Annotated in this window: 58 protein-coding genes and 2 other annotated features (2 of these 60 cut by a window edge); of the genes, 53 read left to right on the forward strand and 5 right to left on the reverse strand. The window is 33.5% G+C overall.

Going from position 1 to position 57,671, the window contains the following annotated elements; genetic code table 11:
• From atpD to ABWU86_RS00405, 17 genes are all read left to right on the forward strand, one after another.
• Positions 1-1,388, forward strand: the 3' portion of a protein-coding gene (gene atpD / locus ABWU86_RS00325) for a F0F1 ATP synthase subunit beta (RefSeq protein WP_353320842.1). The gene continues 25 nt to the left of window position 1, outside the view; the window shows 1,388 of its 1,413 coding nt (coding positions 26-1,413); the start codon falls outside the window, past its left edge; the stop codon is at positions 1,386-1,388.
• 12 nt (positions 1,389-1,400) lie between these two features.
• The gene (locus ABWU86_RS00330; protein ID WP_053949831.1) at positions 1,401-1,826 is read left to right on the forward strand and encodes a F0F1 ATP synthase subunit epsilon; all 426 of its coding nucleotides are present in this window, start codon (positions 1,401-1,403) and stop codon (positions 1,824-1,826) included.
• A 132-nt stretch (positions 1,827-1,958) separates the two neighbouring features.
• Positions 1,959-2,174 carry a DUF1146 domain-containing protein gene (locus ABWU86_RS00335; protein ID WP_053949832.1) on the forward strand — a complete coding sequence of 72 codons (216 nt, stop codon included), beginning with the start codon at positions 1,959-1,961 and terminating at the stop codon, positions 2,172-2,174.
• A 30-nt stretch (positions 2,175-2,204) separates the two neighbouring features.
• The gene (murA, locus tag ABWU86_RS00340; protein ID WP_293793832.1) at positions 2,205-3,512 is read left to right on the forward strand and encodes a UDP-N-acetylglucosamine 1-carboxyvinyltransferase; all 1,308 of its coding nucleotides are present in this window, start codon (positions 2,205-2,207) and stop codon (positions 3,510-3,512) included.
• A gap of 63 nt (positions 3,513-3,575) precedes the next feature.
• Positions 3,576-4,577 (forward strand): rod shape-determining protein, encoded by a 1,002-nt coding sequence (mreB, locus tag ABWU86_RS00345; protein ID WP_353320845.1) that lies wholly within the window; start codon positions 3,576-3,578, stop codon positions 4,575-4,577.
• Positions 4,578-4,595: 18 nt separating this feature from the next.
• Complete coding sequence (gene yidD / locus ABWU86_RS00350) at positions 4,596-4,871, forward strand: membrane protein insertion efficiency factor YidD (RefSeq protein WP_293793829.1); 276 nt, start codon at positions 4,596-4,598, stop codon at positions 4,869-4,871.
• Positions 4,872-4,916: 45 nt separating this feature from the next.
• Positions 4,917-5,141: a DUF2969 family protein gene (locus tag ABWU86_RS00355; RefSeq protein ID WP_293793827.1), complete on the forward strand. Its 225-nt coding sequence runs from the start codon at positions 4,917-4,919 to the stop codon at positions 5,139-5,141.
• 21 nt (positions 5,142-5,162) lie between these two features.
• Positions 5,163-6,365, forward strand: a complete 1,203-nt coding sequence (locus ABWU86_RS00360) for an FtsW/RodA/SpoVE family cell cycle protein (RefSeq protein WP_293793824.1) — start codon at positions 5,163-5,165, stop codon at positions 6,363-6,365.
• Between the two features lie 330 nt (positions 6,366-6,695).
• Positions 6,696-7,730 carry a methionine ABC transporter ATP-binding protein gene (locus ABWU86_RS00365; RefSeq protein ID WP_293793823.1) on the forward strand — a complete coding sequence of 345 codons (1,035 nt, stop codon included), beginning with the start codon at positions 6,696-6,698 and terminating at the stop codon, positions 7,728-7,730.
• Positions 7,731-7,779: 49 nt separating this feature from the next.
• A complete protein-coding gene (locus ABWU86_RS00370) occupies positions 7,780-8,415 on the forward strand; it encodes a methionine ABC transporter permease (RefSeq protein ID WP_435370522.1) in 636 nt (211 codons plus the stop codon).
• A gap of 12 nt (positions 8,416-8,427) precedes the next feature.
• Positions 8,428-9,252, forward strand: a complete 825-nt coding sequence (locus ABWU86_RS00375) for a MetQ/NlpA family ABC transporter substrate-binding protein (RefSeq protein WP_293793820.1) — start codon at positions 8,428-8,430, stop codon at positions 9,250-9,252.
• Between the two features lie 101 nt (positions 9,253-9,353).
• Entirely contained in the window at positions 9,354-9,737 is a 384-nt protein-coding gene (locus ABWU86_RS00380) for a GntR family transcriptional regulator (RefSeq protein ID WP_293793818.1), read from the forward strand.
• Positions 9,718-10,584 (forward strand): ATP-binding cassette domain-containing protein, encoded by an 867-nt coding sequence (locus ABWU86_RS00385; RefSeq protein WP_293793816.1) that lies wholly within the window; start codon positions 9,718-9,720, stop codon positions 10,582-10,584. The genes ABWU86_RS00380 and ABWU86_RS00385 overlap by 20 nt, the downstream gene beginning before the upstream one ends.
• Entirely contained in the window at positions 10,584-11,354 is a 771-nt protein-coding gene (locus ABWU86_RS00390; RefSeq protein WP_293793814.1) for a hypothetical protein, read from the forward strand. Before ABWU86_RS00385 ends, ABWU86_RS00390 begins: the two co-directional genes overlap by 1 nt.
• 74 nt (positions 11,355-11,428) lie before the next feature.
• A complete protein-coding gene (locus tag ABWU86_RS00395; RefSeq protein ID WP_293793812.1) occupies positions 11,429-12,526 on the forward strand; it encodes a D-alanine--D-alanine ligase family protein in 1,098 nt (365 codons plus the stop codon).
• A 179-nt stretch (positions 12,527-12,705) separates the two neighbouring features.
• A complete protein-coding gene (locus ABWU86_RS00400) occupies positions 12,706-13,251 on the forward strand; it encodes a DNA-3-methyladenine glycosylase I (RefSeq protein WP_293793811.1) in 546 nt (181 codons plus the stop codon).
• 33 nt (positions 13,252-13,284) lie between these two features.
• Positions 13,285-14,106 carry a helix-turn-helix domain-containing protein gene (locus ABWU86_RS00405; RefSeq protein WP_293793810.1) on the forward strand — a complete coding sequence of 274 codons (822 nt, stop codon included), beginning with the start codon at positions 13,285-13,287 and terminating at the stop codon, positions 14,104-14,106.
• A gap of 39 nt (positions 14,107-14,145) precedes the next feature.
• On the opposite strand, the gene ABWU86_RS00410 is transcribed toward ABWU86_RS00405, so the two are convergent.
• The 5 genes from ABWU86_RS00410 to ABWU86_RS00430 all read right to left on the reverse strand — a co-directional run bounded on the left by ABWU86_RS00410 (position 14,146) and on the right by ABWU86_RS00430 (position 18,090).
• Positions 14,146-14,607: a universal stress protein gene (locus tag ABWU86_RS00410; protein ID WP_053949846.1), complete on the reverse strand. Its 462-nt coding sequence runs from the start codon at positions 14,605-14,607 to the stop codon at positions 14,146-14,148.
• 313 nt (positions 14,608-14,920) lie between these two features.
• Positions 14,921-16,174: a replication-associated recombination protein A gene (locus ABWU86_RS00415; protein ID WP_293793877.1), complete on the reverse strand. Its 1,254-nt coding sequence runs from the start codon at positions 16,172-16,174 to the stop codon at positions 14,921-14,923.
• A 33-nt stretch (positions 16,175-16,207) separates the two neighbouring features.
• Positions 16,208-16,702, reverse strand: coding sequence for a YueI family protein (locus tag ABWU86_RS00420; RefSeq protein ID WP_353320854.1), 495 nt, complete (start codon positions 16,700-16,702; stop codon positions 16,208-16,210).
• Positions 16,703-16,819: 117 nt separating this feature from the next.
• The gene (gene rpsD / locus ABWU86_RS00425; protein WP_053949849.1) at positions 16,820-17,428 is read right to left on the reverse strand and encodes a 30S ribosomal protein S4; all 609 of its coding nucleotides are present in this window, start codon (positions 17,426-17,428) and stop codon (positions 16,820-16,822) included.
• 197 nt (positions 17,429-17,625) lie between these two features.
• Entirely contained in the window at positions 17,626-18,090 is a 465-nt protein-coding gene (locus ABWU86_RS00430) for a GAF domain-containing protein (protein ID WP_293793484.1), read from the reverse strand.
• 160 nt (positions 18,091-18,250) lie between these two features.
• Here ABWU86_RS00430 and ABWU86_RS00435 point away from each other — a divergent pair, with 160 nt between their 5' ends.
• The 36 genes from ABWU86_RS00435 to ABWU86_RS00610 all read left to right on the forward strand — a co-directional run.
• Positions 18,251-19,960: a septation ring formation regulator EzrA gene (locus ABWU86_RS00435; RefSeq protein ID WP_353320857.1), complete on the forward strand. Its 1,710-nt coding sequence runs from the start codon at positions 18,251-18,253 to the stop codon at positions 19,958-19,960.
• Positions 19,961-20,060: 100 nt separating this feature from the next.
• Positions 20,061-21,209 (forward strand): cysteine desulfurase family protein, encoded by a 1,149-nt coding sequence (locus ABWU86_RS00440; protein WP_353320859.1) that lies wholly within the window; start codon positions 20,061-20,063, stop codon positions 21,207-21,209.
• Between the two features lie 15 nt (positions 21,210-21,224).
• Complete coding sequence (gene thiI, locus ABWU86_RS00445; RefSeq protein WP_053949853.1) at positions 21,225-22,442, forward strand: tRNA uracil 4-sulfurtransferase ThiI; 1,218 nt, start codon at positions 21,225-21,227, stop codon at positions 22,440-22,442.
• 105 nt (positions 22,443-22,547) lie between these two features.
• Complete coding sequence (locus tag ABWU86_RS00450; protein WP_293793489.1) at positions 22,548-23,045, forward strand: peroxiredoxin; 498 nt, start codon at positions 22,548-22,550, stop codon at positions 23,043-23,045.
• Positions 23,046-23,090: 45 nt separating this feature from the next.
• Positions 23,091-23,303: a binding site (T-box leader), on the forward strand.
• Between the two features lie 38 nt (positions 23,304-23,341).
• Positions 23,342-26,002 carry a valine--tRNA ligase gene (locus ABWU86_RS00455; RefSeq protein ID WP_353320862.1) on the forward strand — a complete coding sequence of 887 codons (2,661 nt, stop codon included), beginning with the start codon at positions 23,342-23,344 and terminating at the stop codon, positions 26,000-26,002.
• Between the two features lie 55 nt (positions 26,003-26,057).
• Positions 26,058-27,368: a bifunctional folylpolyglutamate synthase/dihydrofolate synthase gene (locus ABWU86_RS00460; protein WP_353320864.1), complete on the forward strand. Its 1,311-nt coding sequence runs from the start codon at positions 26,058-26,060 to the stop codon at positions 27,366-27,368.
• A 179-nt stretch (positions 27,369-27,547) separates the two neighbouring features.
• A complete protein-coding gene (locus ABWU86_RS00465; protein WP_293793492.1) occupies positions 27,548-28,549 on the forward strand; it encodes a rod shape-determining protein in 1,002 nt (333 codons plus the stop codon).
• Between the two features lie 56 nt (positions 28,550-28,605).
• The gene (gene mreC, locus ABWU86_RS00470) at positions 28,606-29,451 is read left to right on the forward strand and encodes a rod shape-determining protein MreC (protein ID WP_293793493.1); all 846 of its coding nucleotides are present in this window, start codon (positions 28,606-28,608) and stop codon (positions 29,449-29,451) included.
• 18 nt (positions 29,452-29,469) lie between these two features.
• On the forward strand, positions 29,470-29,988 hold the full coding sequence (gene mreD / locus ABWU86_RS00475; protein ID WP_293793496.1) for a rod shape-determining protein MreD: 519 nt from the start codon (positions 29,470-29,472) through the stop codon (positions 29,986-29,988).
• 33 nt (positions 29,989-30,021) lie between these two features.
• Positions 30,022-30,693 carry a septum site-determining protein MinC gene (locus tag ABWU86_RS00480; RefSeq protein ID WP_293793498.1) on the forward strand — a complete coding sequence of 224 codons (672 nt, stop codon included), beginning with the start codon at positions 30,022-30,024 and terminating at the stop codon, positions 30,691-30,693.
• Positions 30,693-31,496, forward strand: coding sequence for a septum site-determining protein MinD (minD, locus tag ABWU86_RS00485; RefSeq protein ID WP_353320868.1), 804 nt, complete (start codon positions 30,693-30,695; stop codon positions 31,494-31,496). Before ABWU86_RS00480 ends, minD begins: the two co-directional genes overlap by 1 nt.
• A 43-nt stretch (positions 31,497-31,539) precedes the next feature.
• Positions 31,540-31,763 (forward strand) — a binding site (T-box leader).
• Positions 31,764-31,805: 42 nt separating this feature from the next.
• Positions 31,806-32,444 carry an amino acid ABC transporter permease gene (locus ABWU86_RS00490; protein WP_293793500.1) on the forward strand — a complete coding sequence of 213 codons (639 nt, stop codon included), beginning with the start codon at positions 31,806-31,808 and terminating at the stop codon, positions 32,442-32,444.
• Between the two features lie 15 nt (positions 32,445-32,459).
• Positions 32,460-33,098 carry an amino acid ABC transporter ATP-binding protein gene (locus ABWU86_RS00495; RefSeq protein ID WP_353320870.1) on the forward strand — a complete coding sequence of 213 codons (639 nt, stop codon included), beginning with the start codon at positions 32,460-32,462 and terminating at the stop codon, positions 33,096-33,098.
• A gap of 4 nt (positions 33,099-33,102) precedes the next feature.
• Positions 33,103-33,963 (forward strand): amino acid ABC transporter substrate-binding protein, encoded by an 861-nt coding sequence (locus tag ABWU86_RS00500; RefSeq protein WP_353320872.1) that lies wholly within the window; start codon positions 33,103-33,105, stop codon positions 33,961-33,963.
• Positions 33,964-33,974: 11 nt separating this feature from the next.
• Complete coding sequence (gene yfmF / locus ABWU86_RS00505; protein WP_353320874.1) at positions 33,975-35,249, forward strand: EF-P 5-aminopentanol modification-associated protein YfmF; 1,275 nt, start codon at positions 33,975-33,977, stop codon at positions 35,247-35,249.
• Complete coding sequence (gene yfmH, locus ABWU86_RS00510; RefSeq protein ID WP_353320876.1) at positions 35,239-36,495, forward strand: EF-P 5-aminopentanol modification-associated protein YfmH; 1,257 nt, start codon at positions 35,239-35,241, stop codon at positions 36,493-36,495. The genes yfmF and yfmH overlap by 11 nt, the downstream gene beginning before the upstream one ends.
• Before the next feature lie 78 nt (positions 36,496-36,573).
• Positions 36,574-37,428 carry a helix-turn-helix domain-containing protein gene (locus ABWU86_RS00515; RefSeq protein ID WP_353320878.1) on the forward strand — a complete coding sequence of 285 codons (855 nt, stop codon included), beginning with the start codon at positions 36,574-36,576 and terminating at the stop codon, positions 37,426-37,428.
• A gap of 50 nt (positions 37,429-37,478) precedes the next feature.
• Complete coding sequence (gene pgsA, locus ABWU86_RS00520) at positions 37,479-38,066, forward strand: CDP-diacylglycerol--glycerol-3-phosphate 3-phosphatidyltransferase (protein WP_293793507.1); 588 nt, start codon at positions 37,479-37,481, stop codon at positions 38,064-38,066.
• Positions 38,067-38,111: 45 nt separating this feature from the next.
• On the forward strand, positions 38,112-38,576 hold the full coding sequence (locus ABWU86_RS00525; RefSeq protein WP_353320881.1) for a nicotinamide-nucleotide amidohydrolase family protein: 465 nt from the start codon (positions 38,112-38,114) through the stop codon (positions 38,574-38,576).
• Positions 38,577-38,668: 92 nt separating this feature from the next.
• The gene (recA, locus tag ABWU86_RS00530; protein WP_293793509.1) at positions 38,669-39,721 is read left to right on the forward strand and encodes a recombinase RecA; all 1,053 of its coding nucleotides are present in this window, start codon (positions 38,669-38,671) and stop codon (positions 39,719-39,721) included.
• 149 nt (positions 39,722-39,870) lie between these two features.
• The gene (gene rny / locus ABWU86_RS00535) at positions 39,871-41,457 is read left to right on the forward strand and encodes a ribonuclease Y (protein WP_353320884.1); all 1,587 of its coding nucleotides are present in this window, start codon (positions 39,871-39,873) and stop codon (positions 41,455-41,457) included.
• 78 nt (positions 41,458-41,535) lie between these two features.
• A complete protein-coding gene (locus ABWU86_RS00540; protein ID WP_293793511.1) occupies positions 41,536-42,336 on the forward strand; it encodes a TIGR00282 family metallophosphoesterase in 801 nt (266 codons plus the stop codon).
• A gap of 11 nt (positions 42,337-42,347) precedes the next feature.
• Entirely contained in the window at positions 42,348-44,963 is a 2,616-nt protein-coding gene (gene mutS / locus ABWU86_RS00545; RefSeq protein ID WP_353320886.1) for a DNA mismatch repair protein MutS, read from the forward strand.
• Between the two features lie 15 nt (positions 44,964-44,978).
• Positions 44,979-46,904 (forward strand): DNA mismatch repair endonuclease MutL, encoded by a 1,926-nt coding sequence (gene mutL / locus ABWU86_RS00550; protein WP_353320888.1) that lies wholly within the window; start codon positions 44,979-44,981, stop codon positions 46,902-46,904.
• A gap of 12 nt (positions 46,905-46,916) precedes the next feature.
• Complete coding sequence (gene ruvA, locus ABWU86_RS00555) at positions 46,917-47,531, forward strand: Holliday junction branch migration protein RuvA (protein WP_293793514.1); 615 nt, start codon at positions 46,917-46,919, stop codon at positions 47,529-47,531.
• Between the two features lie 15 nt (positions 47,532-47,546).
• Complete coding sequence (gene ruvB / locus ABWU86_RS00560; RefSeq protein WP_293793515.1) at positions 47,547-48,557, forward strand: Holliday junction branch migration DNA helicase RuvB; 1,011 nt, start codon at positions 47,547-47,549, stop codon at positions 48,555-48,557.
• A 65-nt stretch (positions 48,558-48,622) separates the two neighbouring features.
• Complete coding sequence (gene yajC, locus ABWU86_RS00565) at positions 48,623-48,940, forward strand: preprotein translocase subunit YajC (RefSeq protein WP_293793516.1); 318 nt, start codon at positions 48,623-48,625, stop codon at positions 48,938-48,940.
• A 160-nt stretch (positions 48,941-49,100) separates the two neighbouring features.
• Positions 49,101-50,051 carry a DHH family phosphoesterase gene (locus tag ABWU86_RS00570; protein ID WP_293793551.1) on the forward strand — a complete coding sequence of 317 codons (951 nt, stop codon included), beginning with the start codon at positions 49,101-49,103 and terminating at the stop codon, positions 50,049-50,051.
• A gap of 1 nt (position 50,052) precedes the next feature.
• Positions 50,053-51,414, forward strand: a complete 1,362-nt coding sequence (locus ABWU86_RS00575) for a DEAD/DEAH box helicase (RefSeq protein WP_293793517.1) — start codon at positions 50,053-50,055, stop codon at positions 51,412-51,414.
• A gap of 267 nt (positions 51,415-51,681) precedes the next feature.
• The gene (gene alaS / locus ABWU86_RS00580) at positions 51,682-54,324 is read left to right on the forward strand and encodes an alanine--tRNA ligase (RefSeq protein ID WP_293793518.1); all 2,643 of its coding nucleotides are present in this window, start codon (positions 51,682-51,684) and stop codon (positions 54,322-54,324) included.
• 78 nt (positions 54,325-54,402) lie between these two features.
• Positions 54,403-54,675 (forward strand): IreB family regulatory phosphoprotein, encoded by a 273-nt coding sequence (locus tag ABWU86_RS00585; protein ID WP_293793520.1) that lies wholly within the window; start codon positions 54,403-54,405, stop codon positions 54,673-54,675.
• Positions 54,676-54,678: 3 nt separating this feature from the next.
• On the forward strand, positions 54,679-55,110 hold the full coding sequence (gene ruvX / locus ABWU86_RS00590; protein ID WP_293793521.1) for a Holliday junction resolvase RuvX: 432 nt from the start codon (positions 54,679-54,681) through the stop codon (positions 55,108-55,110).
• A 19-nt stretch (positions 55,111-55,129) separates the two neighbouring features.
• A complete protein-coding gene (locus ABWU86_RS00595) occupies positions 55,130-55,438 on the forward strand; it encodes a DUF1292 domain-containing protein (protein WP_053949881.1) in 309 nt (102 codons plus the stop codon).
• Positions 55,439-55,549: 111 nt separating this feature from the next.
• Complete coding sequence (locus tag ABWU86_RS00600) at positions 55,550-55,819, forward strand: cell division protein ZapA (protein WP_053949882.1); 270 nt, start codon at positions 55,550-55,552, stop codon at positions 55,817-55,819.
• Positions 55,819-56,304 carry a CvpA family protein gene (locus ABWU86_RS00605; RefSeq protein ID WP_353320894.1) on the forward strand — a complete coding sequence of 162 codons (486 nt, stop codon included), beginning with the start codon at positions 55,819-55,821 and terminating at the stop codon, positions 56,302-56,304. The genes ABWU86_RS00600 and ABWU86_RS00605 overlap by 1 nt, the downstream gene beginning before the upstream one ends.
• Positions 56,305-56,316: 12 nt before the next feature.
• Positions 56,317-57,671, forward strand: partial view of an endonuclease MutS2 gene (locus tag ABWU86_RS00610; RefSeq protein WP_293793526.1) — the 5' portion only. It continues 1,003 nt past the right edge of the window; only the first 1,355 of its 2,358 coding nucleotides appear in the window; the start codon lies at positions 56,317-56,319; its stop codon lies off the right edge, out of view.

Genomic DNA, 57,671 nt, shown 5'->3' on the forward strand with positions numbered 1-57,671 from the left:
TTATTGGACCAGTCGTTGACGTTGAATTCCCAACGGACGTTGAATTACCTGATATTAACACTGCCTTACGTGTTCAAAAGGATGACAATGAAACTTTGGTTACTGAAGTTACCCTTGAACTAGGTGATGGTGTTGTTAGAACAATCGCCATGGATGGAACTGACGGTTTACGTCGTGGAATGGAAGTGGAAAACACTGAAGCTCCTATTTCAGTTCCTGTTGGTGAAAACACATTAGGTCGTGTCTTCAACGTTCTTGGTGAACCAATTGATGGTGGTCCTGAATTTGGCCAAGATACTGAACGCTGGCCAATTCATAGACAAGCTCCAAGTTACGATCAATTAAATCCATCTGCAGAAATTCTAGAAACCGGTATTAAAGTTATCGATTTACTAGCACCATACATTCGTGGTGGTAAAGTTGGATTGTTCGGTGGTGCCGGAGTTGGTAAAACTGTTTTAATTCAAGAATTAATTCATAACATTGCTCAAGGTCATAACGGTATCTCAGTGTTTACCGGTGTTGGTGAACGTACTCGTGAAGGTAACGATATGTACTTTGAAATGAAAGGTTCAGGTGTCTTGGACAAGACAGCCATGGTATATGGTCAAATGAACGAGCCACCTGGTGCACGTATGCGTGTTGCTTTAACTGGTTTGACTATTGCGGAATACTTCCGTGATGAAGTTGGTACCGATGTTCTATTATTCATCGATAACATCTTTAGATTTACTCAAGCCGGAACTGAAGTTTCCGCATTGCTAGGTCGTATTCCATCAGCCGTAGGTTACCAACCTACATTGGCTACTGAAATGGGTCAATTGCAAGAACGTATCACTTCAACTAAGAAGGGTGCCATTACTTCAATTCAAGCCGTTTATGTTCCAGCTGATGATTACACCGACCCTGCTCCTGCAACTACATTTGCTCACTTGGATGCAACTACTAACTTGGAACGTTCATTAACTCAACAAGGTATCTACCCAGCCGTTGATCCATTGGCATCAACTTCAGCTGCTCTAGATCCATCAATTGTTGGTGAAGAACATTACAAGGTTGCAACCGAAGTACAACAAGTATTGCAAAGATATCATGAACTTCAAGATATCATTTCTATCTTAGGTATGGATGAATTATCCGACGAAGAAAAGACTATTGTTAATCGTGCTCGTCGTATTCAATTCTTCTTATCACAAAGCTTCAGTGTTGCTGAACAATTTACTGGTTTACCTGGTAGATACGTTCCAGTTGAAAAGACTGTTGAAAGCTTTAAGGCTATCTTAGATGGTAAATATGATGATCTTCCTGAAGATGCATTTAGAAACTGTGGTCCAATTGAAGACGTAGTTGAAAATGCTAAAAAGATGAAGCAAGCTGCTAACAACTAAGGAGGGTTCTAATTGGCTGATAACAACTCAGTATTAACCGTTAGTATCGTTACTCCTGATGGTAAGGTATATGAACGTGAAGATGCGCGCTTAGTAATCGTAAGAACTAAGACAGGTCAATTAGGAATTATGCCTAATCATGTTCCCGTAATAGCTTCATTGGAAGTTGACGAAGTAAAAGTAAATTCCGGTTCAGACGAAGTTGACGAAATTGCCGTTAACGGTGGTTTTGTTGAATTCTCCAACAATATCTTAACTGTTATTGCTGATAGCGCTGAAAAACAAGCTGATATTGATGTTGATCGTGCGACTGCTGCTCGTGAACGTGCTAAGAAGGCACTTGAAGAAGCAAGACAAAAACACGATAATCAAGAAATCTTGAGAAATCAAGTTGCTTTACGAAGAGCTATTAACCGTATTCATGTTGCAAAACATTAAGAAAGAGGTCTGCATTTTTATGCAGGCCTTTTTTAATACATAAATAAAAAAGAAATTAATAAATAGTTAACAATTATTAGAAAGACAAAACAATAAATTTATGGTATAGTTTCTATAAAGAATGGAGATATTATGGAGTTTTTAAATATTAATTCTTTATTAGAATTAGCAATTCAATTATTTTTTATTGGATTAGCTTTTTGGAGTTTAATAGATATCCATTTGGAAAGACAATTTAAAATGCATTTAAATCAATATCGAGTTTTAATTTTATTACTTTCGATTACGATTGGATACATTGTTGGTTCTTTCTTTATTTGGGTTTTGAATATAACTATAAATCACTAATTAAAATATAAAATTACTGGAGGGTTACCAGTGGATAAAATAGTCGTTAAGGGAGGCAAACGCCTTTCCGGTAACGTCCACATTGAAGGTGCAAAGAATGCAGTCCTACCAATTATGGCCTCAACTATTTTGGCTAGTGAAGGTAGAACAGAATTAAGCAATGTACCATTATTATCAGACGTATATACAATGGAAGAAGTTCTACGTTTCTTAAACATGGATGTAGAATTTGATACAGAAAACAATAAAATGAATTTGGATGCAACCAAACAACTCTCATACGAAGCGCCATTAGAATATGTTTCTAAAATGAGAGCTTCTATTGTTGTGATGGGACCACTTTTGGCCAGACTAGGTCATGCCAAAGTAGCTTTACCTGGTGGATGTGCGATTGGTTCTAGACCAATTGATATTCACTTAAAAGGATTTGAAGCACTTGGTGCCACAATCAAACAACACGATGGATACGTTGAAGCATTTGCTGAAGACGGACTAAAGGGAGCTAACATTTACATGGACTTCCCAAGTGTTGGTGCAACTCAAAATATCATGATGGCCGCTACCTTAGCGGAAGGCCAAACTGTTATTGAAAACGTTGCACAAGAACCTGAAATTGTTGATCTTGCAAACATGTTAAATGAAATGGGTGCCAGTGTGATTGGTGCAGGGACCAGCAAAATTAAAGTTAAGGGTGTAACTAATCTTCATGGTGTAGACCACTGTGTTTTACAAGACCGTATTGAAGCTGGTACCTTTATGGTTGCCGCTGCCTTAACAAGAGGAAATGTTTTGATTGAAGATGCAGAGGCATCATATAATCAACCATTGATTGCTAAGTTGGAAGAAATGGGTGTTACTGTTAAGCAAGAAGAAGATGGTATCAGAGTAATCGGACCAGATGAACTAACACCAGTTGATGTTAAAACATTACCATATCCTGGTTTCCCAACTGATATGCAACCTCAAATGACTGTTTTACAACTTGCTGCTCAAGGTAGTAGCATGTTAACAGAAACAGTATTTGAAAATCGTTTCATGCATTTGGATGAATTAGCAAGAATGAATGCTAAATTTAGAATTAATGGTAGAAGCGTTGTTTTAAGTGGTCCAACTGAATTTAGTGGGGCAGAAGTAGCAGCTACTGATTTGAGAGCAGCAGCTGCATTAGTTCTAGCCGGACTTGTTGCAGATGGAATTACTATTGTGAGAAATCTTAAATATTTGGATAGAGGATATTACGACTTTCATGTTAAGTTAGCATCACTTGGTGCTGACATTAAGAGAGTTAACATGAAGGATAACGAAGAAATCACTATCAACAAGACATCACAAAAATAATTTATTAAATACTGATTATGATATAATAATTGAGATATGAGTTAACTCGGGAGGACGAAAAAAATGGCAAAAGACATCGGTATCGATTTAGGAACAGCTAATGTTTTAATCTATGTTACAGGGAAGGGAATTGTTCTAAATGAACCTTCAGTTGTAGCAATTGATATTAAGACTAACAAACTTCTAGCTGTTGGTTCCGAAGCTTATCGAATGGTTGGAAGAACTCCAAGTAACATTCGTGCAATTAGACCACTAAAAGATGGAGTTATTTCAGACTTTGATGTTACTGAAAAGATGCTTACTTACTTTATCAACAAATTAAGTGTTAAAGGTTTCATGTCAAAACCAAAGACTATGATTTGTGCACCAACTAACATTACTAACATTGAAAGAAAAGCGATCATTCAAGCTGCTGAAAAATCTGGTGGTGGTAAGGTTTACATTGAAGAAGAACCTAAAGTTGCCGCTATTGGTGCAGGAATGAACATTTTCCAACCACGCGGAAACATGGTTATCGATATGGGTGGTGGTACTTCTGATATCGCAGTTCTATCATTAGGTGACATCGTTGCAAGTAAATCAATCCGTATTGCTGGGGATGTTATGAACACTGATATCGTTGCTTACATTAAAGATAATCACAGCTTGATTATCGGTGAACATACAGCCGAAAAGATTAAGATGACTATTGGTACATCAGATCCAGAAGAAACTGAAATTAAAGAAATGGAAGTTCGTGGACGTGACGTTATTGGTGGTATGCCAAGATCAATTACTTTAAATAGTAAAGAAGTCCAAGAAGCTTTATCAGACGCTGTTAAACAAATTATCGATGCCGCTAAAGATGTTTTAGAAGTTGTTCCACCAGAATTAGCTTCTGATATCGTTGATAGAGGTATTATGCTTACTGGTGGTGGAGCCTTACTTAAGGGAATCGACCACGCAATTTCAAAAGAATTAACAGTACCTGTATTAATCTCTGAAAGTCCATTGGACAATGTTGCTAAGGGTGCCGGTGCATTGTTAGAACATATCAATAAAAATGACGATAAGAGTAAAGATTAATATAAGAAGTGATAGTTAATGCGTAAATTGATGATTAAGATGGTGAAGGGATACAAAAAAGTGATATCTCCACTATTTCCCGCATCGTGTCGGTATTATCCCACTTGTTCTACTTATATGATCGATGCTATCAGAAAACATGGTGCGTTCTTGGGTTTTATCATGGGATGTGCTAGGATACTAAGATGTCACCCATTTATAAAAGGTGGATACGATCCCGTTTCTGATCATTTTACTATTTTTAGAAATAAGAGGGCGTCTAAAGAATATAGACGTTCTATGAATTTAAAGTAGTCGATCAATTATGATTCGGCTACTTTTATTTTTTAGGAGGAAAAAATGTCAAAATCAAAGAAAAATATTGAAGTTAGTTTAGAAACCAAGAATGTTAACGGTGAAGAAAGAGAAGTTCTTTTCGTTGGAAAACAAGAAGCAGGTTATCTTCGCGTAATTGAAGATGAAAAATTTGAAGCAGTCTTTGACGATGACAATGTTTTTAAAGTAAAATCTTTAGATGAAGGAATTGAATTATTAATTAGTCAATACAACCTGCACAAGGGATAATTCATTATAGAGGTGATTGCAATGTTTACAAGTGATAATGATAGCAATTCTTCTCGATTAGACTGGACAATTATAATATGTGTTGGACTTTTAGCATTGATTGGAATAGGCGCAATTTTTGTCGCTGTTAACCATGATTCTTATGCTGGAACAATTGTTAAACAAATGGTTACACAATTAGTTTGGTATACTATTGGGACAGTGATAATAATTATAATCATGCAATTTGATTCAGAACAGTTGTGGAAGGTGGCACCTATTATTTACTGGGGTGCACTTGCACTATTAGCTTCACTATTAGTGCTGTATAGTAGATACTATTTTGATCAAACTGGTGCAAAAAGTTGGTTCCAATTTGGTCCACTAACTTTTCAACCAGCCGAAATTATGAAGCCAGCGTTTGTTGTAATGCTGGCTAGGGTCATTGTTGAACATAATCGTAATTATGCTATGCACACTCTAAAAACGGATGCACTGTTATTGGGTAAGATGATCTTATGGACATTACCAATTTGTGTGCTATTGAAGTTAGAAAATGATTTTGGAACAATGTTGGTGTTCTTAGCGATGCTAGGAGGATTAGTAATCGTATCTGGGATCACTTGGCAAATTATTGTTCCAGGAGTACTAGCATTTTCAGCAATTGGAGGAACTGCTTTAATCCTTGTTATTACTGATGGTGGTAGAAAAATTCTAGAAGCGTTAGGATTTCAATCTTACCAATTTGACCGTGTTAATGATTGGTTGGATCCATCTAATCCAGAAAACCTAGCTGGTTCTGGTTATCAATTGTGGCAGAGTATTAAGGCCGTTGGTTCTGGAGGATTTAGTGGAACTGGATTTAACGTATCTCATGTATACGTGCCAGTTCGTGAGTCTGATATGATTTTCTCAGTTATCGGTGAAAACTTTGGTTTCATCGGTGGAGTCGTCTTAATCGGAATTTACTTCACATTGATTTATAGAATGATTAAAGTTACTTTTGAAACTAAAAATATTTACTATGCATATATTTCAACTGGAATTATCATGATGATTTTATTCCATGTTTTCGAAAATATTGGAATGAGTATTGGATTATTACCACTAACAGGGATTCCACTTCCATTTGTAAGCCAAGGTGGTTCTGCGCTGATTGGAAATATGATTGGGATTGGATTAATCATGTCAATGCAATTCCATAATTACGGATACATGTTTAGTGCAAGTCGTGATTTTTCATAGCATATTAATTGACATGTGCAAGATTTAATTGTATACTTTATTAAAATTTGATTATAAGATGAGTAAATAGTTAATCAATATGACAGAGAGCTCCGGTAGCTGAGAGGGGGCTGTTGATGACTGTTGAATATGGTCTTATGCTTAATCTGTCGGTGAGTGATCATAAGCCGACAATGGTTTACACGCATTATAGTGTTTAAGTATAAATTACTTATGAGGTTACTGTCGTGAGGCAGTGACGAATAAAAGGTGGTAACACGAAGCTCTTCGTCCTTTACTGTTAATTCAGTAGGAGAAGGGCTTTTTTTATTTGAAAGCGAGGAAAATACTTTGATTAGATTCAAGAATGTTTATAAGAAGTACAAGCTGGACAAGAGTATATTAACCGCCGTAAAGGATGTTAACTTAGAAGTTAACGATGGGGAAATTTACGGAATTATCGGATACTCAGGTGCTGGTAAGAGTACATTAGTTAGAATGCTAGATGGTTTGGAAGCACCAACCTCTGGGTCAATTGAAATTAATGGTAAGGATATTGCTAAGTTAAGCAATAAAGAATTACGTGAACAACGTAAGAAGGTTGGAATGATTTTCCAACACTTCAACTTATTATGGTCTAGAACCATTTTAGAAAACGTTGAACTACCATTAGAAATTGCTGGAGTAAGTAAAAATGATCGTCGTGAAAAAGCAACTAAGTTAATTGAACTAGTTGGTTTACAAGGACGTGAAAATGATTACCCATCAGAATTATCAGGTGGTCAAAAGCAAAGAGTTGGAATTGCTAGAGCACTTGCTAACAACCCAGAAATTTTAATTTCTGATGAAGCAACTAGTGCTTTGGATCCACAAACTACTGATGAAATTCTTGATTTATTATTAGAAATCAACCAAAAGCTAAACTTAACTATTCTTCTAATTACTCATGAAATGCATGCAATTAGAAAAGTGGCTCAAAAAGTTGCTGTTATGCAAGAAGGTCAAGTTGTTGAAACTGGAAATGTATATGACATTTTCCAAAATCCACAACAAGCTATCACTAAACGTTTCGTTAATGAAGACGGTGCTCCTAATGCTAAAGATCTAAGTATGACTGTTGATGAAATTATTAAGAACTATCCAAATGGAATGGTAATTAAGCTATTGTTTAAGGGAACTCAATCTCAAAAACCAGTGGTTTCTCAACTAATTAGAGAATTCGATTCATTAGAATTAAACATCGTTGAAGGAAGTATTCATCAAACCCAAGGTGGTTCAATTGGATCACTAGTTCTTCAACTTTTAGGTACTGCTGAAGATCAAAATAAAGCAGTTGAATACTTGAAATCATTAAACGTGGAAGCAGAGGTGATTAACCGTGGCTAATCAAGGAATTCAATCATACTTCCAATTTAACAACGTTAATTGGGATGCAATGAGACAAGCAACATGGGAAACAGTTTGGATGACAGCATTATCAATGATTATTGTTGCTGTATTAGGAATTATTTTGGGATTATTATTATTCGAAAGTAGAAATAAATCTGGTTTCGGTTGGAAATTAGTTAACTGGATTGTGTCACTATTAGTTAATATTTTCAGATCAATTCCATTTATTATTTTAATCGTATTATTATTACCATTTACTAAGGACATCGTTGGTACTATCATTGGTCCCAAAGCTGCGATTCCTTCACTAGTTATTTCTGCTGCACCATTCTATGCAAGAATGGTTGAAGCTGACTTCAGAGAAGTTGATAGTGGAGTAATTGAAGCTGTTAAATCAATGGGTGGAACTAACTGGGATGTTATCTTTAAAGTGTTATTACCTGAAAGTACACCTGCTTTAATTGCGGGTGCAACAGTTACAGCTATTTCATTGATTTCATACACTGCTATGGCTGGAGCAATTGGTTCTGGTGGTTTAGGTTACCTAGCATACTTAGATGGTTTCCAATCAAATAACAACACAGTTACTTTAGTAGCAACTGTCATTATTTTAATTATCGTATTAATAGTTCAAACTGTTGGAGACTTACTAGTTAAAAGAATTGATAAACGAACACTATAAGGAGGATTTAAAATGAAAAAAGTATTATCCTTTGGTGGTATTGTAGTATTGTTCATCATTCTATTATTATTAGGACCTGGTAACTATAAGGCTAAAAATACTATTAGAATCGGTGCTTCAAATATTCCACATGCGGAAATTTTGAGACATATCGAACCAGAATTAAGAAAAAAAGGAATTAAGTTAGATATCGTAACTTTCCAAGATTATGTTTTACCTAACCGTGCATTAGTTGGTAAGCAATTAGATGCCAATTACTTCCAAACTCCTGCATTTTTAGATCAATGGAATAAGGAATATGATGGTCATTTAGTAAACGTTGGTGCCGTTCATTTGGAACCAATTGGTATCTACTCAAAGAAGTACAAGAAACTATCTGATTTGAAAGATGGCGCACATATTCTAGTAAGTAGTAATACACCTGACTATGGTCGTATTCTTCAATTATTCCAACAAAACGGATTAATTAAGGTTAAGAAGGGTGTTAATATTACTCAAGCTAACTTCAGTGATATCGCTTCTAATCCTAAACACTTGGTCTTCCAAACTGGTTATGAACCAAAGATTATGCCTTTGATTTATAACAATGGTGAAGGGGATGCGGTTGCAATTAATTCTAACTACGCTGTTCAAGGTGGATTACAACCTGATAAGCAAGCAATTGCGCTACAAAAACCAGAAAAGAATTCACCATACTTTAATATTGTTGCCGTTAGAAACGGTGATCAAAACCGTAAAGATATTAAAGAGCTAGTAAAAGTATTACAATCAAAATCCACTCAAGAATGGATTAAAAAACATTATAAAGGTTCAGTGTTACCAGCAATGGATTACTAATGAAAAGGCGTTTTTTAAACGCCTTTTTTTATTGACATTTTTTATAATTACAAGTATAGTTAGTTACATAAGTAATTAACCTAAAGCAAGGTGGTGAAAATATGCAATTTGATTTCAACAGTCCGGAACCAATTTTCATTCAAGTTGCAACTCAATTAGAAGATGCGATTTTCACGGGAGCTTTCCAAGAAGGAACGCAAATTCCCTCAACGACCGAAATATCAAAACAATTTAAGATTAATCCTGCAACAGTTTTAAAAGGGATGAATATGTTAGTTGATAATAATCTATTGGAAAAGCGTCGTGGAAGAGGGACCTTTGTTTCTAACGGAGCTCAAGAAGCCATCATTAAGAAGCGACAAGAGCATTTCTATAGTGACTATATTTTAAACTTAATTAACGAATCTAAAAAATTACAATTATCAGAAGACGATATACTAACGCTTGTAAAGAGAGGGTACGATAATGAGCAAAATAGAAACTAAACATTTAAAAAAGCAATTTAAGTTTTCAAAAGAACCTCTATTTACTGACATCAATATTACGTTTGAAGAAAATCAAATTTATGGATTATTTGGTGAAAATGGAGCTGGGAAATCAACATTAATGAGCTTGATTGCAGATTATAATTTTGTTACTGCTGGCGAAGTATTATACGATGGTGAACCTGTTCATGATAATTCTAAGGCATTACAAAATATCTATTACATGAGTCAAGACAATATGTATAACAAGAATGATAAGGTCAAGCAAATTTTCGACTTTGTTAGTAAATTATATGTAGACTACGATATTGAATTACAGAATCAATTAATTAAAAAGTTCAGATTAGATGAAAGTCAAAAGTTTCATAAACTATCAACAGGGTACAAATCAATTGTCAAAATTATTATTTCATTGTGTGTTCCATGTAAGTTTATTTTTATGGATGAACCAACACTTGGTTTAGATGCCCGTAATAGGGAAGTTTTTTACACTAGCTTAATTGAAACTTACAGTGAAAATCCAAGAACTTTTGTATTATCAACTCATATCATTGAAGAAATTGATCAAATCATTAATCATTTCATTTTATTACAAGATGGTGAAATTAAGATGGATAGTTCTATTGATGATATTTCAGAAAAATCATACAGTATTTCTGGTCCTAGTGAATATGTGGATAAATACATCGAAGGGATCGATGTATTAGATTCTGATCAATTAGGAAGATATAAGACAGTTCATTTTATGGATGAACTTCCAAATAGAGAAAAACCAGAATCAGTCGATATTGAAAAAATGAAATTACAAAAATTACTAATATACGTCATGGAAAAGGAGGGTAAATAATGAGAACTAAAGAACTAGTTAAAATGTATGTGAAAGAATTTTTACCATTTCTGCAATATGCGTTAATCGTCTCACTTGTCTTATTATTATTCTCTGTCCTTGAAAGTGAACAGAAGATGAGATTAAACGATTTCAAAAACCAATTTGTTTCAATTCCATATATTTTTGATTTCTTTGCTTTGTTATGCGTAAGCATGAACCATAACCGTTTTAAATTAGCGATTCAACATGGAATTGATCGAAAAGATTTCTGGAAGGCTAAGCTAATGTTTATGGCTAAAGCTAGTTTAGTGGTAAACCTAATTAACTTGGTATTTGTATTAATCATCATGAAAATGAATGGAATGTACTCTCTAGCGTATACTAGTACGTACTTTGGATTCTTCCACAATTACTTTATCGACGTTATTTTTATGTTTATTACTGATTATATAGCCTTGTTATTATTGATGGTATGCGTTAATTGTTTTGGAACATTTGCTTCCTTATTTAATCGTTATGGTAAAATTTGTTTTTACTTAATTTTAGCAGCAATGTACTTTTTCGTGGGATCAATTTTAGCCAAATACAGTGTTGTTACTTCATTTACCCATTTCTTGGGTAAAATTCATACTGAGGTCTTTTTAAACCTTATTTTTGGTTTATATGAAGACCAAAAGCTTCATCCATTTAGCAACCCAATTAATATAATCATTTCAATGCTAATTATGATGGTAATAGCAGCGGCTTTAAATCTATTGTTTACTAAATTAGTTCAAGTAAAAAGATAAAAAAGAATCCTGTAAATAATAAAAACATGTTATAATGTAGTTTCCAAGTATTATTGATAGGACGGTATAAAAAGATGAAAAAGACTCATTTAGCTTTACTTTTTGGTGGAGATTCATCAGAACATGATGTTTCAAAACGTTCAGCTCATAACATTTATGATGCAATGGACAAAGATAAGTATGATATTAGTTTGTTTTTAATCACAAAGACAGGAATTATCTTAGATGACGAATCATCTCATCGTGTCTTTGATGGTGAACCTGAAGACCAAGTCGTTGAAGAAGTTGTTAAGGATTTAGATTTCTCAGATCCATTAGCACCTATTAAGAACCTTTCAAAGACTAAGAATATCGACGTATTCTTCCCAATCGTTCACGGTAATTTAGGTGAAGATGGAACTATTCAAGGTTTACTACGTTTAATGCACAAGCCTTATGTAGGTAGTGGTATCTTAGAATCTGCTATGGGATTTGATAAAGATATTACTAAGAAAATGCTAAATTTAGCTGGTGTTAGAAACACTAACTATTACTTAATTACTCCTGATAACAAGGATGAATTTAGTTATGCTAAGTTACAAGCCGAATTTGGTGATGTTATCTTCTTGAAGCCTGCTAACCAGGGTTCTTCAGTTGGTATTCACAAGGTTACTAACGAACAAGAATTTGAAGAAGGTCTAAAAGACGCATTCAGATATGACTACAAGATTCTAGCTGAACAAGCGATTAATGGCCCAGAAGAACTAGAAATTTCTATTTTAGGAAATGAAAAACCAATTGCATCACAAGTTGGTGCCATTAGAGTTCCTAAGGAAGATAAATTTTATACTTACGACAATAAATTCGTTGATGCTAGTCAAGTTCAATTTGATATTCCTGTGGATATTCCACAATCATTATCAGATGAAATTACTGACTTAGCTCTACGTGGATACAAAGCATTAGGTCTAAAAGGTCTTGCTCGTATCGACTTCTTAGTATCTAAGGAAGGTGTTCCATACCTAGGAGAAGTTAACACTTTACCTGGTTTTACTAACATTAGTCTATACCCACAATTATGGGAAGCTTCAGGTATTAGTTACACTGAACTAATTGATAGATTAATTGATCTAGCATACAAAGAATTTGATCGTAGAAATAATATTATTCACGATTTCAAACCATTATCTTAATATTAAAAAAAGGACGATAGCCTAATATAAAGGCTATCGTCTTTTTTTTAATAAAAATGTTAAGAATTTCTTAAGAGTGCCCCCTCAGCTTTGTTTTTTTTAATTATGTAATATTCTAGTAGGTAATGAAGGGCATTTTACGTATGTAATATCGAATAGTTAATGAAAGGAGTTTTAATATGAATAGATGTAAATGGGCAAATGAGAATACAAATATGTTGATTTATCACGATAACGAATGGGGAGTTAAAAAATACGATATAAGCGAGTTGTTTGAGAGTTTAACTTTAGAAATATTTCAAGCCGGATTATCATGGCAAACCGTTTTAAATAAGCGTAATGCTTTTAAAGAAGCTTTCTGTTCCTTTGATATTAGATTAATTAGTGAGTTTACTGAAGAAGACATAATTCGATTATTACAAAATCCCGCTATTATTAGGAATCGAGCTAAAATTGAAGCAACTATTAAAAATGCTAAATGTTGCCTTGAAAATGACCTTTGTGAATTAACATGGCATCCATTTGATTTTAAAACTATGGATGGATTAAATAATGGAGATAAGATTGGTGCACCCAATTTTGTTAATGAATATGTTAAAACATTCAAAAATAAGGGCTTTAAAAGAGTAGGCCTTACTACGATGTATTCTTATTTACAGTCTGTTGGTGTTATAAATGATCATGAACTATCTTGTTTTAGACATGATCAATTAATTGAAGATTAATAGGTGATTACTCTTTAGGAGAGGAGAATTTAGATGGAATTTAATGGAAGTTTGATTAAAGAAAAAAGAAAAGAATTAAAATTAACTCAAGATGATTTAGCTAAGTTAGTGAACTGCAGTCAGCCAATTATCTGTCAAATTGAAAAAAATTGCTATAATCATGAAATTGATGAATCAATTGTGGAAGAAATCTGTGTAGCTTTAGATTTAAGCATACGTGACGTCATTATTGAAAATGAAGATAATGATATTATGAATGTTGATATTATAGAAGAAGTATTCGAAACATCTACATCAATTGATTCGCTTGATAAATATAAGCCTTATTTAGATAGTGATGAAAAAGTTATCCGTTTTAATATCTTAAACGGAATCAAAAAGTGGAAATTATCATATATAGAAGAATCAACTAAAGACTTAGATACAGCATATGAAAAATTCTTAGAATCAAACCAAGAAGTTAATTTAGATATAATGTTTCTTTTAACCATACTATCAATTGGGTACTGTCGACTTAGTCTCTTTAATAAAAGCTTTATTACCATGATGGACATAATAGTTTACTATTATGAACAAGACTTTAAAGATAAAAATTTCAAGTATTGTATGTTACTGTGGTCTCAAATGATGGGATTTTGTATAGTTAAAAATAATATGGCGATATATAAACAACTGTTTAGAATAAAATATGTTGAATTATATTATTATAGTTATAAAAATTATAATGGAATGCCTAGTTTTAGAGAATTAATGGACATGCTTTTGAGGGATGGTTTCATAGAGAATGAAGATGAATTTGAACAGAACATGATGAATCAATATCTAGACAGTAAAAAAAAGAGACACCGGAATTAAACCAATGTCTCAAATGGATTCCAGTGATGGAATCTTTTTTTATTTTTGTACTTTATTTTCTAGGTCTGATTTTACAATTAGTACGTCACATTCAGCAACTCTGGTTACGTAAGAAGCAACTGAACCGATTAGTAGTCTTTCAGCTGCACTTTGACCGTTAGCACCAATAATAATTAAATCAGTATCAAAACGATCAACAAGATCTCTTGAGATGATTGATTTAGGTGCACCGTATTCAATAGTGTAATCAACATTAGTTAATCCGCTGTCCTTAGCTTTTTGCAAATATTTTTCTAAGGAGTTTTTGACCCTAGCTGTTACGTCATCAAGCATTGATGAGTCAAAGTTAGCAAGGTTAGTGAATGATCGAGTATCGATTACGTGAACGATGTGTAAGTCAGCTTCGTTATGTTTAGCGACTTCCAAAGCTTTTTCAAAAGCCAGTTTAGAATTTTTTGAACCATCGATTGGAATCATAATTTGATTGTAATCTTTTAACATATTCTGCCACCTCAAACTATTTTTTTGTAATGAAAGTAACTAATAATAGTTCCATTACCAATATCATTATACAACTTATTACCATGATGATAGTAACAAAAATCAAAGTGGTAACGAAAACTGCTACTGCAGCAAATAAAGCAAGAATTAGATATACAATTCCAAAAAATTTAACTATCTTGGATAAAGCAGAATTGCTTTCTGGATGTAAAAGCATGAAGGGTTTATCTGTATGTTTTATTAAATAGGTACCAATAACGAATAGGATAATGGTAGCTAAAATTAAAAGAACTTTTATTAACATTGTTTACTCCTATTTATCACGTTGAGCGTGAATTAATTTTTCATATTGTTGTTTAAAACTAGCCTCAATTTTTCCGTTGGTCTTTGGTTCGTAGTAGCTATCAGATTTAATTTTATCGGGTAGGTACTGTTGTTTAACCCAATCATTAGGGTAATTATGAGCATATTTATAATCAACGCCATGACCTAGTTTTTTAGCACCAGAGTAGTGGCTATCTTTTAGGTGATTAGGAATTTCTCCATAGTTACCGGTTCTAATTCGACTAATAGCCGCATCGATGGCTTTCATTGCAGAGTTAGATTTAGGTGATAAACAAAGTTCTATAATCGCATTTGCAAGAGGGATGCGTGCTTCAGGAAATCCGACCTTATTAGCAGCTTCAATTGCAGAAACGGTTCTGGAGCAAGCGGCTGGGTTGGCCAATCCGATATCTTCATATGCAATCACCATTAACCGACGACTAATTGAATTTAAATCACCTGATTCAATTAATCTTCCAGCATAGTGTAGAGCGGCATTTACATCAGATCCACGAATTGATTTTTGGAATGCTGAAACAACATCGTAATGAGCATCGCCATCTTTATCTTGAGTTAGTGCTTTTCTTTGTAAACAAGATTCAACATCTTCTAATTTCAATTGAATCAAACCGTCTTTATCAGGTTCTGTAGAATTAGCAGCTAATTCAAGTGCGTTTAGGGCACTTCTTAAATCACCGTTGGTACTGGTGGATAAAAAGCTAATTGCATTGTCATCGATTGCAATATTCATATTACCCAAACCGTTTTCTTTATCAGATAATGATCTTTGAATAGCTGTTTGGATGTCATCTTGTTTAAGTGGATGTACTTCAAATATTTGCGTACGACTTCTGATGGCCGGATTAATATTGATGTATGGATTTTCAGTTGTTGCACCAATTAAAATGATGTTTCCACTTTCTAAAAGGGGAAGTAAGAAGTCTTGCTTAGTTTTATCTAGTCGATGAATTTCATCAAGCAATAGGACAACTGTTCCAGACATCTTTGCTTCTTCAGCAACAATTTGTAGGTCTTTCTTGGTATCGGTAGCAGCATTTAATTGTCTAAATGCATATTTAGTTGATCCAGCAATAGCACTTGCAATACTAGTTTTACCGGTACCAGGAGGTCCGTATAAAATCATAGAAGATAATATTTTCGCTTTAACCATGCGATTAATAATCTTTCCAGGGCCTACTAGGTCTTGTTGTCCAACGATATCTTCAATTTTCTTAGGCCTCATACGATATGCGAGAGGTTGCAAATTATCACGCCCTTATTTGAATAATTTTTTTAATTTAGATAATACTGAGTTATTTTCTGTATTATCTTCTTTTTTAGTATCTGTATTATCTTCTTTTTTAGTATCTGTATTTGAAACTTGTTTGTATTTATCTTCAAAGTCAATTTGGCTTTCATTAATAGATTGATTGTTAGCGTAAACAATTCCATAGTCATCATCGGATGTACGATAGAAAGAATCAGTTCTAATAATGAATTTAACGTTATTAGAAGATGCTGTTTTTAGGTAAGGGGAGATTAGATCGTGATCTAGATTCCCATTGATAATAACTTGATAGTCATGGTTTTTATCTATTTCTGTTTGTAAAGCTTTTATAGCGTCAGGATTTTTTAAATCTTTAATCTTGATACATAGCGCAACGCGTTCTTTAAATGTTCCTAAGTATTCACGTTGTTCATCTGGATTCACTTTAGGGGTTCCGCCCATAGTAGATTGTTCTAATCGGCTACTAACATCATCTTGACTCATAATTAACACTCCTTAAAATGATTTAGTTCTATTTTATCATTAATTACAGTAGGGTAGAAAAAAAGCGTTTTGCAAATGCAAAACGCTTTTTGGAGTCCAACAGGCAATAACCAGAAATTATAGCTTGTTGTAGTATTCAACGATTAGTGATGCATCAATATCAGCATTCATTTCGTCACGTTGAGGTAATCTAGTTAAAGAACCTTCTAGCTTGTCAGCATCGAATGATACGTATTGTGGACGACCAACAACAGCATCAACTGATTCTTTAATAATTTGTAGGTCTTTTGATTTTTCTCGAACTGAAATCACTTGACCGATTTTAACTTCGTATGAAGGGATGTCAACACGTTTACCATCAACAGTAATGTGACCGTGGTTAACTAATTGACGAGCTTGACGACGAGTAGTTGCTAAACCTAAACGGTAAACAACGTTGTCTAGTCTACGTTCTAGTAATACCATGAAGTTATCACCGTGACGACCTTCTCTAATTTTACCCGCACGAGTAAATAGTTTTGAGAATTGACGTTCAGTTAAACCGTACATGAAACGTAGCTTTTGCTTTTCCTTCAATTGGATACCGTATTCTGAAAGCTTACCGCGACGACCTTGACCGTGGTCACCAGGAGCGTATGGGCGACGAGCTAATTCTTTACCAGTACCTGAAAGTGAAATACCAAGACGACGAGAAATTCTCCAACTTGGACCTGTATATCTAGACATAAAAATATCCTCCAATAAAAATAATTATTTGGAGTAAAATAATCACTGTATACTTAGTATTCGTGCATATTGCTTTGCAATTTTCACCTCAGCAGCCGTGAGGGTACTAGTTGAACCTAATAGGCATCAATATGTTGACGAGCTTACCGTATACTGCTGCATTATTTTACACAAAGATTATTTTATGATTAATAGTCTTAATTGTCAATTGTTATATGGTTTTCGAAGACTTTTACAAATTCTTCTAGTAGTTTTTGATCATCTTCTGAGAAACGATTTAAAATAGGAGCATCAATGTCTAATACACCATAGGAAATTCCATCTTTAGAAATTGGAATAACGATTTCAGATTTACTATTTGAATCACATGCAATGTGACCAGGGAATTGATTAACGTCTTCCACTCTAAGTGTCTTGTTTTCTTTAAATGATGTACCACAGACACCATTTCCAACAGGGATGTGAACACAAGCGACCTTACCTTGGAATGGGCCAAGTATTAATTCGTTCTTATCATCTACGTATGTATAAAAACCTGCCCAACTAACATCTTCAAGTTCTTGCATAAGTAATGCCGAAGCATTTGCCATGTTGGCAACATTATTATGTTCGTCAGTTAATAATGCGTCTAATTGTTGTGCTAACATTGAATTGATTTCCATCTCTGAAAAACTCCTTTATATATTGGTAATAGGTATTTTAATAATTATCACGTATGATATAATTAAATAATGTAAATTAGTTTATTATTAAAACATTAAAAATTCAAACAATTAATACAAAAAAATACAATAATACAAAAATAAGGGGATAGATATAAAAATGATTGATTTGGTAATTCTTGGGATAGTAGTTATCTTGGTTATATTTGTAGCTTCATTTATATACAAAAATAGTCTAATTAAAAAAATAGATGATGTTGAATCACACAAAAATCAAATCGCCGACTCAACAGTAGGGGATTCGCTTGAAGCTACTTCTAAAATCAAGTTAAATGGTGAATCATACAATCATTTTAATCAATATAAAGATGAATATAATAAGATTTTTAACACTGAATTATTATCTATCCAACGTGATTTAGATGAGGCTAGAAGATATGCCAGCAGTTTTAAATTACTATCAGCAAATGCATTAGTTACTGACATTATCGAAGATCTTAAAAGAACTGAACAAGTGATTGATAACGTAGAAAAAGGATTATTGCAATTACAAACTCTTGATTCAGAACATAGAGAAGCAGTTGATAATATTGAATCAACTTTAAGAGAAATCAATCAACAATTGCTAGCACAAAATTATTCATTTGGACCAAGTAGTGAAAAACTTGAAGATAAGCTAAATTCTATCAAGGAAGTATATGACGAATTTGTAGAATCAACTGAAAATGGTGACCAAGACAAATCAGAAAAATTATTGGACCAAATTAACGTTTCAATCCAAGAATTAGATGATTTAATGAAGTTAATCCCTGATACATATGCTGCGCTATCAAAGGAATTCCCTAGACAGTTAGATGAAATTGATCGTGGCCATAGTACTATGATTCAAACAGATTACAACTTTATTGATGATGAATTTGAAGAAACACTAAAAGCGCTTAAGGAAGCATGCCAAGATGGATTGAATTCTCTAAGTACTTTGGATATTCCCGAAACTAAGAAAACAAGTAGATACATTGAAGATACTATTGACTCATTATATGAACTTATGGAAAAAGAAATCGTTTCAAAACGTAAGGTTAAAAAGAATCTTAGTTTGATTTATGATTACATTTTTCATGCAAAGAACCAAAATAGAATCTTGCTAGAAGAATTAGATGGATTAAGCAAAAACTACAATTTAGAACATAATGAACTAGAAGATGCTAATGAACTATCTGATAAAATTGAACAAATTGAAAGTATCTACAATGAAGATGCTGAAACTATTACTAACAAGAAGGCTGTTTATTCTGTTATTCAAAGACATCAACAAGATGCCAAGCAAGAACTAAGTGCGATTGAAAAACGTCAAAAAGATATTAATGACTCTGTTGCAGATTTGAGTGAAGAAGAAAGAGTAGCTAGAGATAGCTTACAAAAATTTGATTTACAGTTATTAACAATCAGAAGACGAATTGATAACTTAAATCTTCCAGGTCTAACAGAAGATTTCTTGGAACGTTATGATTATGTATATAACGATGTTCAAAAACTTTCATCATCCATTAATCAAGTTAAGATTAGTATGGATGAAATCAACCAAAAACTAGCTAACATTTCTGATTCAATGAATGATTTAATTCATGATACAGATAATATCGTTGATAGTGCCATGTTAGCTGAAAGATTAATGCAATACGCTAATAGATATCGTAATGATAATGCTGAAATTGACGAAGCATGCGCTAAGGCTAAAGAATACTTTGATATTCGTTTCCAATACGAAAAGAGTTTAGCAACAATTGCAGCTGCAATTGAAAAAGTTAACCCAGGTGCATATAAGCAAATTGAAACAGAATATTACGATGAAAAAAACAACACTAAATAAGAAGAAGTAACGCGTTTAGATCTAAACGTTACTTCTTTTTTTCTGTTATAATGTCTAATATAGCTAAGTCGGACAAATAAAAAAATGAAGAAGGGTAATAATGATATACTTTGACAATAGTGCAACTACTAAACCAGATGATTCTGTAGTAGCGACTTATGATAAAGTAAGTAAGGATTTTTGGGGAAATCCATCTAGTTTACATCAATTTGGTGAACAATCATTTAACTTATTGGAACAATCTAGATCACAAATTGCGAAGTTGCTAGGAGTGCTACCTAGTGAAATTTTATTCACAAGTGGTGGTACGGAAGGTGATAATTGGGCCATTAAGGGAACTGCAATGGAAAAAAGAGCTTATGGTAATCACATTATCACAAGCGCTGTTGAACATCCTGCGGTTAAAAACTCAATTGAACAGCTAACACAATTAGGATTTGAAGCCACATATCTACCAGTTGATGACGAAGGTCGAATATCCGTAGAAGATTTACGAAAAGCAATTAGACCTTCTACAATTTTAGTTAGCATTATGGCTGTTAATAATGAAATTGGGACTATTCAACCCATTAAAGAAGTCGCTGAACTTTTAAAAGACTACCCTAATATCAGTTATCATATTGATGCCGTACAAGGGATTGGTAAAGGAATCCACGACTTAATTTTTAATGATCGTGTTGACTTTGCGACATTCTCTGGACATAAGTTCCACGCTCCAAGAGGGGTTGGCTTTATGTACAAAAGAAGCGGTAAAAAGATTGCGCCACTTATCACGGGTGGTGGCCAAGAAAGAAACTTAAGAAGTAGTACTGAAAACCTACCAGCGATTGCTGCAATGGCAAGAGCGGTTCGTTTATTACTTGATGATCAAGACAAAAAGGTTGCAAAACAACTTGAAATCAAGCAAAATATTCTAAGTCATATTTCTCAATTTGATAAAGTCAAAATTTTCTCAAAGGATAATACAGGATTTGCGCCACACATTCTTTGTTTCGCAATTTTAGGTGTACGTGGCGAAACTGTAGTTCATGCTTTTGAGAGCTTTGGAATTTACATTTCAACTACAAGTGCTTGTTCTTCTAAAAGACATGTTGCTTCAGGTACCTTATCAGCTATGAAAGTTGATGAGGATGAATCAACAAGCGCTGTTAGAATATCTTTGGATGAACATAATTCGTTAGAAGAAGCTAATAAATTTAACGAAGTATTTGATGAATTATATGAAAGATTTAAAAAGATTAACTCTTAGAAAGGAAATCCGTTAATGCAATACACTGAAATAATGGTTAGATACGGTGAATTATCCACAAAGGGTAAAAACCGTAAAGACTTTATTAAGCAATTAGGTAAAAACGTTGATAGAGTATTACATGATTTTGAAAACTTGAAGGTTTCAGCTAAACGAGATCGTTTACATGTTACTTTAAACGGGGATGACTCTGATAAAGTAATTGAAAGATTAAAAGACGTGTTTGGAATTGAAAACTTCTCACCATCAATTAAAGTTGATAAAGACATTGAAGCTGTTAAAGAAATGGCTGTAAAGATGATTAGTAATCAATTTAAGGATGGGATGACATTCAAGATTGATACTCGTCGTCAAGACAAGCATTTTCCTATGGATACTCATGACATCAATGATGCCTTGGGTGGATATATTTTAGAAAATGTTAAGGGAATTAAAGTTCAAATGAAAGATCCTGACATTAAGCTTCGAGTTGAAGTTAGAATGAATGGAATCTTCTTATCAAGCGAAACAATTCCTGGAGCAGGAGGACTTCCAGTTGGTACTGGTGGACGTGCGACAATGATGCTTTCTGGAGGAATTGACTCTCCAGTTGCAGCTTACATGGGGATGAAACGTGGAGTTAAATTAGACATGATTCATTTCTACAGTCCTCCATATACTAGTGAACAAGCACTAGCAAAAGCAAAAGAATTAGCTGGTAAGTTAACTCGTTTTGGTGGAAACATTCAGTTCATTCAAGTTCCTTTTACTGAAATTCAAGAAGAAATTAAAGAAAAGGTTCCTGAAGGTTACTTGATGACCATTCAAAGAAGAATGATGCTAAGATTAGCTGCTAAGCTAACTTTAGATAGACATTGTAAAGGTGTCTTCACTGGTGAATCACTTGGTCAAGTGGCTTCACAAACATTGGAAAGCATGATGGCTATTAATGACGTTACAACTGTACCAGTATTAAAACCATTAATTTCAATGGATAAGACTGAAATCATCAAGATTGCTGAAAAAATTGATACTTATGATTTATCAATTATGCCTTTTGAAGATTGTTGTACTGTCTTTACACCACCTGCACCAAAAACTAAACCTGATTTGGAAAAGACCAGAGCTTGTGAAAAGTTAATTGATGTTGAAGCATTAATGCAAAGATCATTAGAAAAAGTACAAATCATTGATATCAAACCAGGGGAAGAATTCTTGAATGCTCAAGAAGATGTATTCGCTGAACTACTATAATTAATCAAAAAGCTATCTAATCCTTAGATAGCTTTTTTGCTTGCAATTTAATCGTGTAAGTTGTATTTTATTTAACTAGTAAGTCATAACTAAGGAGAATTTAAAATGGAATTAAAATTTTTAGAAAAACCAGTCCAAACAATTAAAGAACCAATGGAAAAAGGGGAAGCTTTACCAGAATTTACTGTATTAGATGCAAAGGGTAACTCATTTACTAATGTTGATTTTAAGGGTAAACCAGCATTGATTTTAACTGTTCCTGATGTGAACTCACGTGCATGTAGTCTAGAAGCAAAGAAATTTAACAGAAAATCAGATAAGTACGAAAACGTTGATTTTTATACTATTTCAAAAAACACTGTTGAAGAACAAAGCGAATGGTGTGCTGCTAAAGGTGTAGAAAGCATGCATTTACTTTCAGATGCTGACAACGACTTTGGAATGGCTTCAGGAACATATGTTAAGGACATCGACGCACTTGCAAGAATGATTTTTGCTATTGATGAAAACGGCGAAATCGTTTACCGTCAAGTTGTTGAAGAAATTGGTTCACAACCTGATTTTAACGAAGCACTTGATGTAGTTGAAAATTTAAATAAATAGAGTTGACGGTTGGCTAAAAATTGTCTAATATAATCTGTATAGAGTTTAAATGCGAAGATCAAGAGAGTAATCTAAGTTCTGCGATATAGAGAAAAGATGATTAGGTGAAACATCTTTCCAGTAATTTAGGTGAAGGTAACTTGTGAGCATTCATATTGATTTTGATAATTTAGATATGAACGGGCCATCGTTAACTGGTTAAGAGAAAGTATGTAAATACTTTAAATTAGGTGGTACCGCGAGCACTTCGTCCTATTAGGATGAGGTGCTTTTTTTATTTACTGGAGGGAAAGCAAATGGCAAAAGAAACAGAAATGTCAACTAAATATGACCATAATGACGTTGAAACTGGACGTTATGAAAAATGGTTAGAACAAGACGTCTTTAAACCAAGTGGTGACAAAAAGGCTAAACCATATTCAATCGTTTTACCACCACCAAATGTTACTGGTAAGCTACATTTAGGTCATGCGTGGGATACAACATTACAAGATATGTTAATTAGACAAAAGAGAATGTTAGGATATGACACTCTTTGGGTTCCTGGTATGGATCATGCTGGTATCGCTACACAAGCTAAAGTGGAAGCTAAGTTGAGAGAACAAGGTATTTCACGTTACGACTTAGGCCGTGAAAAGTTTGTTGATAAAGTATGGGAATGGAAAGATGAATACGCTGCAACTATCAAGAAGCAATGGGCTAAAATGGGATTATCACTAGATTATTCTCGTGAAAGATTCACTTTAGACGATGGTTTATCTGATGCTGTTCGCAAAGTCTTCGTTGATTTATACAACCAAGGATTAATTTACCGTGGTGAATATATCATTAACTGGGATCCACAAGCTCAAACAGCTTTATCAGATATCGAAGTTATTCATAAGGATGACCAAGGTGCCTTTTACCATGTTAAATACCCATTTGTTGATGGAACTACCTTTGATGGTAAAGACTACATTGAAATTGCTACTACCCGTCCAGAAACTATGTTTGGTGACGTTGCAGTTGCTGTTAATCCAAGTGATGAAAGATATAAAGATATTGTTGGTAAGAAGATTATGGTTCCTCTAGTTAATAGAGAAATTCCAATTATTGCTGACCAATATGTTGATCCTGAATTTGGAACAGGGATGGTTAAGATTACACCAGCCCATGACCCTAATGACTTTAAGGTCGGAAATCGTCATGATTTGAAACGTATTAACACCATGAATGGTGACGCAACAATGAATGAAAATGCCGGTAAATACGTCGGTATGGACCGCTTTGATGCTAGAAAAGCAATGGTAGCTGACTTAGAAGAACAAGGATTTATGCTAAAGATTGATCCAATCGTTCACTCTGTTGGTCATTCAGAAAGAACCGGAGTTCAAGTTGAATCAAGACTATCAACTCAATGGTTCGTTAAAATGCAACCACTTGCTGATAAAGCAGTTAAAAATCAATCAACAGATGACAAGGTTAGCTTTGTTCCTGAAAGATTTGAAAATACATTTACTCAATGGATGGACAACATTCATGATTGGGTAATTTCTAGACAATTATGGTGGGGTCACCGTATTCCAGCTTGGTACCACAAAGAAACTGGTGAAATGTACGTTGGAATGGAAGCGCCTAAAGATGTTGAAAATTGGGAACAAGATCCTGATGTTTTAGATACATGGTTCTCATCAGCATTATGGCCATTCTCAACTTTAGGTTGGCCTGATGAAAATTCAGAAGACTTCAAACGTTACTTCCCAACTAATACTTTAGTTACTGGATATGACATTATCTTCTTCTGGGTATCAAGAATGATTTTCCAAAGTCTTACATTTACTGACCGTAGACCATTTAAGGATGTTTTACTTCACGGACTAATGCGTGATGCACAAGGTCGTAAGATGAGTAAGTCTCTAGGTAATGGGATTGACCCAATGGATGTTATCGATAAGTATGGTGTTGATGCTTTACGTTGGTTCTTAGCTACTGGTAATACTGCAGGACAAGACGTAAGATTTAGCTATGAAAAGATTGAATCTGCATGGAACTTCATTAACAAGTTATGGAACGCCAGTCGTTACGTAATTATGAATTTAGGAGATATGGAAAAACCAGAACTTCCTGATTCATCAGAATGGAACTTAGCAGATAAATGGATTTTAAGTAAGCTAAACAGTGTTGTGAACCAAGTTACTGATCAATTTGAAAAGTATAACTTTGGTGAAGCAGGTCGTGCACTATATGACTTCATTTGGAATGACTTCTGTGATTGGTACATCGAAATGAGTAAAGAAACACTTACAGGTGATGATGCCAAAGCTAAAGACAACACTAGAAACATTCTTGCATACACACTGGACAAGATTCTTAAGTTAATGCATCCAATGATGCCATTTGTTACTGAAAAGATTTGGTTAACAATGCCTCATGAAGGTGAATCAATTGTGGTTTCACAATATCCTGTAAACCATGATGAATTCAATGATGCTAAAGCTGAAAAAGATATGTCTGCTTTGATTGAGTTAATTAAGGTAGTAAGAAATATCAGATCACAAGCTAATGCACCAATGTCATCATCAATTGACTTATTAATTAAGACTGATAATGAAGACTTGAAGAATATCTTCAATGAAAACAAGCATTACATTGATAGATTCTGTCATCCAAAAGAATTATCAATTGGATCAGATATCGTTGCTCCTAAGTTAGCGATGACTGGTATTATTACAGATGCTGAAATCAGTATTCCTTTAGCAGAGCTAGTTGATCTTGATGAAGAAATCGCTAGAATTGAAAAGGAAATCGAAACTTATACTTTTGAAGTACAACGTGCTGAAAAGAAACTATCAAACAAAAAATTTGTTGATAACGCTCCAGAAGACGTTGTTAATGCTGAAAAAGAAAAGCAATCTGATAACCAATCTAAACTAGAAGCTGCAAAACAAAGACTAGAAGAAATTAAAAGTCAAAAATAGAAAAGAGCCGGGAGGATTGATGCCCGGCTTTTTTTGAAAGAATGGTGATTTAACAATGGATTATGAAGATGCATTGGCGTTTATTCATGGTAGATATAAATTCAAAAAACATGCTAATTTAGATACAATTAAAAGACTTTTAAAAGAACTTGGTAATCCTGAACAGAAGTTAAAAATAATCCATGTAGGTGGAACTAACGGTAAAGGATCAACAGTATCATATTTAAAAAACATTTTTATGGCTGAAGGGAAAACGGTCGGAACCTTTACATCACCATTCATAACTAGATTCAACGAACGAATTAGTGTTAATGGTGAACCAATTTCTGATGATGATTTAGTTGATTTAGTGGCAACGATTAAGCCAATTGTTGATAAATTGGATGCAGAACTAGCAGAAGATGGACCAACAGAGTTTGAAATAATTACCGCAATGATGTTTTTATTCTTCTCGCAACAACCAATTGATGTGGCGATTGTCGAAGTTGGAATTGGCGGAATTCTGGATTCAACAAATGTGATTACTCCAATTGTTTCAGTTATAACTACTATCGGAATGGATCACATGCAACTTTTAGGTAATACAATTAGAGAAATTTCTGAACAAAAAGCTGGAATAATTAAAGAAAATCGTGCCGTAGTGGTCGGAAATGTATCAGATGAAGCAATGGAAGTTTTTATTTCAAAAGCAAATAATACAAAATCTTCATTATATTCTTTTGGAAATCAATTCACTATTAGTGACTTAAAAAATACCAATAGATGGACGCAGACGTTTGATTATGAAGATAATCAAATTGTGATTAGAAAATTAGAATCACAATTGTTGGGAGAATATCAATCACATAATGCTGCCTGTGCTATCAAAGCGTATTGCTTGTTTAAAGAATTCGCTAATGAAGATGCAAGCAGGGATGTAATTACCAAAGGAATAAAGAAAACAACTTGGCCAGGTCGATTTGAAAGAGTGAATGAATCACCATTAGTAGTATTAGACGGAGCCCATAATGTTGACGCGATGAATCAATTAAAGAAACTAATTAAAAATTATTTTAATGGCACAGAAATATACATTATTATTGGGATTTTATCTGATAAGAGTTATATGGAGATGCTAAACATTATTGGGTCAATAAACAATGCCCATCTGGTATTAACTAAGTTTGAAGCTTACGGAAGTAGACAAAGTGTAGATGTTGATGAAATCGCTAGTTCGATTAAAGCCAAAAATGATGTACAAGTGATTGATGATTGGCATGAAGCAATTGCGACTGTTGCATCTGAAGTATCCGATGATGACATGATATTGGTTACTGGATCACTTTATTTCATATCTGATGTCAGAAAGTTATTTACAAATGAATAAAAAAATCATTAAAATTGAAAAAGTTTAATGATAAATATTGTAAAATCGTATACACTAGAGGATGTTATTAAAATAAAGAAATAACTATGGTATACTGATAAAGTGAATTTAAATATGTATATTTAAAAAGGTGAAATTAAAAATAGCCAGCCAAATGTATTATGAAGGGATGAAAAACTGTGTTTGGATTTGGAACTAAAAACATTGGTATCGATTTAGGTACTGCTAACACAATCGTCTATGTAGATGGTAAAGAAATCGTGTTAAGAGAACCTTCAGTTGTTGCTAAAAACACAAAAACTGGAGAAATTGTTGCAGTTGGACAAGAAGCTAGAGATATGATTGGTCGTACTCCAGCAAGTATTTCTGCTATTAGACCTATGAAAGACGGTGTAATTGCTGATTATGAAACTACTGTTACAATGTTAAAATACTACATTAACAAAGCTGTGGGTAACTCAGGAAAACCATATGTAATGGTTTGTGTACCCAGTGGAATTACAGCCGTTGAAAAGAGAGCCGTTATTGATGCAACTCGTGTTGCTGGAGCAAAGGATGCTTACGTAATTGAAGAACCATTTGCTGCTGCTATCGGTGCAGGTCTTCCTATTATGGATCCAAAAGGTAGCATGGTTGTTGATATTGGTGGTGGAACTACTGATGTTGCAACAATTTCATTAGGTGGAATTGTTTCAAGTAGATCACTACGTGTTGCTGGTGACCGTTTGAATGATGCCATTGCTGCATACATTCGTAAGAACTACAATCTTTTAATTGGTGAAAGAACTGCTGAAAGATTAAAATGGGAAATCGGTTCAGCTTCAGTTGAAGAAGCTAAGAACATGGAAAATGTTACTATCAGAGGTAGATACCTATTAACAGGTTTACCAAAGAGTATCGAAATTACTGCTGAAGATGTTGCTCGAGCAATTGCAGAACCAATCCAAGAAATTATTGGTACTGTAAAGGAAACCCTTGAAGAAACATCACCAGAAATTTCAGCTGATGTTATTGATCATGGAATTGTTTTAACTGGTGGTGGAGCTTTACTAAAGAACTTACCACAAGTTATTTCAGAAGCTACAAAGGTTCCTGTTTCAATTGCTAATAACCCGCTTGATTGTGTTGCAATCGGAACTGGTGAATCACTAAAGAGCATCGACATTATGAAGAGAAAATAGTTTAGATAAGCGGGGAGGATATCTTCCCGCTTATTTGCTAGTTCGGAGGACTTATTATGCGAAAATTTTTCTCCAATCGAAAATGGATGACATTTGCTGTGATTTTTATTATCTGTTTAGCATTTATTTCATTTTCTGTATCCACTAGAAATAAGAAATCAATGCCACCATTTATTCAAAGATTCGGCAATGACGTGGTTGGAATTGTGGGATGGACTGTTTCAGGACCATCTAATGCGTTAAGACATGCAGGTGAAACTGTTAATAATTTAATTAACACATATAAAGAAAACCAAAGACTAAAAGCACAAGTGGAAACTGTAACTGCTACAAAGGTGAGAGACCAAGCATTACAAAAAGAAAACAGTCAGCTAAAACGTGAGTTAGATATCAAAGATGGATTAACTGACTACAACCCAATTGTTGCTGAAGTATTGGTTAGAACACCTTCTGCATGGCAAAATCAATTTGTAATTAATAAAGGTAAATCTGCCGGTATTCAAAAGAATATGTCTGTGTTAGGTGCTAAGGGACTTATCGGAAGAGTGATTGAAGTTAATAACACTAACAGTAAAGTTGAATTAATCTCAGATACTGTTGACTCTGATGATAAGTTCTCTGTTGAAGCAATTAATTCTAGCGGTCAAGTCGTAAATGGAATTATTAACGGGTATGATCGAAAGACTGGTCAATTAATCATTGGTCATTTGAATACAAAAGTGAAACTTAAAGTGAATGATAAGGTATCTACTAATGGTTTAGGTGGATTAACACCAAAGGGAATTTACATTGGTAAAATTGCAAAAGTAACAAGTGATGATTTTGGAACTGCTACTAAAGTGTATGTAAAAACACCTGCCGATATGAACGATTTAGAAGTAGTTACCGTTGTTAATAAATAAATTTTGAGGTGATTAAGCATGAAAAAGTATTATCCAATTAGATATGTATTTATAATTGGTTTATTCATCGCGTTTTTTCTTGATGGATCAATTTCATTAATCTTTAGTCATCTTTTATTTGGTAATTTTGTTTTTGTTCCTAATCTAACTTTCATTTGGCTTTTTTTTGGAATGTACTTTATAAATAGAACCAATGAGCATATTGAGATGTGGGCAGCTATAATCGGGTTAGTCTTCGATTTGTTCTATACTGGAATCATTGGTGTTAATGTTATAATTTTTCCATTGGCTATTTATATCGGAAAGAAATTATACCAATACTTACCAACAAACGTATTAATGGGAATTTTATCATTTGGAATAAATGTAATTTTGATTAATATGCTTTCGTTTGGTTTAAATCGATTAATGCATGCAACAAACTATTCTGGTAGTTATTTTATAATCCATGCAATGATTCCTACTTTAATATTCAATCTAATTATTTTTATGATTTTATTTATTCCAGTGGGAGTATTGTTCGATAGAATTGAATAATTAAACATGATATAAGAGGGAGTATCTAATTAAATGCAATCAGTAGTACTTAAAGGAACAAAAGATGGATATGAGTTAATTTTAAAAGAAACTGCAAGTATTAGAGAGATACTTGTTGATTTAAAACAACTTTTAGAGGATCTTAGCGAAGAAAGTAAGAAAAACAGTAACAAGCTTAGTTTAAATGTTCAATTAGGTAATAGATTAATGTCAGATGGAGCTAAAAATGATATTATTAAGTTAGTTGAGGAATATGACAATTTAGAAATTGGCAATTTTTTAACTAATGTTATTACCAAAGAAGAATCTCAAAAGATTATGGCGCAAAATAACGTTGATGTTATGAGTAGAGTCATAAGAAATGGTCAAGAAGTAAACATCGATGGTGATGTTTTGTTCTTTGGTAAAATCCATGAAGGTGGTAAATTATTTGCTACTGGAAATATTTACAATATGGGAATTGTTGAAGGAATCGTTCAAGCAGGATTTCCAGATGATGAAAGTAAGCTAATAATTGGTAATTTACATACTGCTCAGCAAGTTCGCGTGGGTGAACAATACGATATTGTTTCTGATAAGCCAATTGAAGACTCTGAAAAAACAGTTGTATATGTAAATGATCTACATGTTTTAAGCTATGGTAAAATAAAAAATCTAAAAGAGATTAATCCTAAGTTCTTTAATCGAATTGGAGGTATTGAGTAATGGGAAAAGCCATTGTAATTACATCAGGTAAAGGTGGAGTTGGTAAGACAACTTCAAGTGCAAATGTCGGAATTGCGTTAGCAATGATGGGTAAAAGAGTTTGTTTAATCGATTTAGATATCGGTTTGAGAAATCTAGATGTTGTAATGGGATTAGATAATCGTGTTATGTACGACATCGTTGATGTGGCAACTGGAAGAGTAAAGCTAGTTCAAGCAATGGTAAAAGACAAACGTTTCGATGATTTGTTATACCTATTACCAGCTGCACAAAATACTGATAAAACTGCTTTAAATGAAGAACAAGTTAAAAGTATCGTTGACGAATTAAAACCTGATTTTGATTATGTATTTATTGATTGTCCTGCCGGTATCGAACAAGGATTTATCAATGCTGTATCAGGTGCCGATGGTGCGATTGTTGTTACTACACCTGAAATTTCAGCAGTTCGTGATGCTGATAGAGTAATTGGTTTATTAGAACAACATCCATTACAAGAAACACCTAAACTAATTATCAACCGTATTAGAAAGTCACTAATGAACGATGATAACTATATGGATGTGGATGAAATTACCACTCATCTTGGAATTGATTTATTAGGAATCATTTTAGATGATGATAAGGTAATTAGTACTTCTAACCATGGTGAATCAATTGTTATGAACCCTGATAATCCAACTGCTCAAGGATACAGAAACGTAGCTAGAAGACTTGAAGGAGAAACTGTTCCTTTAATGAAAATTGATGCTTCAAAAGAAAGTACTTGGGATAAATTTAAGCACTTATTTAAACGTAATTAATATAATTATTGATTAAATGATAATTATAAGTTATTCTATTAACATTAAAACTTTGATCAGGAATTCGTTTATGGATGAATCGTAGAGAGCCTATGTAGCTGAGAAATAGGTATTCTACATAAACGTTCACGCCTGTGAGTTGTTATTCTGAACGTAATTAGGAATAAACCGGTGCAACCGTTATCTGCGAGTCTTATGACTCATTGAGCTATTTTGTGTGAACAAAATAGGAAATTAGGTGGAACCACGTTTTCAAACGTCCTTTTGGCAAATGCCAAAAGGGCGTTTTTTTATTAAGGAGGATTAAAGATGCAATATATATTAGAAATATTACCTTCATTATTTTCTGGGGTAGTAACTACTTTAGAAATTTTTGTTTTAACAATTGTACTATCAATTCCGTTGGGAATTATTGTTTCACTAGCATTGACTGGAAAAAGTATTATCAAGTTAATCTTTGAATTCTATGTCTGGATCATGCGTGGAACACCGCTATTATTACAACTTATTTTTATTTTCTACGGGTTACCAATTATTGGAATTGTATTTCCTAGATTTGAAGCAGCATTATTCGCATTTACATTAAACTACGCAGCATATTTCGCTGAAATATTTAGAGGTGGTTTTCAATCAATTCCAAATAATCAATTTGAAAGCGCTAAGATGCTTAGATTGAGTCGTTGGCAAACTTTACGCAAAGTAATTATTCCACAAGTCGTAAAAATCGTTTTACCATCAATTGGAAATGAAGTAATTAACTTAGTTAAAGATTCATCACTAGTTTATGTAATTGGAATTGGCGACTTATTACAAGCTGGTAATATCGCCACAGCAAGAGACGTTACATTAGTACCGTTGATTTTAGTTGCTATATTCTACTTGGCATTAACTGCGATATTAACTATTGCGTTACGTAAATTAGAACAACACTTTGATTACTGGAGATAGAAAGGGGGAATAGTCATGTTTAAAGTAAGTAAATTAAATAAGAGTTTTCAAGGTAAAACAATTATTAAGGATATGGATTTATCAGTAGATGATGATGAAATTTTAAGTATCGTTGGACCTTCAGGTGCTGGTAAAACAACTTTACTTAGATGTATTACTGGATTAGAACAACCGGATTCTGGTAAGTTTATTTTAGATGGAAAAGAAATTGATCCATCAGATTCAACTCAATCTGTTATTGGTGTTGTATTCCAAGATTTTGGATTATTCCCTAATCTAACGGTAATTGAGAATATTATTTTAGCTCCACAATTAGTTTTGAAAAAATCAAAAGATGAAGCTGAAAAAGAGGCTCAAGAGTTAATTGATAAACTAGATTTAACTGGAAAAGAAACACTATACCCATATCAATTATCCGGTGGACAAAAACAACGCGTGGCAATTGTTAGAACATTAGCAATGCATCCTAAGATTATTTGTTATGACGAACCAACATCTGCTTTGGATCCAAAACTTAGTGAAGAAGTTGGAAAGATTATATTAGATTTAAAACAACAAAAAATAACACAGCTTGTGGTAACTCACGATATGTCATTTGCTAAACAAGTTGCTGATAAGGTGAAAGAAGTTAAACCATTTAAAGAGGGGGAATAGTATAATGTCGAAAAAGATAAGATATAGTGGCATATTCACAATTCTTCTGTTAACTATCTTCATCCTAACTGGTTGTTCTTCGGTTACTAAAAGAGCAGATCATTACGATAATTGGAATAGAATTAAGCAAAGCAAAAAGATTACTATTGGTCTAGATGTTACTTTTGTTCCAATGGGGTTTGAAAACAAGAGTGGAAAAATCACTGGATTTGATGTTGATTTAGCTAACGCTGTATTTAAGAAATATGGAATTAAAGCAGTATTTCAACCAATCGATTGGTCCATGAACGTTACAGAACTTCGCAATACAACGATTGATTTAATTTGGAATGGTTTTTCGATTACTCCAGAACGAGAAAAAGTGGTAAACTTTAGTACACCATATTTGTCCAATGACCAAGAATTAGTAACTCTTAAATCTTCTAACATTAATAAATTTAGTGATATGGAGGGCAAATATTTGGGAGCACAAAGTGGTTCGTCCGGACTAAATGATATAAATGATCAACCGCAATTATTGAGAAAGTATATTAAGAATCAATCACCAATTTTGTATAACTCTTTTACTAATGCATTCATTGATTTGAATCACGGTAGAATTAGTGGATTATTAATTGATAGCACTTATGCTAACTATTACATTGCACACCAACCTAATCCAGATGATTACAAGATTGTAACAGGTGCTTTCCCAAGAGAAGAATTTGGTGTCGGAATTAGAAAAGGCGATAAAACATTAAAAAATAAGATTAATATCGCTTTGAAACAACTAGCTAAATCCGGAGAACTTAAAAAGATTTGTGAAAAATGGTTCGGTAAAAATTATAGAACACCACTTTTAAAAATAACTAAGCAAACTAAGTAGAGGTGAATTTGATGAATATAGCGATTAATGATGGAGTGGAATTAAATGTTATTCCTGAGGATAAATTTAAAACTATTTCCTTTACTGTAGACTTAATTGCAGAAAATGAAAAAGAAAATTTAGCTAAACGTGCTGTCTTAGCTGAATTAATGGAAATTAGTAATGAAGATTATTCAACTCAATCTAAATTAGCTAGAAAGCTTTCATCAATGTATGGAGCAACTTTTGGGACTAATGTTTTGAGATATGGAAATTTATCAGTTTTAAGAATTTCATTGAGCATTCCTAATCCAAAATTTTTTGATTCATCAGAAAATATACTAAATGAAGCAATTGAATTTTTAAAAGGTGTATTATTCCACCCGTTAGTTAGTGATGGAAGTTACGATGAAAAAACGTTTGAATTGCAAAGAAAAAATATGAAGAAGTATGTTTCTTCGATCGCTGATAATAAGCGGTTCTTTGCTTCCACTAAGTTAAAAGAATTATTCTTCAAAAATGATATCAATCGCGGGATATTCTTGTATGGCCGAGAAGATGATTATGACGATATCTCAGCTAAGGAAGAGTATGATTATTATCAAGAAGTAATGGCAAACGATAACGTTAAAATATCTGTTATCGGGGATGTTAACGAATCAAATATGCTAGATTTATTTAAATCATTTGAGTTTGGACAAAAGTCATCGATAAGACGAATTATATCTTTATCTGACTTTGCTGTTAATAAAGAAGTTGAAGTTGTCAAAAAACAAATTAATTCTTCACAAAGCTATTTAAACATGGGATATAGACTGCCTGTTTTTTATGATGACGATGAGTTTATGGCGGCAGTCTTATTCAATGCTGTTTTTGGTGGAACCCCACAATCAAAATTATTTAAAAATGTAAGAGAAAAGAATAGTTTAGCTTATAGCGCAAGTAGCAGTTATAGCTCAATTAATGGATTTTTAATGGTATCTACAGGAATAAACGCCAGAAACTATCAAAAGGTTATTGATATAGTTGAGGAACAACTAAATGAAATGATCAACGGAAATATTGATTTAGATACGTTGAACAGTATTAAAGCTGAAATGATAAACGCTAAGAAGTCCGTTTTAGATAGTCCTAGACAAAGTATTGAACAAGAATTTACTAACACTTTATTAAATAGAAAAGTTTCCTTTGCAGAATGGAAACAATCTGTTTTATTGGTTAGCGTTTCGGATATAGCTAGGGTAGCTAGAAAGTTAAAATTAAATTCAATTTTCTTTTTAGAAGGGCGGATTAAAAGTGGAGATTAAAAATTATCAACAATATGGCGATAAAGTTTATATTGATGAATTAGAAAATGGTTTATCAGTAGTGATGATCCCCAAATCTGGATATCATAAAACTTATGCTACTTTTTCAGTCAATTATGGTTCTATTGATACCACGATTAATGGAAAAAAATATCCAGCAGGAATTGCTCACTTTCTAGAACATAAAATGTTTGATAAGAAAAATCATGATTCAATGGATGTTTTTTCTAAATATGGGGCATCATCAAATGCATTTACTAACTTCAATAAAACTAGTTATTTATTTGCAACAACTGATAATGTTCATGACAACTTAATGGAACTTCTTGATTTTGTTCAAGATCCTTATTTTGATGAACAAAAAGTTGAAAAAGAAAAAGGGATTATTGGACAGGAAATAAGTATGTATGATGATAATCCTGGTTCGGTATTATTTTTCAAAACGATTCAAAATATGTATCCCGATACACCACTTAATGTTGATATTGCAGGTAGTCAAGAATCAATTAATAAGATAACTAAAGATGATTTATACGATTCATATAATTACTTCTATCAACCTAATAACATGCAACTTACCATTGTAGGAGATATCAATCCTGATGAAACATTAGGATGGGTCATTGATAATCAAAAGCAAAAGAGTTCTCCAAACGTAAGATCAATTAATAAAACACTAATTGAATCTAACGATATAGTTAAAGAAACCACGGAAGAAATGGATGTTAGCATACCTAAAGTAGCAATTGGAATTAAAGGTAGTAGCGAATTTAATAACGATATCAAATATGAATTATCAATTTCACTATTATTACAAATGCTGCTTTCAGAAGGATCAGAAGTATATGAAAACCTCTATAACAAAGGTATTATTGATGATTCATTTGGCTTCGATTTTGATTGTGAAGATCAATTTAATTATGCAATCTTTGCTGGTGAAACTGATGATATAGATAGTTTTTATCAAGAAATTTCAAAAGTTCTATTTGGTTTTGAAGATATTGTTAAAGAATTGAATGATGAATTTGAACTGATTAAGAGAGAAGAAATTGGTCAACATATTTCAATGATGAATTCAATTGAAGCAGTATCAAACAGTGTTAACGATAAGGATCATAACTATCGTAACTTGTATGATGAAATCGATATTATTAAATCTTTGCAATTAAGTGACATAATTTACTATGGTAAAATGTTATTAAAAGAAGAATTTATGGTGAAAAATATCATTTTACCTCAAAAATAAATGATAACGCGGTTTAGATTATTGGGTATGGTATGATATACTATAAATATAAAATAATAAATAAGTGGAGTAATACCTATGCAAAATAATAATGGAAAACAAGTAGAAATTGGTAAATCACTACAAGAAGCGCGTATTGCAAAAGATATGTCTATTGATGACATTCAAAAGATTACCAAAATCCAAAAACATTATCTAGAAGCTATTGAGCAAGGTAACTTTGAAGAACTACCTGGGGAATTTTATGTTAGAGCTTTTATCAAACAATTCGCTGATACTGTCGGAATCGACGGAATTGAATTGTTGAATGAACATGATGAAAGCTTGCCTGATACTCAAAGCGAAGAATATGCTGAAAAAGTTTCAAAGGACGATGTAAACAAGAAGGTTGCACGTCGTAGCAAAGCTGAAAGAAAATCATCTTTCCGTAAACTATTACCAACTTTTGGAATCATCGTTGCTATTTTGGTAGTTGTTTTTGGGGTATGGGCTGTTGTTGTTCATACTAATAATTCTTCACAAACAAGTATTAGTAGTAGTTCAGTCTCTGTAACTGGTTCATCTGAATCTTCTGGTTCAGCTAGTTCATCAAGTAAAAAGGCTGATAAGTCAAAAGATGATCAATCAACTGAAACTAAAGTTAAAGAAGTAAGCACTACTAAATACGAAGTTACTGGACAAAAGACCAACAAAATCACTCTTGAAGCTTCTGCTAGAGCATGGTCATCAATCATGGCTGATAACAAGTCATTATTCCAAGGTCTTCAAAACTCTGGGGAAAAGAAAACAGTTGATGTTCCTGAAAACACTTCTAATGTTGTCATTTCCTTAGGTAACGTTAAGGGTTCAAAGATTATGATTAACGGAACAACTGTTAAGCTTGATGAAAAGACACCATTAACTACACAAATTACATTTACTTTTAAGAAATAAAAAAAGGGGCTTATTAAAGCCTTTTTTTATTTAAAAAATGGGGGATAAACATGAATTTACCTAATAAATTAACAATTGTAAGAATTTTATTAATTCCGGTTTTCATTATTCTATTATCATGTTCAATCAATATGGGAACTGTTATCTGGTTAGGAACTAGTATTCAAGTAACAAGAATTGTGGCAGCACTAATATTTGCTGCAGCATGTATTACTGACTTTTTAGATGGACAAATCGCAAGAAGACAACACCTAGTAACCAATTTTGGTAAATTTGCTGATCCGCTTGCAGATAAAATGATTGTGATGTCAGCATTCATTATTTTAGTTTCATTTGGTTTTGTACCAGCATGGGTGGCAGCTATAATCGTGTGCCGTGAATTAGCAGTAACTGGATTAAGACTAATCGTGGTTGAAAATAATGGTGAAGTAATCGCCGCTGCATGGCCAGGTAAGATAAAGACATTTAGTCAAATGATCTCAATCATTTTATTACTGCTAAATGACTTCCTATATGTTCCATTCACAACAATTGGTTTTGGAACAATCATTTTATACGTTTGTTTAATTTTCACTATTTACTCTGGAATTGAATATTTTGTAAAAAGTAGATTTATTTTTGAAGATTCATTCAAATAAAAACAATATTTTTAACGTATCTTTATAATGAAAGGTCGTAATTTTATGCAATTTGACACGTCAGTAATTAATAGATTAATTGAACAAAATAAGTCTATTACAGCAGCAGAAAGTCTCACTGCTGGATTATTTCAAGCGACTCTTGGGGATGTAGCAGGGGTATCTAAGATATTTCCAGGAGGATTTGTGACTTACTCTAATGAGGCTAAAGCAAGTCTATTACAAATTCCGCAACCCATTATCCAAGCTTGTGGAGTTGTTTCTAGTGAAGTTGCAATTTGGATGGCACAACAATCTAAACAAATAATGAAAACTAATATTGGGGTTTCATTTACTGGTGTTGCTGGTCCAGATGGACTTGAAGGACATCTGTCAGGAACTGTATTTATTGGACTAGATTATGATGGAATGCAGTCTGTAAAAGAGTGTCACTTTGAAGGAACAAGACAAGAGGTTAGGGAACAATCTGTTGCTGAAGCACTTGATTTGTTAAAATTACACGTAAAATAAAAATGCGAACTTTTGTTCTTTTTTACTTGCTTTTTTAAAGATAGATTAGTATAGTATAAATATCGAATAGTTATTAAAGGGAGGTCAAATTAATGGCTGATGAACGAAAAGCAGCTCTAGATGGAGCCTTAAAACGAATTGAAAAAGAATTCGGTAAAGGTTCTATTATGAGAATGGGTGATAGAGGGGATACAAGAATCTCAACTATCCCAACCGGATCTTTAGCGTTAGATAATGCTTTAGGTGTTGGTGGATTCCCACGAGGAAGAATTGTTGAAATCTATGGACCAGAAAGTTCTGGTAAGACTACCATTGCACTTCAAGCAGTTGCCGAAGTACAAAAACAAGGTGGTACAGCAGCTTATATTGATGCTGAAAATGCCTTGGATCCAGTATATGCAACTAATCTAGGTGTTAATATTGATGATTTACTATTATCACAACCTGACACTGGTGAACAAGGATTACAAATTTGTGATGCCTTAGTATCAAGTGGAGCAATCGATATCGTTGTTGTCGATTCAGTTGCTGCTTTAGTTCCTAGAGCTGAAATTGAAGGTGAAATGGGTGACGCGCATGTTGGTCTACAAGCAAGATTAATGTCACAAGCTCTTCGTAAACTTTCAGGTTCAATTAACAAAACTAAAACCATTGCACTCTTTATTAACCAAATTAGAGAAAAAGTTGGGGTTATGTTTGGTAACCCTGAAACTACACCGGGTGGACGTGCCCTTAAGTTCTACTCAACTATTAGACTAGAAATTAGAAGAGCTGAACAAATTAAAGATGGTACTGATATTATTGGTAACAGAACTAAGATTAAAGTTGCTAAGAATAAGGTAGCTCCTCCATTCAAACGTGCTGAAGTTGATATCATGTACGGTGAAGGTGTTTCTCAAACTGGGGAACTTGTTGATATGGCCGTAGAACAAGACATCATTAATAAGTCTGGTTCATGGTACTCATATGGCGACGAAAGAATTGGTCAAGGTCGTGAAAACGCTAAGCAATTCTTGAAGGAAAACCCAGATAAAATGGAAGAAATTAACTTAAAGGTTCGTGCTGCATATGGAATGGGTGAAGATGTTCCAGAAACCAGTGATGAATCAGCAGAACAAACTAGTTTAGATACTGGTGAAGAATAAAAAGCCGCGAGGCTTTTTTATTTTTGCCAAAAACAAATATGATGTGTTGACACTTCACTAAGTAAAATTTAAAATATAGTAGTGCACACGTATATGCACTTATAAAAAAATTTAATTAACATTAGATGATGTGGAGGTGTAATAAGCCTATGACTTATTTGTTACCTATAATCCTCGCAATCATCGCTGCTTTTGTGGTGGGAACTACTGTTGGTATCTTTTTTAACAAGAAGATTGTTGATAAGAAATTGACTAAGGCTCACATGAGTGCACAAGATATTTTGGAAGATGCTAAACGACAAGCTCAAACGTCTGCTAAGGAAGCAATTCTAGAAGCAAGAGAAAAGAGTAATCATTATCGTTCTAACATTGAAAAAGAAATTAAGCAAAGACGTATTGAAGTTCAACGACAAGAAAATCGTCTAATTCAACGTGAAGATTCTTTAGATCGAAAAGATGACGCTTTTGATAAGCGTGAAGATTCATTGAACAAGCGTGAAGATTCATTGAACAAGCGTGAAGAAAAGCTTAACTTGAACCAAAAGAAGCTTGAACAAAAGCAACAGCAAGCTGATATGCTAGTTAAACAACGTCAGGCTGAGTTAGAACATATTTCAACACTATCGCAAGAAGAAGCACAAGAGCTAATTATTAATGAAACTAAGCAAGAATTAGCTGATGAACGTGCCAAGATGGTTAAGGATAGTTATAATTTAGCTCGTAAGGAATCATCTGAAAACGCTAAAAATTTAGTTATTGAAGCAATTCAACAAAGTGCTGCTGATATTGTTTCTGAAACTACTGTTTCTGTTGTTAATCTACCTAATGATGATATGAAGGGTAGAATTATCGGTAGAGAAGGAAGAAATATTAGAACCTTCGAAACTTTAACAGGAATTGATTTAGTTATTGATGATACCCCTGAAGCTGTAGTATTAAGTGGATTCGATCCAATTAGACGAGAAGTAGCCAAGATGGCACTTGAAAGTCTAATTAAAGATGGAAGAATTCATCCCGCTAGAATCGAAGAAATGGTTGAAAAGAGTCGCCGTGAACTTGATGAAAAGATTCAAGAAATTGGTGAAGAAACAGTATTCGATTTAGGTATTCATTCAATGAGTCCTGAAATGATTATGATGATTGGTAAATTGAAATTTAAGATTTATCATGGTCGTAATGTTTTAAGTCATTCTATTGAAGTTGCCAAGCTAGCTGGTGTATTAGCCGCAGAACTAGGTGAAGATGTCGTTTTAGCTAAGCGCGCAGGATTATTGCACGAAATTGGTCGCTCTGCTGATAATGATAATGAAGGTTCACATATTGACCTTGGTGTTGATTTAGCCAAGAAGTTTAAGGAAAGTCCAGTAGTGATTGATTCTATTGCATCCGATAACGAAGATAGCGAACCTAAGTTTATTGTTTCTGAATTAGTAAATATCGCAAACAAGATTGCGATTGCTAGACCAGGTGCCAAGAGTAAATCTCTTGAAAGTTTTGTTCATCGTCTTGAAAGTTTGGAAACAATTAGTGATAGCTTTGATGAAGTTAAGAAGAGTTATGCTATTCAAGCCGGACGTGAGATCAGAGTGATTGTTAAACCAGAGAAAGTTTCTGATACTCAAGCTGTTGTATTAGCAAGAGATATTAAAAATAAAATTGAAGAGGATATGGAATATCCTGGTCATATCAAGGTTACAATTATAAGAGAAGTAAGATCAATTGAATATGCAAAATAAAAAAGGCGATAAGCCTTTTTTATTTTGGTTAAAACGGTGTAAAATTGTACATATATAATAACGGAATTGAGGATAGAGATGAGAATACTATTTTTAGGGGATGTAGTTGGTAATTTAGGAGTAGATATGGTTGATCAATATCTATCTAAATTGAAACACGACTTTAAACCACAAGTGACAATTGTAAATGGAGAAAATTCAACGCCAGTAGGAAGAGGAATTAGCTACAAAGTTTATAAGCAATTAATGAATGATGGAGCTGATGTCATTACTTTGGGAAACCATGCGTGGAATAATGAAGAAATTTATGATTTCATTGATGATAGTAAAAATTTAGTGCGCCCATTGAATTACCCGGGAAAAGACGTTCCAGGTGCTGGATATACAATCGTTAATGTGAACGGTAAGAAATTAGCGGTGGTTAATTTACAAGGAAGAATTTTTATTGATCCAATTGATGATCCTTTTCAAAAGATTGATGAATTATTAAACAAGATTGAAAAAGAGGTAGATTATATTTTCGTTGATTTTCATGCGGAAACAACAAGTGAAAAAAAGGCGATGGGTCTATTTCTGACTGGAAGAGCTTCCGCCGTTGTAGGAACTCATACCCATGTACAAACAAATGATAATCAAATTTTAAATAAACAAACTGCGTACATAACTGATGTAGGAATGTGTGGTCCATTTAATAGTGTTTTAGGGATGAAATATGATAGTATTATTCATCGCTTTTTAACTCAAAGACCCACCAGATTTGAAGTGCAAAATGAGGGTGACCAAATTTTATCAGGATGTGTAATTGATTTAAGAGATGATGGAACTGCTAGATCCATCAAAACAATCTTAATTGATCCGAGTCATCCATATAATAGATAGGGGGATTTTAAATGGCTAGTAAAGCTAAACAAACACCAATGATGGAACAATATCAAAAAGTTAAGGATCAATACCCAGATGCTTTTGTTTTTTATCGTTTAGGTGATTTTTATGAAATGTTTAACGAAGATGCCGTTAAAGGTGCGCAAATTCTAGAATTAACACTTACATCTAGAAGTAAAAATGCTGATAATCCAATTCCTATGTGTGGAGTTCCCCATAAAGCTGTTGAAGCTTATATCGATACATTAATCGATAAAGGATACAAAGTAGCGATTTGTGAACAAATGGAAGACCCTAAGACTGCTAAAGGAATGGTTAAAAGAGCTGTTACACAATTAATCACCCCAGGTACAAGAACAGCAATGGGTGCTGAAAATGCGAAGGAAAACAACTACTTAACATCAATAGAATATGTAGATGGTAAGTATGGCTTTGCATATGCCGAATTATCTACAGGTGAATTGAAGACAACGGTCTTAAGCAGCATGGATAGTGTCGTAAACGAATTAATGACATTGCAAACTAAAGAAGTAATTGTTAATTCCGATTTACCACAAAAGGATATTGATATGATTAATAAGCTAGGAATTTTAGTGTCTTACCAAGACAATATGCAAATGTCTGAAGACATGGAATACCTAGTTGTTAATCTTTTAAATGAAGTTGAAAAACAAGTAGTTAGTCGTTTAATTACTTATATTACTGACACGCAAAAACGTAGTTTATCCCATATGAAACCAGCAATCGCTTATCAACCAGCTGAGTTTTTAAAAATGGATCATAATTCACAATATAATCTAGAGTTAACCAAGAACTTAAGAACAAACAAGAAGTCTGGTAGTTTGTTATGGTTATTAGATGAAACAAAAACTGCAATGGGTGGTAGAAAGTTAAAGGAATGGATTGATCATCCTTTAATTAACCAATCAGAAATTAAAAATCGCCAAAACCAGGTCAATGATTTATTAGATCATTACTATGAACGTAGTGAAATTAAAGATTTATTGGTAAAAGTTTATGACCTTGAAAGATTGGCTGGAAAGGTTTCATTCGGTTCTGTTAACGGAAGAGATTTAGTGCAATTAAAGACATCACTACAACAAATTCCTAAAATTAAATATATTTTGGCTGAAATGGAAACTAAATCATTTGAACAAATTGATAATGATTTAGATCCAGTCGAAGAAGTGGCTGAATTAATTGAACAAGCCATCATTAGCGAACCACCAATTTCGGTAACAGAGGGTGGCATTATTAATGAAGGATATAACGAAGTGTTGGATCAATATCGTGATGCAATGAATAATGGAAAACAATGGATTGCTGAACTGGAAAATAAAGAACGTGAACTAACCGGCATCAACAACTTAAAAATCGGTTATAACCATGTTTTTGGCTATTACATTGAGGTATCTAAAGCTAACTTAGCTAAGCTGCCAGAAGATAGATACGAACGTAAACAAACATTAACTAATGCCGAAAGATTTTCTACTACGGAGTTAAAAGAAAAAGAAAAGTTAATCATTGAAGCACAAGAAAAGTCCAAAACATTGGAATATGATTTATTTAGTGAAGTTAGAGCAGTTGTAAAAACAGCAATTCAAAGATTGCAAAAACTAGCCAATGCGGTTTCTAGTTTAGATGTTTTACAAAGTTTTGCTTCAATTTCAGATGAATACCGTTTAGTTCGTCCGACATTAAATGACAATCATACTTTGGAAATCGTTGATGGAAGACATCCAGTAGTCGAAAAGGTAATGGGACATCAATCTTATGTTCCAAATGATGTGATTATGAAACCTGATACCAACGTTTTATTGATAACAGGTCCTAACATGTCTGGTAAAAGTACTTACATGAGACAATTAGCGTTAACTGTTATAATGACGCAAATAGGATGTTTTGTTCCTGCTAAATCTGCTAATATGCCAATTTTCGATCAAATTTTCACTAGAATTGGTGCTGCTGATGATTTAATTTCAGGCCAAAGTACATTTATGGTGGAAATGAAAGAATCAAACCAAGCAATTCAAAATGCTACTGATAACAGCTTGATTTTATTTGATGAAATTGGAAGAGGGACAGCCACGTATGATGGAATGGCTCTTGCTCAATCGATTATTGAATACGTTCATAATAATATTCATGCTAAAACTTTATTCTCAACACATTATCATGAATTAACTGAACTATCTGACTCATTGAAACAACTAAAAAACGTTCACGTTGGAGCTGTAGAAAAAGACGGAGAATTAGTATTTTTACACAAGGTACAATCTGGTGCAGCTGATAAGTCATACGGAATTCATGTTGCTAAGTTAGCTGGATTACCAGAATCATTGTTAACTCGCGCGGATATTATTTTAACTGACTTAGAGCAAAACGATATTGCTGCTAAACCGGTGGTTATGGCAGAAGATGCAGCTCCTACCAAAAAGCAAGTTGAAGAAAATTATGATGACGATTTACAGCTTTCATTATTTAATGACGATAGTAAATCAGCGCCTAAATCAACTGAAAATGATAAAATTATTAAGGCAATTAAGAACCTTGATTTAATGTCTAAAACACCAATGGACATTATGAATGAAGTATACAAATGGAAAAGAGAAATTGATAAGTAATAGGGGTGAATAATCTTGCATAAAATTCATGAATTGTCTGCTATTTTAGCCGATCAAATTGCAGCTGGTGAAGTTGTCGAACGTCCTGCTTCTGTTGTAAAGGAATTAGTAGAAAATGCGATCGATGCACAAAGTACACAAATTGATATCAACATTGAAGATGCAGGATTAAAGAAAATCGAAATCATTGATGATGGAATTGGTATTGACCAAGATGATGTTCAAATTGCATTTAAGCGTCATGCCACTAGTAAAATTAATGATCAAAAAGATTTATTTATGGTGCGGTCACTCGGTTTTAGAGGAGAAGCACTACCTTCTATTGCTTCAGTTTCAGATGTTCATTTAAAGACTTCAACAGGGGATGAAGGAACACAAATTCACATCAAAGGTGGCAAGGTTGAAGATATTAAACCTTCTGATTCAAGACGTGGAACCAGTATTTGTGTTGAAAACCTATTTTTTAATACTCCTGCAAGACTAAAATATATGAAGTCGCTTCGGACAGAATTATCACAAATTTCTGATATTGTTGATCGATTGGCAATTGGTCATCCTGATATTGCGTTCTCTTTGGTTCATAATCATAAGGAAATATTACGAACTTCTGGACGAGGGCAATTAAAACAGGTGATTGGTGATATTTACGGTGCCAAAAATTTGAAAAAGATTATTAAAATAAGTAATCAAGATGATGATTTTACAATTGATGGTTATGTTAGTTTACCGGAGCTAACTAGATCTGCTCGCAGCCATATTACGATTAATTTGAATGGTCGATATATTAAAAACTATTCTTTAGTTAAAGCGATTACTGACGGTTACGGTTCGAAGTTAATGGTTGGAAGATATCCAATTGCAGTTTTAAATATCAAATTAAATCCTATTCTAACTGATGTAAATGTTCATCCAACGAAACAGACGATTAGGATAAGTAAAGAAGGTCAGTTATGTAATTTGGTTGCTAAGACCATTTATGATACGATTTATAAAGAAAATCTAATTCCAGATGTGATGACTAGAGATAGAGCGGTTAAGCCTAAATATACTAATCAACAATTACAAATGGAAATTAATCAATATAGTGTTTCTAATCATCCAAAAACTAGTGACGAAGAATTAGTTCAACCCAATTTCACTAGCAATGATAGTGAAGACAAAATTGATAGTGAAGTCGATTTAAAAATTTCCAATATTGACTCAATTTTTATCACAAATAGAAATCAATTAAACGATGATAGCGTGATCGAATTTACGCAGAAATATGCTGTGCCGGCTACACCTTTTAATGATGAAGAAGATGTTTTAGTTGAAAGTAAGCCAGCTGAAGTAAGATTTCCTAAGTTGTTATATATTGGTCAATTGCACGGGACTTATTTAATCTGTGAATCTGATGACGGAATGTATATTGTTGATCAACATGCAGCACAAGAAAGAATTAACTATGAAAGATTAAGAGAAGAAATTGGTGAAGTTTCTGATGACCAACAAAATCTATTAGTCCCACTAGTTTTAAACTACCCAAATAGGGATGCATTGATTATTTCTGAAAAATTAGAGACCTTAAAAAAAGTTGGATTAGATATTGAAGCTTTTGGAAACAATAGTTTTATTATTAAACAGCATCCAACTTGGATTTCAGAAGGTACTGAAGAAGAAACAATTAGGGAAATGATTGATTGGGTACTATCTCATAAGGATATTTCAGTAGCTGATTTTAGAGCTGATACAGCGATTATGATGAGTTGTAAACAAGCAATCAAAGCTAATCATCACTTAGATAGAAAGCAAGCTGTTCACTTGCTAGATGAATTAGCAACAGTTAACAATCCATTTAATTGTCCTCACGGTAGACCGGTTCTGGTTTCTTTCTCTAATACAGATATGGAAAAAATGTTTAAACGAATTCAAGATCCACATGGACAAGATAAATTTATGTAAGCGAGGAAAACAATGTTCGAATATTTAAATGGAACTATTCAAGATGTACAACCTGGTTTCATAGTATTAGACGTGAATGGAGTTGGGTACTTAGTTTATACCTCTAATCCATACGTCTATACAGTAGACAATAACGAAAAAGTAAAAGTGTTTATTCATCAATCAGTCACTGACACTTCTCAAACCCTTTATGGATTCTCAAGTAGAGAATTAAAATCGATTTTTGAAAAGTTATTAAATGTTTCTGGGATTGGACCTAAGAGTGCACTTGCAATTATTGCGGGTAATGATCCGCAATCATTGCTAAATGCGATTAACACTGAAAATGTTACTTATTTAACTAAATTCCCAGGTGTTGGTCAAAAAACAGCTAAGCAAATTATTCTTGATTTGAAGGGTAAGCTTGATGATATTGCACCAACATTGTTTGATGAAGTTGATGATAACGTATCGATTAGTAATTATACTTCTGATAATCAAGAGTTAGAAGATGCGCTGGAAGCACTAAAAGAATTAGGATATACAGCAAAAGATATTAAGAAGGCTCGTAAAGCATTAGAAGAAATTCCTGCAACAAGTACCGAAGAATACTTAAGACAAGGGCTAACAGCAGTTACCAAATTTTAAAGGGAGGATTCATAAATGAATGATGACCGCATCGTCTCTGGTGATATTGAGGGACAAATGGAAGATTCTTTCGAAAAATCACTACGTCCACAATTCTTATCAGAATATATTGGACAGGATGATTTAAAAGAAGAATTGTCCGTATATATCAAGGCAGCTAAACAGAGAGAAGAAACGTTGGATCATGTATTGTTATATGGACCTCCGGGACTTGGTAAAACCACATTAGCAATGGTTATCGCTAATGAAATGAATACCAATATAAAAACTACTAGTGGACCAGCAATTGAAAAGACTGGTGATTTGGCAGCGCTATTAAATGAACTTCAACCAGGTGATATTTTATTTATAGATGAAATCCATCGACTACCTAAAACAGTTGAAGAAATGTTATATTCCGCTATGGAAGATTTCAGTGTGGATATAGTGGTTGGCCAAGGTCCTACAGCGCATCCAGTGCATTTACCACTGCCACCATTCACATTGATTGGTGCCACCACAAGAGCGGGGCTGTTATCAGCACCTTTTAGAGATCGTTTTGGAATTGTCGAACATATGAAATACTACAATGTAGAAGATTTACAAGACATTGTCATTAGGTCAGCTGACATATTTGAAACTGAAATTGTAGATCAAGGTGCTCATGAAATTGCACGTAGATCTAGAGGAACACCTAGAATTGCAAACCGCTTATTAAAGCGAGTTCGTGATTTTGCTCAAGTTGACGAAAAGGAAAACGTTGATGTAGAAATTGTTGATAAAGCATTAACAATGTTAGGCGTTGATAATAAGGGACTTGATGCTACTGATATTAAATTGTTGAAAACCATGATTGAGTTTTATAACGGTGGTCCAGTTGGTGTTTCAACGTTAGCCGCGAACATTGGTGAAGAAGTGAATACAATTGAAGAAATGTATGAACCATATTTGCTACAAATTGGATTTATTAAGAGAACCGCAAGGGGGAGAGTGGTTACGCAAGAAGGTTATACCCACTTAAATTACCCGTATAATCTTGATAAGTAAAACTGGACGAAGTAGGTAATCTTTGGTAACATATATACTAAATTATAGAAGGCACGGTGAGTTAAATGATTCAAAACTACAGTGGATTTATTATTTTAATCGTTTTATTTGCGATTATGTATTTCTTGGTTATCAGACCACAAAAGAAACAACAACAAAAACATGCTGAAACTTTAAAGCAACTACAAAAAGGTGACCACGTTATCACAATCGGTCGTTTACACGGAATCGTTGATGACATCAACGAAGAAGAAAAAACAGTTACTCTAGACTGCGATGGTATTTACCTAGTGTTCGATTTAACTGCTGTTGCTAAAGTTACAGAACGTGTAGCAGAAGCTAAGTCTGAAGAAGCAACTGAAGCTAAGGAAGACAAAGAATAATTAAATAGTATTTTTAAAGACAGTTATCAGCATTGCTGGTAATTGTCTTTTTGTTTTCAAAGACTTTAACAACCATCCAATCCGTATGATATAATTATGGTATTGATAAATAATGAGGTTAGTAGGGACAAAAATGAACAAATTTTTAAATCTTTTAAATATTTCACCACAAAGAAAAATAATTAAAGCGATTTGTGACTTTGATACAATTATCATTCATAGACATCAACGCCCAGATCCTGATGCATATGGTTCACAAATGGGATTAGCTGAAATTATAAAGACATCTTTTCCCAACAAAAAAGTTTATTGTGTTGGTAAGCAATATAACAGTTTTGATTGGTTAGGAAAGACTGATGAAATTGATGATGAAGTATATGAAAATGCTTTAGTAATTGTTGTTGATACAGCAAATCAACCTAGGGTAGATGATGACAGATATACTCACGGTAAGATGATGATTAAGATTGACCATCATCCAAATGACGATCAATTTGGTGACATTATGTGGGTTGTTCCGGAAGCATCCAGTACATCTGAATTGATTTATGATTTATTTGAATCATCACGTCGATTGAAGATAAGCAGTAATGCAGGTCGTTTATTGTATGCCGGTATTGTTGGTGATACAGGACGCTTTAAATACCCATCAACATCATCAAACACATTCAGAGTCGCATCAAAATTAGCACAATTAGACTTTTCAACAACAGAGGTAAACACAATTGAATCATCAATCGATTTACCAATGGCCAGATTATCTGCTTATGTTTATGAAAACTTAGACATTACAGATAATGGTGCAGCTTCAATTGTTTTAACAGATGAAATTTTGAAGAAATATGAACTTATTAATGAAAGTACCTCCGCAGTTGTACCGTTACCAGGTAATATCAATCAAGTAATGTCTTGGGCTGTATTTATTCAAAAAGAAGATGGTACTTTTAAAATCAGTTTACGTTCTAAGGGACCTGCGATTAATGAGCTAGCCAAACAATTTGGCGGTGGCGGACATGATTTAGCTAGTGGGGCTGCTGCACAAAACGAAGATGAAATTAAGTCTGTGATTAGTAAATTAGATGAAATCGTAGCTAGTTACAAAGGAGAATAGAATGCCAAGTACATTTAAGCAATACAATTTAAAGCCATTTTTATATGATGCTTTAGATGAATTAAGTTTTAGAGAACCAACGGCAATTCAGGAAAAAATTATTCCTGAAATTAGAAAGAATAGAAGTGTTGTTGGACAATCAGCAACAGGAAGTGGTAAAACTCATGCCTTCTTGTTACCAATCTTTGATCAACTTAATGTTGATAAACTTGAAGTGCAAGCCGTTATCACAACACCAAGTCGTGAACTTGCCTATCAAATTTATAATAATGCTAAGCAATTAGCTAAACATTCAGATAAAACTATCCACATCGTTAACTATGTGGGTGGAACCGATAAGTCTAGACAAATCGAAAAGTTAAAGAATGAACAACCTCAAATCGTTATTGGAACTCCAGGTCGTATTAACGATTTAATCAAGGGGCAATATTTACAAGTTCATACTGCAACACAATTAGTAATTGATGAAGCTGATATGACCTTAGATTTAGGATTTTTATCTGATATTGATAATATTGCGGCTAGTTTTGGAAAAGATGTTCAAATGATGGTCTTTTCTGCTACTATTCCACAAAAGTTAAAACCATTTTTAAAGAAATATTTGGAAAATCCTTATGTTGAAAATATTCCTAATCAAGCAGTTATTAGTCCAACAATTGATAATTGGTTAATCTCTACCAAAGGTCAAAATAAGAATGAATTAATTCATAAATTAATCACCTTAGGTGAACCATATCTTGTTTTAATTTTCGCTAACACAAGAAAACGTGTGGAAGAAATTTATGATTATTTAAGAAACCAAGGACTAAAAGTCGGAATTGTTTCAGGTGATTTAAATCCACGTGAAAGAAAACGTACTATGAAACAGATTCAAAACCTTGAATTCCAATACGTTGTAGCGACTGATTTAGCTGCCCGTGGAATTGATATTGAAGGAGTTTCAGACGTTATTAACGATGATATTCCAGATGATTTAGAATACTTTATTCATCGTGTCGGAAGAACTGGTAGAAATAATATGCCAGGAACAGCCGTAACCTTATATTCACCTGATGAAGAAGACGAAATTGATGCATTAGAAAAAATGGGAATTACATTTAAACCTAAGGCAATCAAGAATGATCGAGTAGAAGATACTTATGATCGTAACCGTCGTAAGACTCATCGTCGTGGACACGATAAGCTTGAACCAACGATGATTGGTATGATTAAGAAGAAAAAGAAAAATGTTAAACCTGGTTACAAGAACAAGATCAAACAAGAGCTTAAGAGAAACGATGAAATGAATCGTCGTATCCAACAAAGAGAAGAAGGACGTCGTAAGAGAAAGTCCAAAAAGAGTAGTTCACAACGTTACAGATAACGTTTGACAGGGGTTTTAATAAACCATATAATTTAATTATATAAAAGAGAACATACTAGACTATTGGTGAATTATAGAGACATCTTGGTTGGTGAAAAAGGTGATGACCTTTAGTATGGTGCTATCTCGAATTTGTTATATTAATCGCTTCTCAGCGTTATTGAGACTAAAGAGGTATACGAAAGAACATCGTTGCAAGTAAAGTGGTACCGCGCGTGAGCGTCTTTACTAGCAACGGTGTTTTTGTGCTTATAGGAGGGTATTTCTATGAAAAAATTAGATAGTAGTCAAATTCGTGCTATGTATTTGGAATTTTTCAAACAACATGGTCACACAATCGAACCAAGTGCATCACTAGTTCCAAAGGATGATCCATCATTACTATGGATTAACTCTGGTGTTGCAACTATGAAAAAATATTTTGATGGTAGTGTAGTACCAAAGAACCATCGTTTAACAAGTTCACAAAAAAGTATTAGAACTAACGATATTGAAAATGTTGGTAAGACAGCTCGTCACCACACATTATTTGAAATGCTAGGAAACTTTTCAGTAGGTGATTACTTTAAAGAAGAAGCTATTAAATGGGCTTTTGAATTACTAACATCACCTGAATGGTTTGGGTGGGACAAAGAAAAACTATACATGACTGTCTATCCAGAAGATACAGATGCTAAAAAATTCTGGCAAGAAGCCGGTGTTGCTCCAGATCATTTAATCGATATGGATGATAACTTCTGGGATATTGGTCAAGGACCTTCAGGACCAGATACTGAAATTTTCTATGATCGTGGAGAAAAGTATGATGATTTAGCTCCAGATGATCCTGAAAACTATCCTGGTGGAGAAAACGAACGTTACCTAGAAGTATGGAACATCGTATTCTCACAATTTAACCATAAACCTGACGACACATACGAACCACTTCCTAGAAAGAACATTGATACGGGGATGGGATTAGAACGTGTTGTATCAATTTTCGAAGATGCACCAACAAACTTTGAAACTGATTTATTCATGCCAATTATCGAAAAAACACAATCATTTAGCGGTGACAAGAAGTACGGTGTCAACGCTAAAGATGATATCGACTTCAAGATTATTGCTGACCATGCAAGAGCTATTACTTTTGCAATCGGTGATGGAGCACTACCTTCAAATGTGGGTAGAGGATACGTTATTCGTCGTTTAATTAGAAGAGCGATTGTTTCGGGACATCGTTTAGGAATTAAGGATGACTTCTTATACAAATTAGTACCTGTTGTGGGTGAAATTATGAAGTCATACTATCCAGAAGTATTAGAACAAAAAGATTACCTAGAAAAGGTTATTCATTCAGAAGAAAAACGTTTCAATGAAACACTTTCAGATGGATTACAACTACTAGGTGACTTAATGGATGATTTAAAATCAAACAATCAAAGTGTTGTTGAAGGAAAAGATGCCTTCAAATTATACGATACTTATGGTTTCCCTCTTGAAATGACAAAAGAATACCTAGAAGATGCTGGTTACTCAGTTGATGAAGTTGGTTTTAAAGCAGAAATGCAAAAACAAAAAGACCGTGCCAGAAATGCTCGTGGTAACGATAAATCAATGGGAGTTCAAAGAGACTTATTAATCGATATTAAAACTCCTAGTGAATATGTAGGATACACACAACTTGAAGTAAAAGATGCTAAGTTGATTGACTTAATCGTTGATGAAAAATTAGTAGATCAAGCTGGTGAAGGTGAAGCGGAAGTAATTTTCGATAAGACACCATTCTATGCTGAAATGGGTGGACAAGTTGCTGACCAAGGGACCATCATTGATGAAAATGGTAATGTTTGTGCCAACGTTGTTGATGTTCAACACGCTCCAAACGGTCAAAACCTACACACTGTAGAAATCATTACAAGTCTATCAAAAGACCATTCATATGAATTACAAGTTGATCGCAAGTTCCATGCATTAGTAGAACATAACCATACTGCTACTCATTTGCTTGATCAATCACTTAGAAATGTTCTAGGAGACCACACTCAACAAGCTGGATCATTGGTTGAACCAAATTACTTAAGATTTGACTTTACTCATTTCGGTTCAGTTACTAAGGAAGACCTACAAAAGGTTGAAGACTTAGTTAATGCTGAAATCTTTAAAGCCGATCCAGTGAATACTGTTGAAACTGATCAAGAAACTGGTAAGAAGATGGGAGCCATTGCCTTATTTGATAGCAAATATGGGGATAAGGTTCGTGTTGTTTCTGCTGGTGACTATTCAATTGAATTCTGTGGTGGTAACCACGTTTCAAATACTAGTGAAATTGGCTTATTCAAGATTGTTTCTGAATCAGGTGTCGGTGCCGGTGTCAGAAGAATTGAAGCCGTTACTTCAAAGGCAGCGTTTGATTATCTAAATAATGAAGAATCATTATTAAAACAAGTTGCTGAACAAGTTAAAACTAGTCAAATTAAAGAAGTACCAAACAAAGTTGCTCAACTTCAAGAACAAGTTAAGCAATTACAACAAAAACAAGAAAAACTAGAATCAAAATTAGCCAGCCAACAAGCTGATTCAGTATTTGATGATATCAAGGAAGTTAATGGTAAGTCTATCATTACTGGTGTCTTAAACGTTTCAGGGATGGATCAACTTAGACAATTAGCTGATACTTGGAGATCAAAGAATTTATCTGACGTCTTAGTATTAGGAACTCAAAGTGGTGATAAAGCTAACTTGATTGTTGCAGTTAGTGACGAACAAGTGAAAAACGGTCTAAAAGCTGGTGACATTATTAAAGCTATTTCTAGCGAAATTAATGGAGGCGGTGGCGGACGTCCAAACATGGCTCAAGCCGGTGGTTCTAAGCCAGAAGGTCTTCCTGCAGCAATGAGTGCAGCTGTTGATTGGTTAGAAAAATTATAAAATTAGTTATGTTTAAGTTTTAATTTTGGCTAAGTAGAATTATAATGAACCTACGTCATATATTTAGAGGTGTTATAAATGAGTGCTTCAGATAAAACAATGTATTTTGATTTGAATAACAATTCTCCTAAAAATGTTCATGACACACTTTTAATTGTGTTTAATGCTTTAGAGGAAAAGGGATATGACCCATATAATCAAATCGTCGGATACTTAATATCCGGAGATCCAGCATATATTCCTCGATTTAATGATGCTCGTAATTTAATTCGTCGATATGAAAGAGATGAAATTATCGAAGAACTAGTAAGATTTTACTTGGATAAGAATAACGATCGTGAGGGTAAATAATATATGAGATTAATGGGGATGGATGTTGGTTCTAGAACAGTTGGAATTTCAGTCAGTGATTTACTAGGATGGACTGCACAAGGTGTTGAAATCATATCAATCAATGAAGACGAAGAACAATTTGGACTAGAACGAGTAGCCGAATTAGTCGAAAAATATCAAGTTACTGGTTTTGTTCTGGGATTACCCAAGAATATGAACAATACTTCAGGTCCAAGAGTTGAAGCTGCCAAACGATATGGTGATATGCTAATTGAGAAGTTTAATCTTCCTGTGGATTTCGTCGATGAAAGACTAACTACAGTTGAAGCTGAAAGAATGCTTATCGAAAAAGCTGATACTTCACGAAAGAAACGTAAAAAAGTAATTGATAAGATTGCTTCCGAGTTAATTTTACAAACATATCTTGATAAAAAAGGTAAACTAACTCAATAAACTAGAAGAGGTGTATAGAATGAACAACGAACAAGAAAAACAACAAATTTCATTAGTTGATGAAAAAGGTAACGAAGAATTATATGATGTCTTATTCACATTTGAATCAGACGATTATGGTAAATCATACATTTTAGTATACCCAGCAGGTAAAGCAGATGATGAAGAAGTTAACATTGAAGCATATGCATTACCAGCAGGTGACGATCCTATGGATCCTCAAGGTGGAGATTTACAATTAATTGAAACTGATGAAGAATGGGAAATGGTTGAATCTGTTTTAAATACACTATTAAACACAGATGAAGACAGTGACTCAGAAGAATAATTAACTTTTTCTCAAAAAGATGCCTAAGGGCATCTTTTTTTATATCCATTACTGGAGTTAAAAGTCGTTTTCATGCTAAAATGGACTAGTATTAATGGAGGTTTTCGAACTATGAACGAATCAAATCAACGCTTTAAGGCAGTTATCGGCAAGAAAGACTATACATTTGTTGGTAAAAGTTCTGCTGAACACATGAAAACAGTTACTGAACTAATGAACAGACAACTAGTGCAACTAAAAGAAATGGCACCAGATATTAACGATGAAGATGCTGCTATTTTATTAGCATTTAACGCTTTTTCAGAACAATTAAAACTACAAGATAAAATTAATGAATTAACTCACAACGATGATTACAATCAAGAAGGAAACTGGAAATAATGTTATTTAATATTATTATTATTTTATTATTCGTATATGGTATCTACGATGGATATCGTCGCGGATTAGTGCATGAAATTTTGCGAATCGTAGGATTTATGTTTAGCTTACTTTTTTCTCTATACTATGCGCGTGATTTAAGTCAGGCTATTTTTGGGCATTCAAGTTTGATTAACGATCAAATATTGAGCAATAGTATCAGCTTTTTTATTTTGTTTATGCTATCCGGTATTATTGTCAGAATCGTTATATCAATTGTTGATAAATTAACTCATATTCCGGTAATTCATCAAATTAATTCAATTGGTGGAACTGTTGTAGGACTTGTAATTGCTTATTTAACAATTCTATTTATTTTGAATGTAATTTCTGTTTTACCAGATAATCAAATTACACAACAATATGAAAAATCAAGCATAGCCAATTTTATGGTTAATAAGACACCAGTTTTATCTCATGATTTATACGAAAAATGGTTAAGATAAGGTGATTAAATAATGAACGATAAAGTATTAAATACTTTAGAATATAAAAAAATAAAACAGTCTATTGAGCAGTATTTAACCACTAAGAATGGACAAAAAGAATTAGCTGAATTATATCCAGTGGATAATCCTAATACTATTCAAACATGGTTAGATGAAACCGATGATGGTGCTCATATTCTTAGATTAGACAAGGAAATATCAATTCCAAAATTAGAAGATGTTTCTCCATATATTAAACGTTTAAAGATCGATGCATCATTAAACGGTAGTGAACTTTCTAAAATTAATAAGGTTTTAAAGACCTCAAATTATTTAGTTCGATTTTTTGATAATTTGAAAGCTGATGACGTTTCATTAAATCGACTATATAAATTGATTAATGAAGTTCAATCTGTCCCAACAATTTCAAAGCAATTATCTGATTCAATCGATGATGACGGTCGAGTGCTAAGTACAGCATCTGCCGAGTTAAATTCAATTCGACGCAGAATGGATGTAATTAAGAGTCAAGTGCGTTCTATTATGAATCAATATACTCAAAAGAATGGTAAAGATTTAACAGAGCCAATCGTAACGATCAGAGAAGACCGAATGGTTTTACCTGTGAAAGCGGAAAATAAAAATAAATTCGGTGGAATTGTGCATGATAGAAGTTCTTCTGGACAAACTTTATACATTGAACCGGCTTCAACAGTTGGATTAAATACTGAATTACGTCAAAAAGAGGTTGAAGAACGCGTTGAAGAGAGAAGAATTTTAGCTGAATTATCAGATTTAATTCGACCTTATCAATATGAAATTATTAACAACGCAAAGTTGTTAGGCCATTTTGATTTAATTAATGCAAAGGCTAAGTATGCTAGAAGTTTAAAGGCAACTAGACCAACCATTTCAAAAGAAAATGTTGTTAACTTAAAACAAGCAAGACATCCAATGATTAGTTTGGATAAAGTCGTTGCTAATGATCTATATATTGGCGGTGAAAACAAATCAATTATCATCACTGGTCCTAATACAGGTGGTAAGACAATTACCATTAAAACAATTGGTTTACTTCAATTGATGGCGCAATCAGGTTTGTTTGTGACTGCCAATGAAGGTTCAAGTGTCGCAGTGTTTGATAATGTTTTTGCTGATATTGGTGATGAACAATCAATTGAACAAAATTTGAGTACTTTTTCATCACATATGGACAATATTGTCGACATCCTAAATGGGACAACTAAGAAAAGTTTAGTTATTTTAGATGAACTAGGTGCTGGTACTGATCCAAAAGAAGGAGCAGCGTTGGCAATGGCCATTTTAGATAAATTAGCTGAACAAGGTTGTGATGTAGTTGCCACTACTCATTATCCAGAGCTAAA

Source organism: Apilactobacillus pseudapinorum (assembly GCF_040369555.1).
Classification (GTDB): domain Bacteria; phylum Bacillota; class Bacilli; order Lactobacillales; family Lactobacillaceae; genus Apilactobacillus.

Bases quoted from the DNA above. Each gene is read 5' to 3' on its own strand.
- yfmF (WP_353320874.1), top strand. From the start codon at position 33,975: ATGAATATAGCGATTAATGATGGAGTGGAATTAAATGTTATTCCTGAG.
- recA (WP_293793509.1), top strand. From the start codon at position 38,669: ATGGCTGATGAACGAAAAGCAGCTCTAGATGGAGCCTTAAAACGAATT.
- ABWU86_RS00435 (WP_353320857.1), top strand. From the start codon at position 18,251: ATGATTGATTTGGTAATTCTTGGGATAGTAGTTATCTTGGTTATATTT.
- ABWU86_RS00335 (WP_053949832.1), top strand. From the start codon at position 1,959: ATGGAGTTTTTAAATATTAATTCTTTATTAGAATTAGCAATTCAATTA.
- ABWU86_RS00380 (WP_293793818.1), top strand. From the start codon at position 9,354: ATGCAATTTGATTTCAACAGTCCGGAACCAATTTTCATTCAAGTTGCA.
- ABWU86_RS00355 (WP_293793827.1), top strand. From the start codon at position 4,917: ATGTCAAAATCAAAGAAAAATATTGAAGTTAGTTTAGAAACCAAGAAT.
- ABWU86_RS00460 (WP_353320864.1), top strand. From the start codon at position 26,058: ATGGATTATGAAGATGCATTGGCGTTTATTCATGGTAGATATAAATTC.
- ruvB (WP_293793515.1), top strand. From the start codon at position 47,547: ATGAATGATGACCGCATCGTCTCTGGTGATATTGAGGGACAAATGGAA.
- ABWU86_RS00430 (WP_293793484.1), bottom strand. From the start codon at position 18,090: ATGGAAATCAATTCAATGTTAGCACAACAATTAGACGCATTATTAACT.
- ABWU86_RS00515 (WP_353320878.1), top strand. From the start codon at position 36,574: ATGCAAAATAATAATGGAAAACAAGTAGAAATTGGTAAATCACTACAA.
- ruvX (WP_293793521.1), top strand. From the start codon at position 54,679: ATGAGATTAATGGGGATGGATGTTGGTTCTAGAACAGTTGGAATTTCA.
- yidD (WP_293793829.1), top strand. From the start codon at position 4,596: ATGCGTAAATTGATGATTAAGATGGTGAAGGGATACAAAAAAGTGATA.
- ABWU86_RS00370 (WP_435370522.1), top strand. From the start codon at position 7,780: ATGAGACAAGCAACATGGGAAACAGTTTGGATGACAGCATTATCAATG.
- ABWU86_RS00405 (WP_293793810.1), top strand. From the start codon at position 13,285: ATGGAATTTAATGGAAGTTTGATTAAAGAAAAAAGAAAAGAATTAAAA.
- ABWU86_RS00490 (WP_293793500.1), top strand. From the start codon at position 31,806: ATGCAATATATATTAGAAATATTACCTTCATTATTTTCTGGGGTAGTA.
- ABWU86_RS00600 (WP_053949882.1), top strand. From the start codon at position 55,550: ATGAACGAATCAAATCAACGCTTTAAGGCAGTTATCGGCAAGAAAGAC.
- minD (WP_353320868.1), top strand. From the start codon at position 30,693: ATGGGAAAAGCCATTGTAATTACATCAGGTAAAGGTGGAGTTGGTAAG.
- ABWU86_RS00360 (WP_293793824.1), top strand. From the start codon at position 5,163: ATGTTTACAAGTGATAATGATAGCAATTCTTCTCGATTAGACTGGACA.
- ABWU86_RS00385 (WP_293793816.1), top strand. From the start codon at position 9,718: ATGAGCAAAATAGAAACTAAACATTTAAAAAAGCAATTTAAGTTTTCA.
- ABWU86_RS00395 (WP_293793812.1), top strand. From the start codon at position 11,429: ATGAAAAAGACTCATTTAGCTTTACTTTTTGGTGGAGATTCATCAGAA.
- ABWU86_RS00375 (WP_293793820.1), top strand. From the start codon at position 8,428: ATGAAAAAAGTATTATCCTTTGGTGGTATTGTAGTATTGTTCATCATT.
- ABWU86_RS00420 (WP_353320854.1), bottom strand. From the start codon at position 16,702: ATGAGTCAAGATGATGTTAGTAGCCGATTAGAACAATCTACTATGGGC.
- ABWU86_RS00540 (WP_293793511.1), top strand. From the start codon at position 41,536: ATGAGAATACTATTTTTAGGGGATGTAGTTGGTAATTTAGGAGTAGAT.
- ABWU86_RS00495 (WP_353320870.1), top strand. From the start codon at position 32,460: ATGTTTAAAGTAAGTAAATTAAATAAGAGTTTTCAAGGTAAAACAATT.
- pgsA (WP_293793507.1), top strand. From the start codon at position 37,479: ATGAATTTACCTAATAAATTAACAATTGTAAGAATTTTATTAATTCCG.
- thiI (WP_053949853.1), top strand. From the start codon at position 21,225: ATGCAATACACTGAAATAATGGTTAGATACGGTGAATTATCCACAAAG.
- mreB (WP_353320845.1), top strand. From the start codon at position 3,576: ATGGCAAAAGACATCGGTATCGATTTAGGAACAGCTAATGTTTTAATC.
- yajC (WP_293793516.1), top strand. From the start codon at position 48,623: ATGATTCAAAACTACAGTGGATTTATTATTTTAATCGTTTTATTTGCG.
- ABWU86_RS00575 (WP_293793517.1), top strand. From the start codon at position 50,053: ATGCCAAGTACATTTAAGCAATACAATTTAAAGCCATTTTTATATGAT.
- mreD (WP_293793496.1), top strand. From the start codon at position 29,470: ATGAAAAAGTATTATCCAATTAGATATGTATTTATAATTGGTTTATTC.
- ABWU86_RS00440 (WP_353320859.1), top strand. From the start codon at position 20,061: ATGATATACTTTGACAATAGTGCAACTACTAAACCAGATGATTCTGTA.
- ABWU86_RS00605 (WP_353320894.1), top strand. From the start codon at position 55,819: ATGTTATTTAATATTATTATTATTTTATTATTCGTATATGGTATCTAC.
- ABWU86_RS00500 (WP_353320872.1), top strand. From the start codon at position 33,103: ATGTCGAAAAAGATAAGATATAGTGGCATATTCACAATTCTTCTGTTA.
- ABWU86_RS00595 (WP_053949881.1), top strand. From the start codon at position 55,130: ATGAACAACGAACAAGAAAAACAACAAATTTCATTAGTTGATGAAAAA.
- ABWU86_RS00455 (WP_353320862.1), top strand. From the start codon at position 23,342: ATGGCAAAAGAAACAGAAATGTCAACTAAATATGACCATAATGACGTT.
- mutS (WP_353320886.1), top strand. From the start codon at position 42,348: ATGGCTAGTAAAGCTAAACAAACACCAATGATGGAACAATATCAAAAA.
- rny (WP_353320884.1), top strand. From the start codon at position 39,871: ATGACTTATTTGTTACCTATAATCCTCGCAATCATCGCTGCTTTTGTG.
- ABWU86_RS00525 (WP_353320881.1), top strand. From the start codon at position 38,112: ATGCAATTTGACACGTCAGTAATTAATAGATTAATTGAACAAAATAAG.
- alaS (WP_293793518.1), top strand. From the start codon at position 51,682: ATGAAAAAATTAGATAGTAGTCAAATTCGTGCTATGTATTTGGAATTT.
- ABWU86_RS00480 (WP_293793498.1), top strand. From the start codon at position 30,022: ATGCAATCAGTAGTACTTAAAGGAACAAAAGATGGATATGAGTTAATT.
- ABWU86_RS00415 (WP_293793877.1), bottom strand. From the start codon at position 16,174: ATGAGGCCTAAGAAAATTGAAGATATCGTTGGACAACAAGACCTAGTA.
- ABWU86_RS00410 (WP_053949846.1), bottom strand. From the start codon at position 14,607: ATGTTAAAAGATTACAATCAAATTATGATTCCAATCGATGGTTCAAAA.
- mreC (WP_293793493.1), top strand. From the start codon at position 28,606: ATGCGAAAATTTTTCTCCAATCGAAAATGGATGACATTTGCTGTGATT.
- ABWU86_RS00390 (WP_293793814.1), top strand. From the start codon at position 10,584: ATGAGAACTAAAGAACTAGTTAAAATGTATGTGAAAGAATTTTTACCA.
- ABWU86_RS00450 (WP_293793489.1), top strand. From the start codon at position 22,548: ATGGAATTAAAATTTTTAGAAAAACCAGTCCAAACAATTAAAGAACCA.
- ABWU86_RS00400 (WP_293793811.1), top strand. From the start codon at position 12,706: ATGAATAGATGTAAATGGGCAAATGAGAATACAAATATGTTGATTTAT.
- ABWU86_RS00585 (WP_293793520.1), top strand. From the start codon at position 54,403: ATGAGTGCTTCAGATAAAACAATGTATTTTGATTTGAATAACAATTCT.
- ruvA (WP_293793514.1), top strand. From the start codon at position 46,917: ATGTTCGAATATTTAAATGGAACTATTCAAGATGTACAACCTGGTTTC.
- rpsD (WP_053949849.1), bottom strand. From the start codon at position 17,428: ATGTCTAGATATACAGGTCCAAGTTGGAGAATTTCTCGTCGTCTTGGT.